At 39.8% G+C, this 57,671-nt stretch carries 57 protein-coding genes and 2 tRNA genes (1 of these 59 running past the window's edge); 35 read left to right on the forward strand and 24 right to left on the reverse strand.

What is annotated here, in order from left to right:
• Window positions 1–208: 208 nt before the first annotated feature.
• Together ACQ4LT_RS05695 and ACQ4LT_RS05700 are read left to right on the forward strand one after the other, a co-directional pair.
• Complete coding sequence (locus ACQ4LT_RS05695) at window positions 209–400, forward strand: hypothetical protein (RefSeq protein ID WP_445665066.1); 192 nt, start codon at window positions 209–211, stop codon at window positions 398–400.
• A 172-nt stretch (window positions 401–572) separates the two neighbouring features.
• Window positions 573–3,809, forward strand: coding sequence for a CHAT domain-containing protein (locus ACQ4LT_RS05700; protein WP_445665067.1), 3,237 nt, complete (start codon window positions 573–575; stop codon window positions 3,807–3,809).
• A 107-nt stretch (window positions 3,810–3,916) separates the two neighbouring features.
• Here ACQ4LT_RS05700 and ACQ4LT_RS05705 read toward each other — a convergent pair whose 3' ends face one another.
• Window positions 3,917–4,648 carry a tetratricopeptide repeat protein gene (locus ACQ4LT_RS05705; protein WP_445665068.1) on the reverse strand — a complete coding sequence of 244 codons (732 nt, stop codon included), beginning with the start codon at window positions 4,646–4,648 and terminating at the stop codon, window positions 3,917–3,919.
• A gap of 365 nt (window positions 4,649–5,013) precedes the next feature.
• Here ACQ4LT_RS05705 and ACQ4LT_RS05710 point away from each other — a divergent pair, with 365 nt between their 5' ends.
• On the forward strand, window positions 5,014–6,135 hold the full coding sequence (locus ACQ4LT_RS05710; RefSeq protein WP_445665069.1) for a glycoside hydrolase family 3 protein: 1,122 nt from the start codon (window positions 5,014–5,016) through the stop codon (window positions 6,133–6,135).
• 10 nt (window positions 6,136–6,145) lie between these two features.
• On the opposite strand, the gene ACQ4LT_RS05715 is transcribed toward ACQ4LT_RS05710, so the two are convergent.
• Window positions 6,146–7,039 (reverse strand): YihY/virulence factor BrkB family protein, encoded by an 894-nt coding sequence (locus ACQ4LT_RS05715; protein ID WP_445665070.1) that lies wholly within the window; start codon window positions 7,037–7,039, stop codon window positions 6,146–6,148.
• 94 nt (window positions 7,040–7,133) lie between these two features.
• Between ACQ4LT_RS05715 and ACQ4LT_RS05720 the strand changes: the two genes are divergently transcribed.
• Window positions 7,134–7,709 carry a DinB family protein gene (locus ACQ4LT_RS05720; protein WP_445665071.1) on the forward strand — a complete coding sequence of 192 codons (576 nt, stop codon included), beginning with the start codon at window positions 7,134–7,136 and terminating at the stop codon, window positions 7,707–7,709.
• Window positions 7,710–7,713: 4 nt separating this feature from the next.
• Here ACQ4LT_RS05720 and ACQ4LT_RS05725 read toward each other — a convergent pair whose 3' ends face one another.
• Window positions 7,714–8,160, reverse strand: coding sequence for a sterol desaturase family protein (locus ACQ4LT_RS05725; protein ID WP_445665072.1), 447 nt, complete (start codon window positions 8,158–8,160; stop codon window positions 7,714–7,716).
• A 109-nt stretch (window positions 8,161–8,269) separates the two neighbouring features.
• On the opposite strand from ACQ4LT_RS05725, the gene ACQ4LT_RS05730 reads away from it, so the two are divergent.
• The 3 genes from ACQ4LT_RS05730 to ACQ4LT_RS05740 are packed head-to-tail and all read left to right on the forward strand — an operon-like array spanning window position 8,270 to window position 10,737.
• Window positions 8,270–8,707, forward strand: a complete 438-nt coding sequence (locus tag ACQ4LT_RS05730) for a LexA family protein (protein WP_445665073.1) — start codon at window positions 8,270–8,272, stop codon at window positions 8,705–8,707.
• Window positions 8,708–8,709: 2 nt separating this feature from the next.
• Window positions 8,710–9,408 carry a hypothetical protein gene (locus ACQ4LT_RS05735; protein WP_445665074.1) on the forward strand — a complete coding sequence of 233 codons (699 nt, stop codon included), beginning with the start codon at window positions 8,710–8,712 and terminating at the stop codon, window positions 9,406–9,408.
• 3 nt (window positions 9,409–9,411) lie between these two features.
• Window positions 9,412–10,737, forward strand: coding sequence for an ABC1 kinase family protein (locus ACQ4LT_RS05740; RefSeq protein WP_445665075.1), 1,326 nt, complete (start codon window positions 9,412–9,414; stop codon window positions 10,735–10,737).
• An 81-nt stretch (window positions 10,738–10,818) separates the two neighbouring features.
• Here the strand turns inward: ACQ4LT_RS05740 and hflC are convergent, their stop codons facing one another.
• From hflC to ACQ4LT_RS05765, 5 genes are all read right to left on the reverse strand, one after another.
• Window positions 10,819–11,763 (reverse strand): protease modulator HflC, encoded by a 945-nt coding sequence (gene hflC, locus ACQ4LT_RS05745; protein WP_445665076.1) that lies wholly within the window; start codon window positions 11,761–11,763, stop codon window positions 10,819–10,821.
• Between the two features lie 3 nt (window positions 11,764–11,766).
• Window positions 11,767–12,786: an FtsH protease activity modulator HflK gene (gene hflK / locus ACQ4LT_RS05750; RefSeq protein WP_445665077.1), complete on the reverse strand. Its 1,020-nt coding sequence runs from the start codon at window positions 12,784–12,786 to the stop codon at window positions 11,767–11,769.
• Window positions 12,787–12,838: 52 nt separating this feature from the next.
• Complete coding sequence (locus ACQ4LT_RS05755; RefSeq protein WP_445665078.1) at window positions 12,839–15,373, reverse strand: PP2C family protein-serine/threonine phosphatase; 2,535 nt, start codon at window positions 15,371–15,373, stop codon at window positions 12,839–12,841.
• 244 nt (window positions 15,374–15,617) lie between these two features.
• Entirely contained in the window at window positions 15,618–16,079 is a 462-nt protein-coding gene (locus ACQ4LT_RS05760) for a BrxA/BrxB family bacilliredoxin (RefSeq protein WP_445665079.1), read from the reverse strand.
• A gap of 125 nt (window positions 16,080–16,204) precedes the next feature.
• Entirely contained in the window at window positions 16,205–16,813 is a 609-nt protein-coding gene (locus ACQ4LT_RS05765; RefSeq protein WP_445665080.1) for a superoxide dismutase, read from the reverse strand.
• A 238-nt stretch (window positions 16,814–17,051) separates the two neighbouring features.
• Here ACQ4LT_RS05765 and sthA point away from each other — a divergent pair, with 238 nt between their 5' ends.
• Window positions 17,052–18,512 (forward strand): Si-specific NAD(P)(+) transhydrogenase, encoded by a 1,461-nt coding sequence (gene sthA / locus ACQ4LT_RS05770; RefSeq protein WP_445665081.1) that lies wholly within the window; start codon window positions 17,052–17,054, stop codon window positions 18,510–18,512.
• A 33-nt stretch (window positions 18,513–18,545) separates the two neighbouring features.
• On the opposite strand, the gene ACQ4LT_RS05775 is transcribed toward sthA, so the two are convergent.
• Together ACQ4LT_RS05775 and aspS are read right to left on the reverse strand one after the other, a co-directional pair.
• Complete coding sequence (locus ACQ4LT_RS05775; RefSeq protein ID WP_445665082.1) at window positions 18,546–19,256, reverse strand: DUF429 domain-containing protein; 711 nt, start codon at window positions 19,254–19,256, stop codon at window positions 18,546–18,548.
• A 15-nt stretch (window positions 19,257–19,271) separates the two neighbouring features.
• Entirely contained in the window at window positions 19,272–21,074 is a 1,803-nt protein-coding gene (gene aspS / locus ACQ4LT_RS05780; RefSeq protein ID WP_445665083.1) for an aspartate--tRNA ligase, read from the reverse strand.
• 200 nt (window positions 21,075–21,274) lie between these two features.
• Between aspS and ACQ4LT_RS05785 the strand changes: the two genes are divergently transcribed.
• The 4 genes from ACQ4LT_RS05785 to ACQ4LT_RS05800 all read left to right on the forward strand — a co-directional run bounded on the left by ACQ4LT_RS05785 (window position 21,275) and on the right by ACQ4LT_RS05800 (window position 23,029).
• The gene (locus ACQ4LT_RS05785; protein WP_445665084.1) at window positions 21,275–21,928 is read left to right on the forward strand and encodes a response regulator; all 654 of its coding nucleotides are present in this window, start codon (window positions 21,275–21,277) and stop codon (window positions 21,926–21,928) included.
• 268 nt (window positions 21,929–22,196) lie between these two features.
• Window positions 22,197–22,379, forward strand: coding sequence for a hypothetical protein (locus tag ACQ4LT_RS05790; protein WP_445665085.1), 183 nt, complete (start codon window positions 22,197–22,199; stop codon window positions 22,377–22,379).
• Between the two features lie 22 nt (window positions 22,380–22,401).
• Complete coding sequence (locus ACQ4LT_RS05795; protein WP_445665086.1) at window positions 22,402–22,629, forward strand: hypothetical protein; 228 nt, start codon at window positions 22,402–22,404, stop codon at window positions 22,627–22,629.
• 277 nt (window positions 22,630–22,906) lie between these two features.
• Window positions 22,907–23,029 carry a hypothetical protein gene (locus ACQ4LT_RS05800; RefSeq protein WP_445665087.1) on the forward strand — a complete coding sequence of 41 codons (123 nt, stop codon included), beginning with the start codon at window positions 22,907–22,909 and terminating at the stop codon, window positions 23,027–23,029.
• Between the two features lie 7 nt (window positions 23,030–23,036).
• Here the strand turns inward: ACQ4LT_RS05800 and ACQ4LT_RS05805 are convergent, their stop codons facing one another.
• On the reverse strand, window positions 23,037–24,200 hold the full coding sequence (locus ACQ4LT_RS05805; protein WP_445665088.1) for an AlbA family DNA-binding domain-containing protein: 1,164 nt from the start codon (window positions 24,198–24,200) through the stop codon (window positions 23,037–23,039).
• 182 nt (window positions 24,201–24,382) lie between these two features.
• Between ACQ4LT_RS05805 and ACQ4LT_RS05810 the strand changes: the two genes are divergently transcribed.
• Window positions 24,383–25,624 (forward strand): hypothetical protein, encoded by a 1,242-nt coding sequence (locus tag ACQ4LT_RS05810; protein ID WP_445665089.1) that lies wholly within the window; start codon window positions 24,383–24,385, stop codon window positions 25,622–25,624.
• A 1-nt stretch (window position 25,625) separates the two neighbouring features.
• Entirely contained in the window at window positions 25,626–26,678 is a 1,053-nt protein-coding gene (locus ACQ4LT_RS05815; RefSeq protein WP_445665090.1) for a hypothetical protein, read from the forward strand.
• 96 nt (window positions 26,679–26,774) lie between these two features.
• Here ACQ4LT_RS05815 and ACQ4LT_RS05820 read toward each other — a convergent pair.
• Window positions 26,775–26,848: transfer RNA gene (locus ACQ4LT_RS05820), tRNA-Met, on the reverse strand.
• A 185-nt stretch (window positions 26,849–27,033) separates the two neighbouring features.
• On the opposite strand from ACQ4LT_RS05820, the gene proS reads away from it, so the two are divergent.
• The 5 genes from proS to ACQ4LT_RS05845 all read left to right on the forward strand — a co-directional run bounded on the left by proS (window position 27,034) and on the right by ACQ4LT_RS05845 (window position 31,927).
• A complete protein-coding gene (gene proS, locus ACQ4LT_RS05825; protein WP_445665091.1) occupies window positions 27,034–28,500 on the forward strand; it encodes a proline--tRNA ligase in 1,467 nt (488 codons plus the stop codon).
• A 9-nt stretch (window positions 28,501–28,509) separates the two neighbouring features.
• Entirely contained in the window at window positions 28,510–29,187 is a 678-nt protein-coding gene (locus ACQ4LT_RS05830) for a hypothetical protein (protein WP_445665092.1), read from the forward strand.
• A complete protein-coding gene (locus tag ACQ4LT_RS05835) occupies window positions 29,181–30,698 on the forward strand; it encodes an NAD(P)H-hydrate dehydratase (RefSeq protein ID WP_445665093.1) in 1,518 nt (505 codons plus the stop codon). Before ACQ4LT_RS05830 ends, ACQ4LT_RS05835 begins: the two co-directional genes overlap by 7 nt.
• Window positions 30,695–31,099 carry a VanZ family protein gene (locus ACQ4LT_RS05840; RefSeq protein WP_445665094.1) on the forward strand — a complete coding sequence of 135 codons (405 nt, stop codon included), beginning with the start codon at window positions 30,695–30,697 and terminating at the stop codon, window positions 31,097–31,099. Before ACQ4LT_RS05835 ends, ACQ4LT_RS05840 begins: the two co-directional genes overlap by 4 nt.
• 174 nt (window positions 31,100–31,273) lie before the next feature.
• Window positions 31,274–31,927, forward strand: coding sequence for an energy transducer TonB (locus ACQ4LT_RS05845; RefSeq protein ID WP_445665095.1), 654 nt, complete (start codon window positions 31,274–31,276; stop codon window positions 31,925–31,927).
• A gap of 102 nt (window positions 31,928–32,029) precedes the next feature.
• On the opposite strand, the gene ACQ4LT_RS05850 is transcribed toward ACQ4LT_RS05845, so the two are convergent.
• Together ACQ4LT_RS05850 and ACQ4LT_RS05855 are read right to left on the reverse strand one after the other, a co-directional pair.
• Window positions 32,030–32,476: an NUDIX hydrolase gene (locus ACQ4LT_RS05850; RefSeq protein WP_445665096.1), complete on the reverse strand. Its 447-nt coding sequence runs from the start codon at window positions 32,474–32,476 to the stop codon at window positions 32,030–32,032.
• Window positions 32,476–32,799 (reverse strand): DUF1844 domain-containing protein, encoded by a 324-nt coding sequence (locus tag ACQ4LT_RS05855; protein ID WP_445665097.1) that lies wholly within the window; start codon window positions 32,797–32,799, stop codon window positions 32,476–32,478. The genes ACQ4LT_RS05850 and ACQ4LT_RS05855 overlap by 1 nt, the downstream gene beginning before the upstream one ends.
• Before the next feature lie 166 nt (window positions 32,800–32,965).
• Here ACQ4LT_RS05855 and ACQ4LT_RS05860 point away from each other — a divergent pair, with 166 nt between their 5' ends.
• Complete coding sequence (locus ACQ4LT_RS05860; RefSeq protein WP_445665098.1) at window positions 32,966–34,174, forward strand: DUF1015 domain-containing protein; 1,209 nt, start codon at window positions 32,966–32,968, stop codon at window positions 34,172–34,174.
• 25 nt (window positions 34,175–34,199) lie between these two features.
• Window positions 34,200–35,279, forward strand: coding sequence for a 3-phosphoserine/phosphohydroxythreonine transaminase (gene serC, locus ACQ4LT_RS05865; RefSeq protein ID WP_445665099.1), 1,080 nt, complete (start codon window positions 34,200–34,202; stop codon window positions 35,277–35,279).
• Between the two features lie 15 nt (window positions 35,280–35,294).
• On the opposite strand, the gene ACQ4LT_RS05870 is transcribed toward serC, so the two are convergent.
• Window positions 35,295–35,912 (reverse strand): rhomboid family intramembrane serine protease, encoded by a 618-nt coding sequence (locus ACQ4LT_RS05870; RefSeq protein ID WP_445665100.1) that lies wholly within the window; start codon window positions 35,910–35,912, stop codon window positions 35,295–35,297.
• 116 nt (window positions 35,913–36,028) lie between these two features.
• Here ACQ4LT_RS05870 and ACQ4LT_RS05875 point away from each other — a divergent pair.
• From ACQ4LT_RS05875 to ACQ4LT_RS05885, 3 genes are all read left to right on the forward strand, one after another.
• Window positions 36,029–36,100 (forward strand) — tRNA-Thr (locus ACQ4LT_RS05875).
• Between the two features lie 219 nt (window positions 36,101–36,319).
• Entirely contained in the window at window positions 36,320–36,982 is a 663-nt protein-coding gene (locus tag ACQ4LT_RS05880) for a septal ring lytic transglycosylase RlpA family protein (protein ID WP_445665101.1), read from the forward strand.
• A gap of 84 nt (window positions 36,983–37,066) precedes the next feature.
• On the forward strand, window positions 37,067–38,548 hold the full coding sequence (locus ACQ4LT_RS05885) for a phytoene desaturase (protein WP_445665102.1): 1,482 nt from the start codon (window positions 37,067–37,069) through the stop codon (window positions 38,546–38,548).
• Between the two features lie 85 nt (window positions 38,549–38,633).
• Here ACQ4LT_RS05885 and ACQ4LT_RS05890 read toward each other — a convergent pair whose 3' ends face one another.
• The gene (locus tag ACQ4LT_RS05890; protein ID WP_445665103.1) at window positions 38,634–40,184 is read right to left on the reverse strand and encodes an acyl-CoA carboxylase subunit beta; all 1,551 of its coding nucleotides are present in this window, start codon (window positions 40,182–40,184) and stop codon (window positions 38,634–38,636) included.
• On the reverse strand, window positions 40,185–41,753 hold the full coding sequence (locus ACQ4LT_RS05895) for a hypothetical protein (RefSeq protein ID WP_445665104.1): 1,569 nt from the start codon (window positions 41,751–41,753) through the stop codon (window positions 40,185–40,187).
• 175 nt (window positions 41,754–41,928) lie between these two features.
• Between ACQ4LT_RS05895 and ACQ4LT_RS05900 the strand changes: the two genes are divergently transcribed.
• Window positions 41,929–42,558 carry an ABC transporter ATP-binding protein gene (locus ACQ4LT_RS05900; protein ID WP_445665105.1) on the forward strand — a complete coding sequence of 210 codons (630 nt, stop codon included), beginning with the start codon at window positions 41,929–41,931 and terminating at the stop codon, window positions 42,556–42,558.
• Window positions 42,559–42,860: 302 nt separating this feature from the next.
• On the opposite strand, the gene ACQ4LT_RS05905 is transcribed toward ACQ4LT_RS05900, so the two are convergent.
• From ACQ4LT_RS05905 to ACQ4LT_RS05915, 3 genes are all read right to left on the reverse strand, one after another.
• Window positions 42,861–43,031 (reverse strand): hypothetical protein, encoded by a 171-nt coding sequence (locus tag ACQ4LT_RS05905; RefSeq protein ID WP_445665106.1) that lies wholly within the window; start codon window positions 43,029–43,031, stop codon window positions 42,861–42,863.
• An 8-nt stretch (window positions 43,032–43,039) separates the two neighbouring features.
• Window positions 43,040–43,936, reverse strand: a complete 897-nt coding sequence (locus tag ACQ4LT_RS05910) for an MBL fold metallo-hydrolase (RefSeq protein ID WP_445665107.1) — start codon at window positions 43,934–43,936, stop codon at window positions 43,040–43,042.
• Window positions 43,937–44,051: 115 nt separating this feature from the next.
• Entirely contained in the window at window positions 44,052–44,423 is a 372-nt protein-coding gene (locus tag ACQ4LT_RS05915; RefSeq protein WP_445665108.1) for a co-chaperone GroES, read from the reverse strand.
• 102 nt (window positions 44,424–44,525) lie between these two features.
• Here ACQ4LT_RS05915 and ACQ4LT_RS05920 point away from each other — a divergent pair, with 102 nt between their 5' ends.
• Complete coding sequence (locus ACQ4LT_RS05920) at window positions 44,526–45,377, forward strand: SDR family oxidoreductase (RefSeq protein WP_445665109.1); 852 nt, start codon at window positions 44,526–44,528, stop codon at window positions 45,375–45,377.
• Here the strand turns inward: ACQ4LT_RS05920 and ACQ4LT_RS05925 are convergent.
• Complete coding sequence (locus ACQ4LT_RS05925) at window positions 45,369–45,875, reverse strand: hypothetical protein (protein ID WP_445665110.1); 507 nt, start codon at window positions 45,873–45,875, stop codon at window positions 45,369–45,371. The genes ACQ4LT_RS05920 and ACQ4LT_RS05925 overlap by 9 nt on opposite strands.
• Before the next feature lie 114 nt (window positions 45,876–45,989).
• Window positions 45,990–46,154 (reverse strand): DUF1328 domain-containing protein, encoded by a 165-nt coding sequence (locus ACQ4LT_RS05930; protein WP_445665111.1) that lies wholly within the window; start codon window positions 46,152–46,154, stop codon window positions 45,990–45,992.
• A gap of 298 nt (window positions 46,155–46,452) precedes the next feature.
• On the opposite strand from ACQ4LT_RS05930, the gene ACQ4LT_RS05935 reads away from it, so the two are divergent.
• Entirely contained in the window at window positions 46,453–47,190 is a 738-nt protein-coding gene (locus ACQ4LT_RS05935) for a tetratricopeptide repeat protein (protein WP_445665112.1), read from the forward strand.
• Here the strand turns inward: ACQ4LT_RS05935 and ACQ4LT_RS05940 are convergent.
• On the reverse strand, window positions 47,187–47,534 hold the full coding sequence (locus ACQ4LT_RS05940; RefSeq protein ID WP_445665113.1) for a hypothetical protein: 348 nt from the start codon (window positions 47,532–47,534) through the stop codon (window positions 47,187–47,189). The two genes, ACQ4LT_RS05935 and ACQ4LT_RS05940, sit on opposite strands and share 4 nt — an antisense overlap.
• Before the next feature lie 69 nt (window positions 47,535–47,603).
• Between ACQ4LT_RS05940 and ACQ4LT_RS05945 the strand changes: the two genes are divergently transcribed.
• Both ACQ4LT_RS05945 and ACQ4LT_RS05950 read left to right on the forward strand, forming a co-directional pair.
• Entirely contained in the window at window positions 47,604–47,762 is a 159-nt protein-coding gene (locus tag ACQ4LT_RS05945; RefSeq protein ID WP_445665114.1) for a zinc ribbon domain-containing protein, read from the forward strand.
• Between the two features lie 367 nt (window positions 47,763–48,129).
• The gene (locus ACQ4LT_RS05950; RefSeq protein WP_445665115.1) at window positions 48,130–49,881 is read left to right on the forward strand and encodes a PAS domain-containing sensor histidine kinase; all 1,752 of its coding nucleotides are present in this window, start codon (window positions 48,130–48,132) and stop codon (window positions 49,879–49,881) included.
• Window positions 49,882–50,274: 393 nt separating this feature from the next.
• On the opposite strand, the gene ACQ4LT_RS05955 is transcribed toward ACQ4LT_RS05950, so the two are convergent.
• Complete coding sequence (locus ACQ4LT_RS05955; RefSeq protein ID WP_445665116.1) at window positions 50,275–50,451, reverse strand: hypothetical protein; 177 nt, start codon at window positions 50,449–50,451, stop codon at window positions 50,275–50,277.
• Between the two features lie 320 nt (window positions 50,452–50,771).
• On the opposite strand from ACQ4LT_RS05955, the gene ACQ4LT_RS05960 reads away from it, so the two are divergent.
• From ACQ4LT_RS05960 to ACQ4LT_RS05985, 6 genes are all read left to right on the forward strand, one after another.
• Entirely contained in the window at window positions 50,772–51,731 is a 960-nt protein-coding gene (locus ACQ4LT_RS05960) for a tetratricopeptide repeat protein (protein ID WP_445665117.1), read from the forward strand.
• 144 nt (window positions 51,732–51,875) lie between these two features.
• Window positions 51,876–52,637 carry a hypothetical protein gene (locus tag ACQ4LT_RS05965; protein WP_445665118.1) on the forward strand — a complete coding sequence of 254 codons (762 nt, stop codon included), beginning with the start codon at window positions 51,876–51,878 and terminating at the stop codon, window positions 52,635–52,637.
• Window positions 52,638–53,079: 442 nt separating this feature from the next.
• Window positions 53,080–54,534, forward strand: coding sequence for a DNA phosphorothioation system sulfurtransferase DndC (dndC, locus tag ACQ4LT_RS05970; RefSeq protein ID WP_445665119.1), 1,455 nt, complete (start codon window positions 53,080–53,082; stop codon window positions 54,532–54,534).
• Window positions 54,534–56,576, forward strand: a complete 2,043-nt coding sequence (gene dndD / locus ACQ4LT_RS05975) for a DNA sulfur modification protein DndD (RefSeq protein ID WP_445665120.1) — start codon at window positions 54,534–54,536, stop codon at window positions 56,574–56,576. Before dndC ends, dndD begins: the two co-directional genes overlap by 1 nt.
• Window positions 56,573–56,932 carry a DNA sulfur modification protein DndE gene (dndE, locus tag ACQ4LT_RS05980; RefSeq protein WP_445665121.1) on the forward strand — a complete coding sequence of 120 codons (360 nt, stop codon included), beginning with the start codon at window positions 56,573–56,575 and terminating at the stop codon, window positions 56,930–56,932. The genes dndD and dndE overlap by 4 nt, the downstream gene beginning before the upstream one ends.
• A 9-nt stretch (window positions 56,933–56,941) precedes the next feature.
• On the forward strand, window positions 56,942–57,671 hold the 5' portion of the coding sequence (locus ACQ4LT_RS05985) for a cysteine desulfurase family protein (RefSeq protein WP_445665122.1). 431 nt of this gene lie beyond the right edge of the window; 730 of the gene's 1,161 nt are visible here — the first part of the coding sequence; it begins with the start codon at window positions 56,942–56,944; its stop codon lies off the right edge, out of view.

Below are 57,671 nucleotides of genomic sequence, written 5' to 3' on the forward strand. Positions count from 1 at the left end.
AGCATTGCACTGTTCACCGGCTGCGCCTCCGTTACCGACCCCGGCCTTGACAACCAAGAGCAAGCCGACATCGAGCAGCCCACGCAAGTTGACACCCCTGACTTTGGCACCGAAGCAGGCATGGATCCCATCGTCGATAAACCAGAATTGTAATTCCCAGCATAACTATTAATCACTTTATCTCTATAACTCTAAAAAGCTCTCTGTTATGAAATCTATCACACACAAACTTCTCGCTATTATTTTTAGCATTGCACTGTTCACCGGCTGCGCCTCCGTTACCGACCCCGGCCTTGACAACCAAGAGCAAGCCGACATCGAGCAACCCACGCAAGTTGACACCCCTGACTTTGGCACCGAAGCAGGCATGGATCCCATCGTCGATAAACCTGAATTATAATTTTATTTTAATCAGAGACTAAAAACCAAATTGCTAACAAACGTATATAATTTATGCAAGTACAGATAATGTGAGTTCCATTTTGCTTTAAAGTAAAGGAGCCCATAGATTGTTTAATCCTTATAAAAAATTTGCTTTACAGTTTTCCTAAGGCAATAATTTTTATCACTCTATGTTGCTTACGATTATTATATGCTTTTTACAATTGGTATCCGTTGCAGATAGGGATAGTATCCCCAATGGGAATAGTTTTTATAACCACTCCAAATCGCAAGCCAAGTATTACATTTCACAGGTTAAGGCGGATACCAATATTGAGGAAAACCTGTGGGCTCTTACCCTTTTGGGAAGTGAAAACAGAGAAATCAAATCGTTTATTGAAGAAAAAGCACAAGAAACTGAAGAACTTAATATTTTCGCCAATTTTGAAAACACTTTCCAAAGTCAACTAAAAAAAGTAGTATTTCAAACGGGCTCCCCTAATCTTTTAATCGCTCTATTGCTGAATACTGATAATACCGCAGATAGAAAAAAAATATCCCGTGAATATATTACTAAATACGATCTGCCGGCTAATAGTGAAATAAACTTTAGTAAACTCACTGAAGCTATTATAAATAAAGATAAAATTAGCACTGAAATTCTCCCCAGTCACAAATTTTTATTACCACACTTCTTCCTTCTATGGGATAGTAATTACTCCACCCTCTTTACCAATACTTATTACAATAACATTAAAAAAAGTTGGACCAAAAATTATTCCTCTCCCCAGAATATTCACAATACACTTGCTGAGGTAAGCTATTTTCGCATTTTATATCTTACAAATAATTATTCCGAGTCTGCCTCTCTATATAATTCTCTTAGTAACAATAAACTCCTGCCCAATTCAACGCTCAAGCTAAAAACCTACCAATTTTTAGATTATACAATGTATAGACTTGGATATTATGACCGAAGCCTTAAAATTGTACGTCAACAAACTTTGCCTTTAGCAACCTATCTCGGTGAGGAGAAGGAACGAATCAGTATTAAACAATTGCAGGGAGTTTATCTCTATAGCATTGGAAAAATTAAAGCAGCTGAACAAATATATAGTGAGATATTACATGAGATAGATGAAACCAATCTAAATATATCTCGCTCCTCTCTATATAATAATATAGCTCTTGCTTACCACAAACTGGGCAAGTATAACGATTATTTAAAATTTCAATTTAAAGCTCTTTCTATTGCTGAGGATAAAGAAAATTACGATCACCAACTTAATATTTTAAAAAATCTATTTGTTTACTATAGAGAATCAAATAATCCAGAAGAAGCTATTAATTATTTGAACAAGGCGGAAAGATTAGCTGTAAAAAAGAATAAAAGTAATGACTTAGGAACTATATATACTCTTTATGGATCTTTTTACAGGAAATTTAAAACCAATTTCCAAAAAGCGCACTCCTTCTACTCAAAAGCCGCTTCTGTATTAAATTCTGAAAACAATACACGTCAATATATAAAACTACTAAACGAAATAGCTTTAACTTTCGAAGAACAAAAGAAATATGATCAATCGATAGAAAAACATAATGAGATAATTTCATTATCAGGTGAGGAGAGGGGAATAAGTTATATTGATGCACTTGTAAACAAAGCTCAAATTTATTTAAAAAGAGAAAACATAGATCAAGCCAAAACCCTAATTGAGAAATTTAAATCTTTTGATCTCAACCAACTCGATTTTAATCAAATTGTTAAAGCAAAAAAGGTTGAGGCTGAATATCTCTCTAAGACTGAAAATAAAGATGAAGCACTTGATATTCTTGAACCCACATTAAAACAAATTGTTGTAAGAGCCCAGAGTAGTACCGATCTCAAATCCGGGTTTTGGCATGTTGAAGATGAGTACCTCGATGCCTTTGAGCTGGCGGCCTCTATTTATATGGATACAGGACAACCCGGTAAAGCTGTTGAAAAACTTGATCAGCTGAAAACCATTAATGATGCCTCGCTTTATCAAAACCCGCTGGTTAAGTCAAGCTTGCTGAACGAATCGGAATTAACGGAATACAAAAAAATAACCAATCAGCTTGATGTCGTCCGCAAAAAACTTCTGACTGCACCCGAAGACGAGCAATTTAAAATTCGACAGCAGATCAATCAGTTAAATACCAAAAAACGAAAGTACGATCGCCGGCTAAGTAAAAATATTGATCAGAACCCTACCTCTATTCGTCAAATTCAGAATAAGCTGTCAGCCCGGGAGCTCTTGCTGCATATAACGGAACTCAAAGACCAATACTATATCGCAAAAATATCGCGCACTGATATAGACCTGAAAACAATTGATCTGGATGATAAGCGAAGGCAACTGTTTAGTAATACTGCTCAACAAATTGCTACTCATGAGACAAACCTTGACTCTCTTTATAAGATTTCCCAACTCCTGGAGTTAAAAGAGATTCCCGATTATGTCGATAAAATTACGCTTATTCCCGACAGCTACTTCTATCAGCTTCCATTGGATATCCTCCCCCTGGAAAAGCCCTCTAAAAGCTATAGCTACGGAGAAGCAACGTATGCCATTGAAAAGTTTAAGACACAATATTTGACCACGCTGGAGGATTTCAAAACACCAAACCGTTCTTCATCCGCCTCTAAAACGCAAATGAATTATGTGGGATACGGAGTATCAAACTTTGACAATTATACCAACCAATCATTAGTACCACTGCCTTACGCTCAATCCGAGGTTATTCAGATTGCAGAAAGTCTCACTAACCTCTCTCAAGTAGAAACCTATATCAATGAGCAATCAACCAAATCCACTTTTAAGCAAACAGCTCCGCACTCTCAAGTCCTCCATTTAGCAACACACAGCGAAGTATCGGAACGCGACCCGATGTTTTCTACTGTCTATTTTAACAAATCTACGGCCGGCACCGACAGCACTTTTGACGATCGGTTTTTTGCCTATGAGTTATTTGAGCTGGACCTCAGCAATGAAATGGTAATGCTCAACTCCTGCGAATCTGGGTCCGGATCATATATACAGGGTACCGGGGTAATGGGTATCAGCAGAGCGTTGCGATATGCCGGTGCCGAATCACTGATACTCAATTTATGGTCGGTGAATGATATGCTTGCCTCAGAATTTGCTGTTCAATTCTACTCGAACTTAAATGAGGGGCAATCAAAAGCTGAAGCGCTAAGAGCTGCGAAACAATACTTCTTAAACAGCAAAAATGCTGATCCTCACTTCTGGGGGCCCTACATGTTAATCGGAAATACCGATCCGATTGTTGAACCCCAACAGGATAAAAATATGGCCATGGCAGGAGCGTTTATCTTCTACTTTCTGCTCATGGCCGGGCTGTCTTACCTTGCTCAGCAAGGAATTATCTTCTCAAAACAGTGATGGGTAACAGTAAGGAGATCTAACGAAACGCCCTCTCTCAGAAAGTAAACAATGATGAATAGCTCTACTCTATTCGTTATTAATTATCAAGCAGCGAAGGTTTCAAATCAATCGGACAACGCATTCAGATAACTTTTAGCGACCCGGCGATACGCTCCGTTCAACTCATACGCTTTCTCAATATTCATTTCTGCATCAACAAGCTGATCTAAATGGAAATAAGCGTTGCCGATATACCAGTATGCTTTCTCTAACATAAGCACATCAACACTATTTTTATGCGTTACCACCCTTTCGTAATACTCGATAGCTTTATTGTAATTGCCATTATTATAGTGCAGAGAACCTAAATTAAGACTTAGCTCAGCAATCCATCCAGGCTCTGTAGCATTCTCAAGCTCAGACTGCAATAAGGATATCGCCTCATTTTCATGTCCCGTATTAGCAAGCTTGATCGCATTCCGTATTACCTCTTTATCAGAAGTAGAAGAAACTGCCCCATCACCAGAACGATAATAATCAAGCTCTATGCTTGATACGGGTTCTACCGAAGATTGCTGCTGGGTAGAAATATTCATCACACCAACTACTGCAATAAGCAAAGCAATTACTGCAGCTGCTGCATAATACCAATATTGCTTTTTATTTGTACTCTTTTGCTCTTCTCTTTTCCGCTCAATCACGGCTTTGAGATTCGCTACACTTTTGAGATAATCCAAGTGATAACCATCCTGAATTAGCTCAGCCCATAATTCATCGACTTCCTGAGCGGAAAGTTGACCATTTACATACTGGTCAATTTTCTCTTCCAGCTCTTTTTTATTAAAACTCTCAATCATGACTTTTTTCCTAAAAATTAACACGCAAACTCAAGGCAATTGCGTGTATAATAATATTAAAAAACCTTCTTTAATTTCATTCACTTTACAAGAGTATACTGTTACCCATTTGTTACAAAATTTCTACCCTAATTTTTCTATCCAACATGATTATTTACTATAAATAGCTTTAAACTTAATTATAGTGTTCTCGCGCTGCAAAAATTAAGAAAAACTAATAACTGAAGTCACTATATTCATCCAAAATTACAACACCTTTAACCACAACTGTTTTCAATTTATTCATTCAAAGAAATAAGATACTATTAACATTTTATCTTATTATCTCTCACATTAAGCCGCTGCTTTTAGATAAAATCACCGATATGTTTCGCTTATTCCTAACTATTCTTCTTCCCCTGCTAACCATAAATCCTTCTTTCAGTCAATCTTCATTTTCCGAAGAAAAGGTATCTCTCGATGAAAAAATTGGACAGATGCTTTTGACAGGATTCCGGGGAACGGCGCTCACTGATACCAATCATGTTGTGCGTGATATAAAAAAATATCATTTGGGTGGTGTTATCCTTTTTGACTACGACGTCCCTTCAAAATCTTCGAAACGAAATATAGAATCTCCAGAACAATTAAAGACACTTATCAACGACCTTAAAAATTTATCTGATATTCCACTTATTGTTTCTATTGATCAAGAAGGAGGACAAGTAGCCCGACTGAAACCATCAATGGGATTTCCAGAGATAAAATCTGCAGAATATCTCGGAAAGTTAGATAACACTGACAGCACCAGGTTCTACGCTCAAAAAATGGGGCAAACATTAAGAGATATCGGACTCAACATGAATTTTGCACCGGTTGTTGATCTCAATACCAATCCCGACAATCCCGTTATTGGTGGATTGGAGCGCAGCTTTTCTAAAGATCCCCAGACGGTAGTAAAGCATGCTTCTATCTATATTAAAACGTTACACAAATACGGCGTATGGTCGGTGCTTAAGCATTTTCCGGGGCACGGAAGCTCAAAAAATGATTCTCACTTAGGCGTAGTTGATGTTACTGATACATGGTCTAATAAAGAGTTAATTCCCTACCGTAAGCTTATTAATAAGGGGTTGGGAGATGCCATTATGACTGCACATATTTTTAACCGCAATATTGATCCCCATTATCCAGCGACTCTTTCCAAGCCTACCATTACCGGGTTACTGCGAAACAAGTTGAACTACGACGGTGTGGTTATCTCTGATGATCTCATGATGGGGGCCATCCGTCACGAATACGGACTTAAAACTACCATCAACAAAGCCATCAATGCCGGCGTTGATATTCTGGTTTTTGCAAATAACTCAGTTTATGATCCTGATATTATTCCCAAAGCACACAAGGCCATCAAAAAACTTATCGAGGAAGATAAAATTAGTCGTAAACAGATTGAACGATCCTACAATCGAATTATGGAATTAAAAGGCAGCAGCACCAAACAGTAGCAACAATTTTCTATATCCACAAATCTTCATCAAGTTTCGCTTCCCAATAGGGTTTCACCTTTCCACCGTATCGACTGGTATACACCCGGGTAAAAACAGCACCAATAAGAACCACCTGCACATTGTAATAAATCCATATAAGAAATATTACAAATGAGCCAGCTGCCTTATACATGGGTTGCAGGGCGGCCGCACTCAAATACCAATCCACAAGTGATTTTCCTGCCATTACTAAAATCATTGTTACTATTGCTCCAACAGCTACATCTCTCCATCGGGCATCAAGATCTGGCAAAATTCTAAACATTGCTGCAAAAAATGTAATGGCAAGTACAATATTCGTCAGTGATGTCCCCATCTGAATCAGATATATATTTGTATTACCCAAAATGGGAATAAGTAAATCACCCAGCCCATAAATAATACTTTCAGAAACCAATCCAACCAAGAAGAGCAGGCTTAGCGCTCCTATAAAAAGTAATCCCGTTAACCGACCCCATAAAAATTGCCAGACAGAATTCAGTTTTGGGTTTTTGACTCCCCAAATCATATTTAATGTTTGTTTAATCTGTGAAAGCAAGGTGGTTGCTCCAAAAAGCAAGGTAATAACTGCAATTACCGAAGACCACAAACCGGATGTTCCCTTGCTGGCTGATGCTACAATCTGTTCTATAGTATGGGTTAACTCAGCCCCAACTACCGATTCGATCGTTTGCTTAACCTCTACCGCTCCCAATTGACTCCCAAGCACCATATTTAAAATCCATAAAGTAATAATAACTAACGGGGCCGTCGAAAATATGGCATAAAAAGCAATTGCGGCACCATGTAGTCCTATATTTATTTGCCCTATTTGATCATAGGTCTCCTTTACCAGGTCCCAAATATTCCTAAATAACTTCACAAATATTTTTTGGATGAAAATTTCATTTATTCCATAATTTTGCCAATCGTATAAACAACGGATTCCAATAATACCAAAAACAGAGTCTTCTATAATGCAAAAATACACCTATAACTGGTTTATCCAACAATTTGAACATACAAAGATTACCGCTGAAGAATTCATTTTATCTGTTGATGAAAACTTATTTCTAAAAGCCCCTGCAGAAGATCGGTGGAGCATAGCAGAATGTTATAGTCACCTCATCAATTACGGGGATCTTTATTTTGATAATATTACTTCAGCTATATCAGAAAATGCCGGTACTGCTGACTCAGTAAACCAACCGTTTCCGCCCCGATGGCTTCCCCAAAAAATCATTTCGATCTTTGAACCGCCGTACAAAATGAAGTTGAAAACCATCAAAGCAATGAAACCTGTTGACACGTCAGAATATAATCGAATGGAATTGCTTGATGAGTATTTAAATTTACAGGATCGTCTGATTGCGCAACTTGAATATGCTCATCAAAAAAACGTTCACCTTGGCCAATCAAAAGTTACCCATCCTATTTTTTCTATAATCAAAATGACGCTGGCAGAGTGTTTTCTTCTGCTTGAAGCACATCAGCGTCGTCATCAATGGCAAGCCGAACAAACATTGCAAGTGCTACAAAATCACGCCACATAGCACTTTATTTTTTGTATTTGTCATACGGAAATAAAAACAACCCATAAGGCTCTTGGCCTTCTTTGTCTATTGATTGATGGTGCCGCTGATGCGCATATCTAATCAGCCGCATCACCTTGCTATCACTTTTAAAAGGCATAAAACGCTTGTGGGCAAACAGATCGTGAATAATAAAATATAGGATTCCGTACACAGCTATTCCTGTACCTATTGCAAAACTCACTGATTCAATTGGAGCTGCACTTCCGCGATACATTAAATACACCGACACACCCGCAAAAAAAAGCGAAAACAGATCATTGAGTTCAAATGATCCATGCGTTGGCTCGTGATGCGATCGATGAACTTCCCATAATAAGCCATGAAAAATAAACCGATGAACCAAATAAGAGATTATTTCCATTCCGGCAAATCCTAACAGCAGCCAACCAATAAATGCTAAAATATACATGACAATATGTGTTCAGTCTTCGGCCCTAACTTTCGATATAAATATCAAAATCGGGACTTAATCCCAAGCAGTCTTTGTTAATAGATAAAAGAAGTTATGCAGGTATAATATGGAGGATTTTCGTATTACCGATATTTATTCGGGAAATATAGACCGCGAACCCAAACAAGATCCCAACCGGTTTCGTAAAGAGACGGGATTTCCATCACCGGCACGCGATCATTTTGAAAAACCGCTTTCGCTCGATGACTATATCATAAAACGGCCGGCCGCTACGTTTTTTATGCGTGTGAAAGGTGACGGACTCAATAATATTGGAATTTTTTCGGATGATATTCTCGTTATAGACCGGTCAATAACACCAGCAGAAAATCATATTATTGTTGCAATACTCGAAGGCAAAATGACTGTTCGCAAACTAATTAAAAAAGGAAACACTGCCTATATAATGAAGAGTGATAACTCAGCTGATAAACAGAAAATTACAAACGAAACTGATTTTGAAATCTGGGGCGTAGTGACACATGCCATCCACAAATATATTTAATCATGGATACCTTTAATCCCGAAACATTTGAGATAAAATTTGCTATAGCAGATATCGCTACTGATCTATATATACAAGGTGATGGGCAGTTTTATATCAAGGATATAGCCAAAGAAATTGATATTACCCCGGCGGAGGTCTTTAACTACTTTCCCAATAAAAAGTCTATTCTCGAATTTTATTACGCTTCGTTGGTCATTCGCTATGAGATGATGATTGACGAGATCGATGATTTTGAATCATACACCCTCAGCGAAAAACTCTCAAACTTTGCGTTTACCAATTTTGATATGCTTCGAGAAAAAGAAGCTTTTGTAGAGGCAACGCTCTCTGAATATATCCTCAACAGTTTCACCAAAACAGATTTTGAAAAAGAGCTGGAACGACTTATCAAGCAGTTTCTCGAAAATGATGAGCATATTTCTGTCTCCTCTACTTTAGTCTTAAACTCCTATTCGTACACATTTCTGCGGAGGCAGTATCTTGAGCTGCTCCGATTCTGGATAAATGATACCAGCGAGGACAAGGAGCTTAGTATGGAGCTCACTGATAAAGCTACGGCCGTACTTCAAGAACTCATGTATAACCCTGTACTCGATAAAAGCTTTGATCTGCTCAAATTTATGAATACCAATAAAAAAGCTTTTATCAACAATATCCCCATTGTAAAACAACTCTGTTCTAAAATTGAAATACGATAATTTATGAGTAATGATTTTCCATCCTCCAAACTTGAGCGCGGTAAAATATTTGCAAAAACCGGTATCAAAGTTGGGACAAATTATGCCAAGCGATACCTCAAAAAATCAGTCGGTAAAAAGGAATCCGAAGAAGAAGGCAAGCAGTTCCACACCCAGAATGCCCGGCAAGTATTTAATGAATTTACCAAACTCCGCGGTACGGCCCTGAAAATTGCCCAATCCCTCAGTATGGACGAAGGAATGCTGCCCGAAGAATTTGCCGAAGTGATGAGCGAATCACAATACAGCGTTCCTCCCATCAACAAAGCACTGGCGCGATCAATCATCAAAAAGGAGCTTGGGGACTATCCTGAAAACCTTTTTGCTAAATTTGATACTGAAGCTATTGCCGCTGCATCTATTGGACAAGTACACGAAGCGCGGCTTAAAAACGGGCAGAAAGTAGCCGTCAAGATTCAGTATCCCAATGTAAAAAATACGATCCACTCGGATATGTCGATGGCAAAAACGCTGATGAAAAGAATCGTCAGCGGTAACGGTAATTTTGACGAGTATTTTGAGGAAATTGAAGAAACACTGATGGAGGAGACAGATTACCATCAGGAGGCGGAATATCTCAAATATTTCAATAAGCGCTTTTCCGAAGGAGAAGTTATTACTCCTAAATATATTGAGGAGCTATCGACCGACAAGGTGCTTACCATGACTTTTATTGAGGGTCAACACCTTAAGGAGTTTTTAGCTACAAATCCAAGTCAGGAAGAACGAAATCACTTTGGACAACTGCTATGGGATTTCTTTCATGACCAAGTTGAACAACGTGATTTTATCCATGCCGATACTCATCCGGGCAACTTTTTCTTTCGGGATGACGGAAAGTTGGGCGTAATTGATTTTGGCTGTGTGAAAAAATTCTCTGAGGAATTCACCCATAACTACATGCAGCTGTTGCCCAAACATTTAAAGCAAAACGAGGAGGAAATTCGGGATCTCTATTTAAAGCTGGATATCATCAAGGAAAATCCCAAGAATCCGGAAACAGAAGAAGAGTTCTTTCAATTTTGCAAGGCCTATGGGGATACTTTTGCGAAGCCTTATATGGGCGATGAGTTTGATTTCGGTGATCCCGACTTTAAGAAAAAAATCACCCGCTTTGCCCGGGAGCTCCCTATCAAAAATGAACCACGGGGCGATAAGAACTTTATTTACAGTACCAAGGTTCACATGGGACTCTATAATATGCTGATGAAGCTAAAAGCCCAAATTGATACCGAACGCAGCAAAGAGCTTACCCACAATATGATCGACACGATGGCCCAAGAAAAGTGACTTAAATTACTTTTATGAAAATAAAAAAGCCTGCGGATTTTAAACCGCAGGCTAATTATTTCTCAGATATATTTTCGCTTTTTACTCTTGAATATCATTCAAGAACCTAAAGAAGTCGCTATTCGTTGAAAGAATAAGAGACGTTTGATCATCCAAAGCTCTATCGTACGACTCCATTGTCCGGGTAAAGTTATAAAGCTCCCGCGCCGCATTTGTTTGATTATATGCATCTGCATAAATTGCCGTTGCACGAGCATCCGCTTTTCCACGGATCTCTTCTGCCTCCCGAAATGCCTCTGATTCTATCCTGTTCAATTCACGTTGTTTTTCACCGTTAATACGAGCGGCTTCTCCCTCACCTTCGGATCGGAATTTATCGGCAATACGATTACGTTCACTAATCATACGATCGTAAACCGTTTTCCGCACATCTTCTACATAGTTGATACGTTTAAACCGGAAGTCAAGAATCTTAAGCCCTAAATCTTCAGCCCGCTGGTTGCCAAGCTCTTGAATCTCTTCCTGTATAGAACCCCGGCCAACGGCTATTTCTTCGAGTGAATCTTCGACAACATCGGTTATTGTCGCATCCGATTCAGGATCCCGATTCGTTAATCGCACCACTTCTACCAAATCATGAGAAGCAACGGCATTCCGGGTTTCACCGTCCAAAATATCATCTAAGCGTGATTGTGCTCCGCGTTCGTCACGCAGTCGCTTAAAAAATTGAAGTGGATCAGTTATTTGCCAGCGCGCATAGGTATCTACAAAAATAAACTTCTTATCTTTGGTTGGAACCTGATTACGGTCACCATCCCATTCCAGATAACGCTCATCAAAATAATGAGTTCGCTGTATTAGCGGGATTTTAAAATGCATTCCAGGATCTGCAACCGCCTCACCTACAGGATCTCCAAACTGGGTAATAATAACCTGTTCTGTTTCATCAACAATATAAAATCCGTCATAGGCAATGAGAAAAAGAACACCTAAAACTACAAAAAGTACTATTTTAAAATTCTTCATTCCTTAATTACCCTGTGTATTTGAATTAGCATTTACGTTGTTGCTTTTGACCCCTTCCATTTGCATCTGCAAAAGCGGTAGCACACTATTTCCATTTTGGTCGGTAATAATTTTATTCCCCATCTTAGGCAAAATATTTTCGAGTGTCTCAAGGTAAATCCGTTGCTTAGTAACTTCCGGAGCCTTTACGTACTCGCGGTAGAGCTGATTAAAACGAGAGGCTTCTCCTTCAGCCCTGTTAATACGATTTACGGCATAACCCTCAGCTTTTTGAATTGTTTCCTGTGCCTCTCCCTTGGCACGCGGTACTACTTTATTGTATTCAGATTTTGCCTGGTTAATTAAGGTCTCTTTCTGTTGCTGTGCTTCATTTACAGCATTAAAAGAAGCCTTCACGGGATCGGGGGGATTAATATCCTGCAGTACAACCTGCTCTATACGAATTCCTGATTCATATTCATCAGCCAGTTCTTGGATAAGCTCCTGTGCTTTCATGGCAACTTCTGCACGACCAACGGTCAATACTTCATTTACCGTTCTGTCACCCACAACTTGACGCATAGCTGATTCAGACATATCCCGCAAAGTCTCTTCCGGATTACGAATTTTAAAAAGAAAATCATAAGGATCTGAAACACGATACTGTACAACCCATTCTACATCCGCAAGATTGAGGTCTCCCGTAAGCATAAGGGATTCATCTCCATACCCTTGTTTCTGATAATTCGATCGCACTCCGGCACTCGTTGTTCGATAACCGAATTCATGTTTTAACTGTCGCTGGATGGGTACATAACGCACTTCTTCTATAAAAGGAGCTTTAAAATTTAATCCGGGCTGCGCTGTTCTGGTGAATTCCCCAAAACGCATAACCATTCCTACTTCTTCGGGATTAACGGTAAAAAAAGAGGAAAAGGCCACCACCACAATTAACGCTCCCAAAATGATGTATCGGATATTACTGCCTAACTTCTTGAGTTGCGGCGGTATATCCATGCCAGAAAAGTTATTGTCTTGTGCCATATAAAATTGATTTTCTTGTTAGAAAAGATTCAAATTTTTAATTCTCACGTCCTTATATCTTGAGGCATATGATAGTGGTATCATCAGCCAATTGATAGTCGCTAAATTTCTGAACTTTCCGTTTGATCTCCATCGAAACCTCGTTGCTGGGAAGATTGTCAGTGTCCAGTGATTCAACAAGTGATATCAAGCTATCAAAGCCGAAACGTTCACCCTGTGGATTTACGGCCTCCGGCAATCCATCAGAATAAAGCAGGAGAAAATCTCCCTGCTGCAACTGTACCTCATACGCCTGATAATCGACGGTTTGTTGTAACCCCAATGGAAATCTGGGTGCCGGAGTGCTTATAAATTCGCCTTTCCCATCCCGTTTCAAAATAGGCAGGCAATGTCCTGCATTAGCTATTTTTAGTATTCTGCTTTCAAGATGATATTGTGCGATAATACAAGTAATAAATGTCTGGCGATCGGTGCGGGCATGCAATGTAGGAGCTATTTCTCGCAAAATAGAATCCGGGGCATCTTTATGCAGACGTGAAAGCAATAACCCACTGGTAAAAACGGCATGCATAGCAGCCTTCATCGCTTTTCCGGAAACATCCGCAATGGTCATATTTAGGACCTGACTGTCTGCCGTACCATTACTACTGACGATATAGTCGAAGTAATCTCCACCTACTTCAAATGATGGCATAAAAAATCCATACACATCAATTCCATCTGCTGAAGGCGGACGAAGTGGCATTAATTTAAACTGACTTTCGCGAGCAATCTCAATCTCTTTTTCAACACGCAGGTGATTAGCCATCCGCTCCTGGTATTCGGGGATATAACCTCCCATCTCAGAAACAGAATTGCCATACTTATATGCTATTAACCCATAAACCAGCGGCAGACCAAGAATAAAGAATTGTGTCCACGCAATATACGCGACATTCATACTTGCTGATCCCCAATATGGCATCACCAGCAATACCGACATAAACACCCACCATCCTGTCACAAAAGACAGTAATCCAGACCATTGCATGGCATAAATGGCAACACCTCCTATAATTGTAAAAACAATCAGATCGTACCATTTGGGACCAAGTATTTCAAATAATATCCCTGATCCCGAAAAGAGAATTCCAAGAAGCAGCATTCCGGCGCCATAATACAGCCAGCGATTTTTAATTTTCGACTGCAAAAATCCCGTTGTAACTCCCACATGTCCCAAAGAAATTAGCCAGGCATTGATCCATATCGCCATATTGATGGTCAACAATTTGGGCTGCATACTTGCCTCAGTAAAACCATTCGAGCTGTCGGCCTGATAATACTGAGTACCCAACAGGTATAGCGTAACTCCCAGGATACCTAACAAGACTCCGCCCAAGGCATAACCCCGAAGAAGTCCTTCACCGGTTTCTCGGAAGAAAAATCGTTTTCGCCAAAATGCATCCAACAGGTGCAGCTGCTCCTCATCCTTAGAACGTGCCATAGCCTCCCATCCGATATAAGCCAAGGCTGCATATAAACCTAAAATGGAAGCAAATATTAGGTTGTTAAGTATAAAAAGGGCCTCACTTGTTTGATTCCAAAACCCATTCATGGTATTTGTGAGGTACAATACACGCCAGCCCAGCACGCCCAATGTAACGCTGATCAACATGAATAACGCGCGCCGCCATTCTACCTGTCCCTTGTTTATATACTTTATCCCCAAAAAAACAATGAGGATAGCCAGAATTGCCAGCGAGCCAAACCGGGTTGCAAGATCTGTATTACTAATGCTTTGAGGAGGATCAATTTGTTTGGGCTCAAATTCTTCCAAGGCCTTAAAACTTTCAATGGAAACTCCATACTGAACACTTGCCATAGTGGGAGTATTATTTTCCCGAATAATGGGTCGAACCTCAAGGGATAGTTTTTGGGGACCCGAAATATTACTACCCTTTTTATTCCATTGGAAAGCCATATTATTTCCAACACGAGAATCGGATAATTCCATTGGATGCTGCCCAAATCCAGGTTCTGTTGTTAACAGCGTATCCCTTATATCTATATAATCAAGCTGATAATTCTGAAGGTTATATCCCAAAATATCCTGTACAATCCGGTTGGCTATTGAGAACAAAGAATCGCCGGGAACAAATGTTGGGTTGGGATTATCAGCATATTTCGAAAGCCGGCGCACGTTTCCCTCTTGATCGTAACGGATATCAAGACGTCCCAACGCACTCATAAAATCACTTGCTTCGTGCGAAAAACCGTCATCCTCATCTTGAGCCGTTCCGATACTTACCTTCCAGCCTGTAAGATATACACCATTCTTATTGAGTACTGCCGGAGCTGGAAGATCTTCCCGGGCAGAGTCCTTCAACGTTTTATAATAATTCAAGTGTTGAGTCCGCTTAGTCATAATTTGCAAACTATCTAACGAAAAGCCGAGTCGCTGAGCAAGCTCAGCGGTTCTATGCTCAATCGTAGATTTGCTCTGCTCTATAGGTGCTCCGGCGTTAAAGGCAATAAAAGAGTGAAGTACAAAAAATACTGCAAATCCAATAACACCCAGGAATATCCAATATGTTAACCGTTGCCCCATATAATCGTGACTTCTTTTTCTTACAATCCCTCTGATCCTGTTATTTCAATATCCACACATATGGATACCAAAGCAGATCCCAATATACAATCATCAACAAAAATACCCTACGAAAATCCTATCCTATTGTTTCCCTTTTTTATCTAACACTCCTTTAAAAGTGCTAATGATACATTTTTCGAAAATAAAAAAAGCCGGTGGAAACGAATCCACCGGCTTTAAAACTGTAAAATAACTTACAGCCTTAGTTTTCTGCTTCTTCGGTTTCCTCTTCACCGTTAAAAGCTTTGAATACCATCTTCAAGTCATCGGCAATTTCTACTTTGGTGCGCCCTTCAATACGATGACGCGGAATCATTGCCTTAATTTCGCCATCTTTAAAATAGGCAAAAGCTGGTGAAGATGGCGGATACTCACTAAAATACTCTCGAGCCCGTTCTGTGGCCTCTTTATCCTGTCCGGCAAAAACCGTCACCATATGATCGGGTTGAACATCTGATTCGTCGAGGGCGATTTTTACACCGGGACGTGCATTACCTGCAGCACATCCGCAAACGGAATTAATAACCATCAGCATCGTGCCATCATCATATTCATCCATTGCACGATCCACATCGTCAACGGTTTTCAACTCCTCAATACCCAAATCGGTTAATTCTTCGCGCATCCATGAAACGTCGGGGCCTGCTCCAAGTCCAAATTGCATAACTAAATTTATTTATTCGGCTTTATGTTAAACGTCAAATATAAGGCTCAAATATGAAGTATGTAAGAAGAAAAGCACTCCGCTTTAAAACGGAGTGCTTCAATCTCTTATCAACGTTAGGATCGTTATTGAGCGTCGTTGTAGTATTCATTCACTTGATCCCAGTTGACCAAGTTCCAGAAATTGCTAACATACTTACCACGCTCGTTCTGATAATGCAGATAGTATGCATGTTCCCAAACATCAACACCCAAAATTGGAGTTAAACCATTCATATACGGGCTGTTTTGATTGGCCGTTGAAAGCACTTCGAGACTGCCATCTTTGTTGACGCACAGCCATCCCCAGCCAGAACCAAATTGACCGGTTGCTGCATTATTAAATTCTTCTTTGAAATCGCTGAAACTGCCAAACTCTTCATTAATAGCAGCCCCAATATCACCGGTTGGTTCTCCTCCGCCATTGGGAGAAAGGATAGTCCAGAACAATTTGTGGTTTGCATATCCACCACCATTGTTAATCACGGCTTGTCGAATATCTTCAGGTACTTCTGTAATACGCTGCAGAACTTCCTCAATGGGCAGGTTGGCAAATTCAGAACCTTCCAAGGCAGCGTTTACCTTATCGGTATATCCCTGGTGATGTTTGCCGTGATGAATTTTCATTGTGCGCTCATCAATATGTGGTTCTAACGCATCGTAATCATAAGGTAGATCAGGTAGTTCGTAAGCCATAATAATAGGTTTTTGGTTTTAAATAGTTGTTAATAATATAAATTGAAATAATGTTATCTCGTTACGGTGCAATACCTTAAATTTAGCACCTTTGATGCATAGTACCAATCATAAATAGATTGCAAATCGTTCCATTGCATATTATTTAGTCAAAAATAAAAAATGGAGATTTGCTCATCATTTTATTCTATTTTTTGAGATACAAATTCAATTTCACTTTTAGCTTTCAGATCGCATTATGAGTCGAGATTACGATATTATCATTATTGGATCAGGCCCCGCAGGATTCTCTTGTGCCATGCAAAGTTCCAAATTTGACAAAGATGTTTTAGTTGTTGAATCCCATAAAAAATACTTGGGCGGAACATGGATCAATACGGGAACCGTACCCAGCAAGGCCCTTCGCGAAGCAGCCAAAAACATCCTCGACTTTAATGAACAATTTGGCGATCACGAACATAAAAAGCCCTACGAACGCTTCCAGATGGGCGACCTGCTGCAATACAAGCAGGAGATTCTGGAGAAAGAAAACCAGAAAGTTAAAAATGACCTCATCAAAAACAAGGTGGATGTAGCTCGTGGATTCGGTCGCCTAAAAGATAATCATACGGTAGAAGTAGAAACACATATTGGATCTACAGAAACCTATACTGCAGATTATATTTTAGTGAGCACGGGAAGCAGCCCCGTTGCACCCCAAAATTTTGAAGTGGATAATGACAAAGTGCTGGACTATAAATCCATTCTGGAAATTACCCATATTCCCCGCCGGCTGGTCATTATTGGATCTGGCGTAAATGCTATTGAATATGCCACTATTTTTGCCGCTCTTGGAACACGCGTCACACTGTTAAATAGCCAAAAAGACTATCTCACCTTTTTAGATTATGAAATTAAAGAGCATCTGCAGGATTCTCTACGTAAGAAAGGAATTACCATAAAGAATCATGTGAATGTTAAAGACGTATCCTTTAGCGCCCTGCGAAATTTTACCGAGGTCAAATTCAGATCCAAATCCAGAGATAAACGCCTGCAAGTTATCGAAACAGAACACGTACTCTTTTTGGGAGGACGCAAGCCAAATATCGATGGGCTCAATCTGGATGCCATTGACGTTGAAACCGACGACAGGAATTTTATTGTCACTGATGACTCTTTTAAAACAAATGTTGACAATATTTATGCCGCCGGCGATGTAATCGGATTTCCGCACCTGGCTTCGGCCTCCTTCTCGCAGGGTAGATTGGCTGCTTGCAATATGTTTGGCATTCCGACCCTCGAAGTGCCCGATCAAATCCCATACGGTATTTATGGTATTCCGGAGATTTCAAATATCGGTATTACAGAACGCGATGCTGAAGAGATGGGCCTGGATATTGCCGTCGGACGAGCCTACTTCAAAAATATTGCCAAAGGGAATATGAGTAATAATTCCGAAGGTATGCTTAAACTAGTTTTTAGTACTGATTCCCTAAAACTATTGGGAGTACATATTATAGGAGCAGATGCTGCCAACCTCATCCACCTGGGGCAATCGGTAATGTCGTATGACGGCGATATCCGATACTTCATCAATCACGTGATGAATTATCCCACACTAAGCGAAGCCTATCGTATTGCCGCCTTTAACGGGGTAAACCGCGTGTATAAAGCGGGCGTTAAGTACAGGAGTATTCTCGAGGAGAAGAACGAGAAGTAGTTTTCTCGTCCTCCTCTTTTAGATCCCAAAATGCTATACGTAGTGAATAGCCATAGGTAATCCGGTAGAATCGATGGGCGGATCTTCAGGCAATGTTTTCATCTCCTTCTCGGTTGACTGGAGAGCAAACCAAGCCAAAGCCATTGCATCCACGATATCATCTTCATCCACCTGGTTGCGCCGATATTCTTCTTTGATATCCCGGAAAAAATCATCGGCATATTCGCTGCGGTCTTTTAGTAACTTTAACCGGTGGCGCAATCCTTTTTTAGTAGCCTTCTTTTGCAGGATAGAGTTATTGCCATTCAAGATTCGGAACAGCAGCTCGGGATGGCTCTCGAAAACTTTATCTCGCAGTTCTTCATTATTTTGTAAAAACTCATCTACCGTTTTGATATTGGGTGTGATATTCCAAGCCTGGGTAGAAATCTTTTTCCCCGTAATTTCGTAACTCGTCATCGATGCCTCGGCATAGGTCGGGGAATACAGCGCCGGCCGCATGGGCGGATTAAACACGCTGGCCTGATAATCAGGTCCCAAAACATCACGAAGCTCTTCGTCACATTCCCTGACATATTTTTCTTCCGTTAACCCAATCGGCACATCTATAAAGATGCGATCATACTCCTCAAAATATTCCTTTAACTCTTCATCTGATTCCAACAGCCAGTAACCGGCTCCTTCATCGTCTAAACTAATAGCAATCCATCCTGCCCTGCAGCCGTCAACTCCTAATGTCTTCAATGTCGCCTATTTTTTTTATTCAGATTCCTGTTCCTGCTGATCTTTCTGAGCATATTCCTTTAGCTCAATGTGCAGATCATCCAGTTGCTCCTCGTCCACAAAATCGGGACTGTTATCCATCAGGCTCTGCGCCTTCTGGTTTTTGGGGAACGCAATTACATCACGCAAACTGGTTCCACCGGTCAAGATCATTACAATACGATCCACCCCAAGAGCTATACCCCCGTGAGGCGGTGCCCCATATTTAAACGCATCCAATAAAAACCCAAAACGCTTCTGGGCTTCGTCCTCATCAATCCCCAACAATTCAAACATGCGGGTTTGCAGTTCCCGGTCGTGAATACGAATAGAACCACCACCAATCTCGTAACCGTTGAGTACCAAGTCGTATGCCCGCGAACGAACCTCTTCAGGGTTCTCATCGAGCTTGTCCAAATCCTCGGGCTTTGGTGCCGTAAAGGGATGGTGCAAGGAATGGTACCGGTGATCCTCTTTACTGTACTCTACCAGCGGAAAATCGGTAACCCATAAAAATTTGTAAGCATCCTCATCAATAAGGTTATGCTCTTTACCCATCATCAGGCGTAGCTTACCCATCTGGGTATACACTTCGGTCGATGGGCCGGCAAGAATAAGTACCAGGTCCCCCATATCAGCATCGGCCCTGTTAACCATCGCATCAACCGTTTCATCCTTCAGAAACTTACCTACACTGCACTTCACACCATCATCGTCATTCAACTTGATATAGATCAATCCCGCAGCACCAGTTTCTTGTTTTACACGCTCAGTTAGCCGGTCAATGGCACCGCGCCCCATATCTCCCTGGTCGGGGACGGTAATACCCAGCACCGCGCCTCCTTTGTCAACAGTATTGGAAAAGATCTTAAATTCAGAATTGGCAACAAGATCAGAAAAGTCGGCAAACTCAAGACCAAAACGTGTATCCGGCTTGTCAGTACCGTAGGTTTTAATAGCATGGTCATAAGTCATTCTTTCGAACGAAGTATCGATCTCTTCCCCAACCGTATCACTCATTATTGTTTTCATGAGTCCTTCGGTTGTTTCCATCACATCTTCCTCATCCACAAAAGACATTTCCACATCTATCTGGGTAAACTCCGGCTGGCGATCAGCACGCAGGTCTTCATCCCTGAAACACTTTACAATTTGGAAATAGCGATCAAAACCGGAAACCATCAGCAGCTGTTTGTAAGTCTGCGGACTTTGGGGAAGCGCAAAAAATCGACCCGGATTTACACGGCTGGGCACCAGGTAATCCCGCGCCCCTTCGGGCGTGCTTTTCATCAGCACAGGAGTTTCGATTTCCAAAAAGTCATTGTCATAAAAGAACGAACGCGTTGACTGATAGAAATCGGACCGCATCATCATATTCTCCTGAATCTCAGGCCGACGAAGGTCAAGATAACGGTGCTTAAGACGAAGTTCCTCACTGGTTTTTATACCGTCTTTAATTTCGAAGGGCGTCGTTTCGGCCTCAGAATAAATCTCAAGATCAGTAACACGAATTTCAATTCCACCGGTCGTCAACTCCGGATTAATATTTTCTTCCCCTCGCTTATCAACAACGCCTTTAATTCCGATCACGTACTCCGTTCGAAGCTCTTCGGCTTTTTCATGAAGCTCATTATCGGTTTCATAAAACACAATCTGCGTTATTCCGTGGCGGTCGCGCAGGTCAATAAATATCACACCGCCCAAATCACGTCGTGTTGCCACCCAGCCGTTAAGCACAACTTCTTCGCCGGTATTTTCTAACGTCAGTTCAGAACAGTGATGCGTTCGTTTCCAGACCATAAATATTACTACTTTCTAAGAATTTAAAATCGTTTTTCAGAAGCTTTGAAAATAAGTAATATGATAACCAATCGCTTATTCTTATTTCCCTTTCACCCAACGTTTCTGAATTTCAACTGCTTTGATTACTTTACATTAATAAATAGATCTACCGAATAAAGAATATCGTTTACTGAGATCGTTATAACCGAGGCTTACCCATGGCTAAAATCTCTGTTCTTATAGCAGATGATCACGAGATCTTACGATTTGGGATCAGTACGTATTTGTCCTCATCAAAGGATATCGAAATTGTAGGCGAAGCCTCAACGGGAGAAGAATGCATCAAATTATTCCGGGAAACCCACCCCGATATCTGTATCCTCGATATTGACATGCCCGGCAAAAATGGAATTGAAACGGCGAAAGAGATCCGGACATTTAAGCAAGAGACAAAAATTCTGATCCTCTCTATGCACATCAATAAAAACATGTTACGTGATGCCCTCGAGGCCAACGTTAATGGATACCTTTTAAAAAATACCGAAAAAGCTGATTTGCTGCATGGCATCCGCGCTATCCTAAAGGGACAACAGGTTTTCAGCGACCCGATCTCTGATTTAATGAAGGAGTCATTTCTAAATAAAAGCAACCACCCCGGCAGCTACGACCACCATAATATAACCGGCCGTGAACAAGAAATTTTACAACTTATTGTGGATGGCCTAACCAGCAAACAGATTGCCGAAAAACTGTATATCAGTCCCCGTACCGTTGATACTCACCGGGCCAACCTGATGGAAAAACTTGAGGTCAATAATATTGCGGACTTAGTACGATATGCTATCCAGAATAACCTGGTTTCCGTTGATTGATTTTTCTGTATACGTACTTTTACGTAGACAAAATACCAACTTATAGCTATTGATGCTATAGCCCCCATCAATTACATTATAAGTGCAAATGGGGTAATAGCCGTCTGTAGATGATATTTAGCAGTTATCTGTGACAGGATAACTGCTAATTTTTTTTTGTGCCATTCTATAATCCAATCCCTCCCAGATATAATATCGAACCCTTCGTATTCTATTTGATATACCAACCAGGTATATGAGCTTATCTCAAGAATACTAAAAAATTCACTTGCACGGCCTGTTACGTTTCCGTCTTACGGAACGACCTACAGCTAAAACTATTTGGCAACGATGGTTTAACAAATATGGACGTGCCAAGGTGGAAGTTATTGAATCCAGAGAAGCTGTATCAAACTACTGCTGTAAGTACGTAACTAAACAGATGAAGGATGAAACCTTCATCGTGATATGATTACGGAAAAAAGCGTTTAGCAATGGATTATCGTGATGCCGGATTATGGAAAAGTGATTATCCGACATCTTACGGTAATGTTGATAATGAAAAGTGTTCAAAATGCGGAGAAAGCGTTAAAAATGTGCTAACTGTTGATGTTGATATACCTGGTGCTCATGGTATCGAGCACTACGAATATCATAAACAATGCGTAAATAACGCATCAATAGAATTCAATAAAATGAAACCCGTAAATAAACCCTTTTAAAGGAAATTGAGCGTAAAATTACGCTTTCTGAGAATCCATTTTTGAGCGTTTTAACGCTTCAATGCTTTTACGCTTGAAATGGGTTCTTAGCCTTTTAAAAGCGTAAAATTAAACAAATCCAAAAATTATGTTTTTAGATCCAGATCAAAGCAAGCAAGAAGAACGAGAAAATAACTAAATTGAAGAAACTGAGTGTAAAAAATTAGCGTGTCCGGTATGTAATGAGGAATTTCAGGATATGAGAGGATTAACTTCTCATGCCAGGAATATTCACAACATGGAAAAGGATAAATTAGAATTGGAAATAGAAAATGAGAACTATAAAGGAAATAAACTATGGAAAATTATTGGTGGTACGGGAGCTTTAGTATTAACGATTTTAACATTGGGTGGAAATTAAATGCTCACTAATCAGTCCTTATTAAATGTTGTTTCTTAGGATATTTTCCAAAAGCATTAAAAAATTCTGTAATCCATTCATCATGAGCAAGAGTTAGTAATGAAGCTCCATAATTACTTTTAAAATTTGAAAACTCCATTGTTTGATAATCATAAGTAGATTTTTGTTTAAGATCGTTCACATGAACTAAATTATTAGCATTAAAAAATTTACAATTAACCAAATATGGATAATCAAAACCAAGTTTGTCAGTAAGTCTATCAGTTAAAGTTAGTACTGACCTGAAGTAATGAATAAGCGGTGAATTGGCCTGTAAATAAGATCCCAATTCATCGTCTTCATAAACTGGAAACATTTCTAAACTTGACTGCATATACCCATCATGATTTATCTTGAATACATGATTAAAATGTTGTGGCCAATTATAATGCGCTTTAAATCCATGCATTATTGGAGAGAATCTGTGTCCCTGAACTAAATCATAATGTGGCGGATTTGCTTCTTGAATATGATAAGCATCCCTTACCTCATCAGGGTTCAATCTATCATCTATAGAATGTTTGATTAATGGTATAGCTTGGAAAAAGAAAGTTGGTTGATCTGACAAATCGTAATCTTTAAATGTACTTTCCTTTTTCTCGAGTTTATCCAATATCTCAGTTTCAACATTGAAACTTGTTATTACTGAATTTTTAATCTGCTCTGTATTCATTTTTTGGTTTGATTCTATGCCCCTTTTGTAGAAAGATCCTTTTTTATCGCCTTTAATTATCATGTGTGGTTTAGTTATGCTAGGAGGAATATGAGCCAACATTATTGGATTATTATCCTCAATTGTAATAAGCTTCATTTTAAAACCTGGTATTCTGGGATCTAAACCTACTTGAGCTAACTTTTCAAATTTACTCAAAACTGCTTCTGCATCTTCAATACCAACTATCTGGTCGTCAACAGATTGGCCTTCTTGTGGTTCTTTTATTCCAAATAAAAGATTACCTCCATACCCATTAGCAAAGGCTGAAATGTCTTTTAAAAATTCAGATTTAAAATGAGAATTATATTTTAAAGTCTGCTTGTAATCCAGATAGTAAAACTCACTTATTCCAAGGTTCAAAAAATCTCTTATTTCTTTTTCTCCTAATGAGTCAAATTCCGAAGTAGTAAAATACATTTTCTCAATTATGATTGAGGGTTTTAAATCTGAGAATGTCGTATAGTTTCATCAGTAATAATTTTCGGAAAAATTTTTTAGTTTATAAAAAATATTATTTGGTACTGAGTTCTTTAACGAATATTGCGATAAAATTCTATTATCAAGTTATTTAATATTGACTAATCATCTAGGATATCTCGATGGATAAAAAATCAGTAGGTTCTTGGGTTGTTCACCATTCTAATAAATTAGATGGATACGTCCATAGTCCAGAATTTAAAAATCTTCAGGTTGCAGGGAAATGTGGGACATTATTATCAGCGCTAACTGAAGATGAAGATTCTTCAATACCAAATAAAAAGTTAGAAGCATTAGCAGCTACATCAAATATAAATACGACTTTTGAATTACCTCAGTTGCTAGATGTTTTGGATTCTAATCACCTAATTGAAAAACATGATAAAGGTATAGAAGTACTAGGTCTAACAAATAGTGCGGTACTATCCCAAACTTCCGATATTTATGAAGGGTTGAACCCTTCGGATTTAGAAAACGCGACTATACAACTGGCAGAAAAATGTTCTAATAGACCTCAATTAGAAAGTCATGTTAAAGAATATGTTTCAGACACATTCAAATTAGGTGCAGATGAAACAAAAAATTTATTAAGTAATTCAGAAGAAATCGGCTTCACGGATTACGAGAAGCTCTCAAATAAAAATAAAATTTACTTCAACGGTTACTTATTTAAACATAATTCTATTGAAAAAATAAATGCAGTTTTAGCATCATTAAGTGATAGTGATAATCAAAAAGTAATCGAAGCAAACAATTATTTGGAGCAATTTGGTTGTGTAGAAGCGCAAGAATTGCAGAAAATTCTCGGTGAAAGTTTATTTAAAAAACTTTTGTCCATAGGTATGTACGAATTAAATGAAGTGAGTAATAAGAAAGAAGATGTTGTCTATGTGACCAGACCCCAAGCCTTTGTTAAATACCAAGACCCTAGTAATACTGATACGTTTGATTTAGCTAAAAGCTTGGTAGCATCAATTACGTATGGGATCAATAGAAGACGCTCTAAGGAAGGTAGAATAAGAATGGTAGAATTATTAATGAAAAACTTAATTGCCGGTCAATGGGTTGGCCCTGCAAAAGCAATTGGAGAAGACTATAAAATTTTGGAAGGCAAGAAAGTTGTTGAAGTCAAAAGAGATGGTTATGGTTTTTCTATGAAACTTCTAAAAAAAGAAATAGGCGAGATTGCCTTAAATGTGATACAAGAAGGCGATGCAAGTGATAAGTCATTGGATAATTTTCCTGGTTCACCAGTCACTCAGTATAATCCACCTGAGTATAAAAGAACGATATTGAGGAAAAATACTAAAACCAAAAATGTAGATTTGCGGGATATCTTAAATTCAATAAGAACTGAAAATTAATATGTCCAAAAAGATCGAAAACCTATCTAAAGGAGACAAGGCTGAAGAAATACTTAGATATTATTTCCGAGGTCTAGGTTTCTATGTTGTAAGAGGAGTTAAGGTTAATCATAAGAATGTAGATATCACCGATATTGATTTACTACTGTATAACAAAAATTCCAGTTTTAGTAGAGAATGGATCAATGTAGATATCAAAGATAAAAAAAGTCCTCATGCAGTTGAACGCATCTTCTGGACTAAAGGAATACAAAATAACCTAGGTCTTGATAAATGCATTGTAGCAACAAGTGATAGTAGACCTGAAGTAACTGAGTATGGCAAGAAACAAGATGTTGTTGTACTTGATGGGAATTTTCTATCTGAACTAAAGGAAAAAGATTTTAAAATAAAGAGAGTTAGTGAAGAATTTCTAAAAGAGCAATTAGATAATGAGGATCTAAAAAAGTTTTTGGGTGATTGGTGGAGAAGATATGAAAGATCAAAATCTAGACTAATTTTTGATTTGAACTTCACAGGATTTAACCAATGTCTAGAAGATATAAACGAATTATTTCAAGAAGTCATAGCTCGTCCAAATAAATCAGGCTACTATCTTAGATTTTTATATTTAATTGTTTCCCATTCATTAGTAATTATTGATTATCTGATAGGATCAGTCCCTTTTATGAATCAAGATGAGAAACAAGAAATGTTGGATGAGGGATTTAAACATGGATCCCACGGAAAAGCTAAAACTGATCATATCATGACTATAGTTAGTAAATTAGTATCAGGATATGTTAAGGATGGTGAGAAAATAACGAAGCAAATAAGACAAGATCTGAACTCTACTTCTGATGATATCCCAACAGAAATTCTTTCTGAATTCTTTTCCAATACTTCAAATACTAATTACTTATTTGAGCATGCAAAAAAGTTTGAGCTTCTTGGTTTCCAAAAAGAAGTAGCTCATCCTAATAGTTTGGATAATGGTCTCAAAAGCTTATTGGGTCTTTATTTAGACTTTTGTCAAATATCCAGAAAAGATTTCTTTGAAATTGACCCTAATTAGGCCCAAAGAGTTATAAAAGTTGTACCAATGTTGTACCAACTCTAAATAAAAAATCCCTAAGTAGCTGTTTATTAACCACTTAGGGATATTATAGAGTACCGTGGGGCGGAATCGAACCGCCGACCTCCGGGTTATGAATCCGACGCTCTCACCAACTGAGCTACCACGGTATGCTGATTAAATCAAGAGTTGCCAAATATAAAGCAATTCTGGTAAAATATTAAGTCCTTTCTGTAACTTTTTGATACCTATCCAATGGAAAAACGACATCTTTTTTTGAGGCTCATCGAAATCGCCTTATTTTCCAGCTTATAAATTCAAAATACATTTTAAGCACTGAATTCCATTACTTCTCATGGCAAAGAAAATCACTGAACGAAACGAAGATTTTTCACAATGGTATCAAGATGTAATTCGTGAAGGCAAGCTGGCCGACCACTCTCCTGTGCGCGGCTGCATGGTCATTCGTCCCAACGGCTACGCCCTCTGGGAAAACATGCAGGATACGCTGGATCAGATGTTTAAAGATACCGGTCATGAGAATGCATACTTTCCGCTGTTTATTCCAAAATCATTTTTATCCAAAGAAGCCCAGCACGTCGAGGGTTTTGCCAAAGAGTGCGCGGTGGTTACCCACAGTCGCCTGCAGAGCACCGATGATGGCGTAGAGGTAGATCCGGATTCTAAACTTGGAGAAGAATTGATTGTTCGGCCTACTTCTGAAACGATCATCTGGGATTCTTATCGCGATTGGATTCAATCGTACCGCGACCTGCCCATCCTGATTAACCAATGGGCCAATGTTGTTCGTTGGGAGATGCGCACGCGCCTGTTCCTCCGCACCATGGAGTTCTTGTGGCAAGAGGGGCATACCGCGCACGCTACCAAAGAAGAAGCCGTTGAAGAGACCCGGCAAATGCTGGAAGTCTATCGCACTTTTGCCGAAGAGTATATGGCCATGCCGGTAAAAACGGGCGTAAAAACGGAATCCGAGCGATTTGCCGGAGCGGTTGACACCTATTGTATCGAAACATTGCTGCAGGATAACAAAGCGCTACAGGCCGGCACCTCTCACTTTCTGGGGCAAAATTTTGCCAAGGCATTCGATGTAAAATTCCAAAGCTCTGAAGGGGAGCACGAGTATGTATGGGCCACCAGCTGGGGCGTCTCTACGCGATTAATCGGCGGTTTGATTATGACCCACTCCGATGACCAGGGACTTGTACTGCCTCCAAAGCTGGCGCCAAACCAGGTGGTAATTGTTCCTATCTGGAAAAGCGATGAGCAAAAAGAGCAGGTGCTCGATTACTGCCAGGAAATTATTGCTGAGCTTGACGCCCTGAACATCCGTATAAAACTGGACGACCGTGAAAATATGAGTCCGGGCTGGAAATTTAATGAACACGAAGCAGCTGGCGTTCCCTTGCGTTTAACTATTGGTCCGCGCGATCTGGAAAATAACAATGTGGAACTGGCTCGACGCGATACGCTGGACAAAAACATCGTCAGTCGGGACGGCATTGCCCAAAAAGTTGACGACCTGCTGGATATCATCCAGGATGATCTCTATGAGTCGGCACAAAACCGCATCCGGGAAAACACCCACACCGTAGACTCTTACGATGAGTTCAAGGAGGTCATCGAAAATGAAGGCGGCTTTGTCTATGCTCACTGGGATGGAACGGCCGAAACCGAAGAAAAGATCAAAGACGAAACAAAGGCTACCATCCGCTGTATCCCGCTCGAAGATGGCGAAGAGGGGGAATGCATGGTCACGGGGAAACCTTCGAAACAGAAAGTTCTCTTTGCTCGTGCCTACTAAACAGTACCTATGGAGCCATCGCCCGTAGACAGTACGCTCAATATTTTTGACCGATTTGCCGAGGAAGGTTCAGCACGCCTGATTTCTGACCTCGGCAATCCTTTACTGATGCCACCCGCCGTACTCTTGGGCGCCTGTCTTCTTTTAGGTCAATCACCGATTTCAACATTGCAAGTTATTGGCATCGCTGTACTTTGTTACAGCGTTTTACCATTTCTGCTTACCCTTTTCTTGTATAGACGTGGAATCATCCATTCCCTGGATCTGCCACTACGAAAAACGCGTACCGTCCTGTATGCCTTTTCGATTATCAGCGCAACCATCGCTTCCCTGATCATTTACCAGCTTACCCCCACCCTTCACTTTTTTATTTTTATACTTTCGCTGGTTTTTCTGGCCAACTTAACTATCTCCTTTCTTCTAAACCTGCGATGGAAAGTAAGTGTGCATTCGGCATCCGTTGCTGTAGCGGGGACTGTTTACTATCTTATGTTTCTTTGGGGAATAACAGAATATCATCTCATCACATTAATTTTATCCTTAATCCACCTTTTACTACTTTTACCTCTAATGATGTGGGCACGGTATCATCTCAGTGTTCACTCGCTAACAGAATTATCTGGCGGAACTACTGCCGGCATTCTGCTCACAATTATTGAGCTAATCATATTTACAAATTTATGGTAAAAGAGACTCTTGACGCGCCCTATTCTCATTATCTGTTTGATGCTGAACTGAGCCAAACAATTGACCGGCGCACCATCGAAGAGATGGAAATCGACGGTTTTACCCTGATGGAAATTGCCGGATCGTCAGCCGCCAATATGCTCCTTGAGGATAAGCAGTTGTCGCACGGCGTTTATTTATGCGGCAAAGGGAATAACGCCGGTGATGCCCTTGTGGTAGCACGGTACCTGCTTCAGCACAATATAGATGCAACCATCGTTTTTTTAAGCGGATCGGATGATCTTTCTCCCGATACCCAAAAAAACCTTGAGCTTCTCAGAAAATTCAACCCCGATAATGGGTCAACATTTTTTGAAGATTGGGAGCAGTTCAATCCCCCTAAAGATTTTGATTTTATTATTGACGGCATGCTCGGCACCGGACTGACCAGTGATGTACGGGGCGATTATACCCAGGCCGTGGAATGGGCAAACCGACAATCACAGCCCGTTTTTTCGATGGATATCCCGACCGGCCTGCATGCAGATTCGGGCAAAATTATGGGATGTGTAATTGAAGCCAATGTCACCTTTACCTTTGGCGGGCGAAAATTGGGTCTTTACCTCAAGGATGGTCCCGAAAAAGCGGGTACAATTCACTACTGTGAACTTTCTTTCCCCAACCATTTTAAAGAAGATTGTAATACTTACTTGCTTGATGAAAGCTGGATTAAGATGGAATCCCCAACTCCCGGCCAGCACAAATACAATTCAGGCGTACTTTATATCATAGCCGGATCAGAGGGATTGACGGGTGCCGCTATAATGGCGGCCAAAAGCGCCTGGGCAGAAGGATTGGGAGCCGTGATTCTAATTTGCCCAAGAGGCGTACTTTCTATTTATGAACAAACACTGCCATCGATTATAAAGAAACCCGTAGGTAATCGCGATGACCTCCATTTCAAGGATGAACATTCAAGCAGAGTTTTAGATATACTATCCGAAAAAGAGGGCGCCCTGCTACTTGGTCCGGGGTTGGGACGAGAACAATCAACCGTTCACTTTGTTGAGGATATCTTATCACAAAATAACAAGCCTACGGTTATTGATGCTGACGGATTATGGTGTCTGGCACAACTCGATGACTTGCCCAAAGCTGATCAATCAGAATGGATTTTAACTCCACATCCCGGAGAGTTGAATCGCCTGATACAAAATAGCGAGCTACAAAAAGCATCCCGGTTACAAACTGTTCGCAAATATGCCCAAACGCTTGGTGTTACTGTACTTGCAAAGGGAATGCCCGGAATTATCGGAACACCAGCGGGTAAATGCTATCTAACAAACTACAATACCAACTACTTTTCCAGAGCTGGCAGCGGTGATGTGTTAGCCGGTAAGGTTAGCGCACATTTAGCTTTCGGCCGACCGCCCGCTACAAGTAGTGCCCACGGACTACTGAAAGGCAAACAGAAACTCGAACATTATTTAAAGCAACATCAGGATTTACCTGAGCCAAGCGATTTTATATGAATATATCTTCCTCTATTTATTCTTTTTTATCGGATCACAGCTATTTATTACCCACTGGTGTAATCGCTTTAACACTGGGAATGCTGTTACTAACCTTGTTACCTGCTGACGTTATGGGTGAAAATCAGCTTTGGAGCTATGACAAATTGGGCCATGTCGTGCTTTTTGGAAGCTGGTCGCTATCAGTAGGACTATACTACCATATACATAAGTCCAAAGCAGTAAAACTCTGGATCATATTTGCCAGCGGTACCGCCTTTGGATTGCTAATCGAGGTCTTGCAATATATACTCCCCGTAAATCGGCAAGGCGATCCTGTTGACTTTTTATTTGATGTGCTGGGCTGTCTCTTAGCCATTTGGCTTTTAAAAATAATATTGCCCAAAAAAACAGAAACATAGCACCCCGCCAAAAGCAGCTAAAGGGGGGTTTTTTGTCCAAATTTACAATTTGAAAAAAATAATGGAATAATTTACCCTCTTTTACTGTTATTTAGGTGGAGATTAAGTAGAATAATTTGTTTACTTACAATTCCTAATAAATATATTTCAAATTAACGCGGAGATTATAGCATTATGGGTTCTGAAAGAAAAAAGCCACAGGCTGATCTTAGAAATTACTACACTATCTTTTTACAGCTGGGTATGGTTGTCGTGCTGCTCATTTTCATTACCGCAATGAAAGTGCAGATTGTATCCGAAAAACCGGATGCAGATCTTACCCAGGAGCAGGAAGTCGTTGAAATGGAGGAAGTAACGCAAACGAAACAAGAAGAGAAACCACCACCCCCTCCACGTCCACAGGTACCTGTTGAAGTACCAAATGATGAAATTATAGAGGATCAGGATATTAATATCGATGCCGATATTAATATGGATGAGCCGCTTCCCGAGCCGGAAGAACCTCAACAGGAAGAAGAGGAAGAAGACTTCTTTGTTGCTGTAGAAAACATGCCTAAACTAAAAGGCGGATTAGGGAAACTGCAGCAAAAGATTAATTATCCTGATATGGCTCGAAAAGCGGGTATTGAAGGACGAGTTATTATTCAGTTCATTGTGAATGAAAAGGGACAAGTTGAAGATCCCAGAGTAATTCGAGGTATTGGCGGTGGCTGTGATAAAGAAGCATTGCGCGTTGTAAAACAGGCTGAATTTGAACCGGGTCAACAACGTGGAAACCCCGTTCGGGTACAGTACAGCTTGCCTATTACCTTCAAGCTACAAAATTAAGAACTTCTCTTAATATCAAATTAGTACAAAAGGCCTGCTTCTCAGCAGGCCTTTTTTGTTAGATGACTAATTTTATTTTACTAACGGTAATTGATTTATCCGCTAAGAAATATACTGCTGGTATTTTTGCTCAAATGCTTTTAGCACTTTAGACAAGTTTTCATATCCCACCAGCGTTTGTGCTTTCTTCAGAGATATCCAATTCACCTTTTCTATATCTTCTTCGGTTTGCGGACTAAAGGTAAGTTCCGCCTCATCAGGAAATCGCATCCCAAACCAATGCGTTATTTTTCCATAATGTGTTCCGCCCTGTTCATATTCGTGATAGGTTTCCGGGAGTTCAAAAACAATTTTAGGCAAAACTGAGACTCCAACTTCTTCGGCCACTTCACGAACCGCGCATTCCTCAATAGTCTCCCCTTCTTCTAATTTCCCTTTGGGAAGATCCCATACCCCACGGCGGAATATCGATAGCACAGATAGATCTTCGTTGTCTTTACGTTTAAAAACAACGCCTCCTGCCGCTGTAACAGGTTCTATAATAGCCATTACTCCTCTTGGTCACCTGATTCTTCACTATCTTTTTCTTTCTCATCAGCGTAATTCATACGCAGGTTATTCAACGTTTCTGTCAAATAGTTATTTAACTGATCAGGAAGGTTACCTTCTGTAAATTCTTCGAGCATAAGCAAGGTATCAATGGCAAATTTAGCTGATTTCAAATCCCTTTCCGTGCTTCCCGTTTGAGGGTTTTCTAATTTCCCCATTCCCATCATGGCAATCTGCTGATGCTGTTGCACCAGCATCATAAAAAGTAATTGCTGCTGTTCGTCTTCAGATAAATTATCTCCGTTGTAATTTGTCTTGTCCATATCTAATAATTTTTGTTCGAAATTGATCTTAAAATAAGCTCTTTAGCGTAAAGAATTAATTTTTGCGTTAAATCTATTTTGTTAAAAAAGCTCTTTAAATATTGTCAACAACCAAGTACTTTAGAGAGCTCTAACCCATAATAATCAATGAATAAAGATCCGTTGCATGGCTATTCTGAAACCATTTAAAGCTTGGCATCCTGCCCCAAAAAACGTAGAACAAATCGCTTGTGTTCCCTATGATGTTGTAAGTGTCAAAGAAGCGCGTGAACTTGCCCGGGGTAATCCCAAAAGTTTCCTCCATGTTGTTCGACCAGAAATTGATTTGCCCGAGGGAACCGATCCGCATAATGATGAAGTATATGACAAGGGAGCTGAAAACCTGAATACCTTCTTAGAAAACGGAACTCTCCAACAAGAAAATGAGCCACAGATTTATGTGTATCAATTAATAAGAAACGGGCGTCCTCAAACCGGAATTTTTGCTTGCGTATCGGTAGAAGACTATGACAATGAAGTAATATTAAAGCACGAACTCACGCGACCGGCTAAAGAGGATGACCGTACGCGACACATCCTTACCCAACAGGCTCACGCTGAGCCGGTGATGATGACGTATAAAGATGATGAAGAAACGGAAAACCTCATCCAGGAAACTACAGGGGGAGAACCTCTTTTTGAATTCGAAGCTTCTGACGGGGTTACTCATAAATTGTGGAGGGCGGAAAAGACCGAAGCATTTGTCCGGGCATTCAAATCGATATCTCATCTGTATATAGCTGATGGTCATCATCGTTGTAAAAGTGCGTCTCGGGCAGCCGAAAAAAAACGAAAGAACAATCCTGAACATACCGGCAATGAAGAATATAACTTTTTCCCGGCCGTGATCTTTCCCATGTCTAACATGAATATTCTGCCTTACAACCGGGTCGTGCATACAATCCCCGATAATTTTTTAAACACACTGAAGGATGAGTTTTCACTCACGCCTGATGCTGATCCCCAACCATCCGAAAAAGGGACTATCAGCATCTATATTGATGGAAGCTGGTACGGCATGGAACTGCCGTTGGATGAAGACCCCAACAGCGTTCAAAAACTTGATGTACATCGACTCCAAGAGTTTGTACTTTCTCCTCTACTGGATATTTCTGATCCCCGGCGTGATGAAAATATTTCGTTTGTCGGAGGAATACGGGGGACAGAAGAATTAGAAAAACTTGTGGATAACGGAACGGCCGAACTTGCGATCAGCATGTATGCCACAAGCATTGAAGAACTGGTAGAAGTATCTGATGAAGGTCGGCTGATGCCACCAAAATCAACATGGTTTGAACCCAAATTACGATCCGGACTACTTGTTCACACTTTTTAATTGCTAATATTTTATCTATCTGCTTATGAAACGCGTTCACAATTTTAGTGCAGGACCTGCGACACTTCCACTCGAAGTTCTTGAGAAAGCGCAGTCAGAACTTACTGATTTTCAAAATATGGGCCGATCGGTGATGGAGATCAGCCACCGTAGTGCCCAATACACCGAAATTGACCGTCAGGCAAAAGCTCGTCTTCGTGACCTGCTTAATCTTGGCGAAGATTTTGAAATTATGTTTCTCCAGGGTGGTGCCAGCTCACAGTTTATGATGGTCCCCTTCAACTTTTTAGATGAAAACGAAACGGCCGACTACATTGACACAGGGCGTTGGTCTAACAAGGCTATTAGGGAAGCCAAAACTTTCGGAAATGTTCATCGTCCTTACAGCAGTAGTGAAACAGATTATGATCGCGTGCCAACCGACGGCGAGCTGAACTTTAGCGATAATCCTGCCTATGTCCATTTCACTTCGAACAACACTGTCGCGGGCACCCAATTTCCGGAAGAACCTGAAACCAATGGGATACCACTGGTTTGTGATGCTTCATCAGACTTTCTATCCAAACCCATAGATGTATCTCGTTACGGTATCATTTATGCAGGTGCCCAAAAAAATATTGGACCTGCCGGAGTAACGGTTGTTATTATCCGCAAAGACTTTTTGAAGCAAGCAAATACCGACGGTGTACCAACCATTTTGCAATATCAGACACATGCGGAAAAAATCTTTAACACCCCTCCTACTTTTAATGTATATATGGTAAACCTGGTACTGGAGTGGATACAGGACAAGGGCGGCCTGAAATACTTCAAATCCTTTAATGAAAAGAAAGCCGCACTGCTCTACGACGAGATTGATCGGGATGACTTTTATCGTGGCGCCGTAGAAAAAGATTCTCGTTCACTGATGAACGCAACCTTTCGACTACCATCCGAAGAGCTCGAAGCCAAGTTCTTATCGGAAGCAGAAGAGCACGACCTGTATACCTTAAAAGGACATCGCAGTGTGGGTGGAATCCGTGCCAGCATGTATAATGCGTGCCCGATGGAAAGCGTGGAAGCACTGGTCGACTTTATGAAAACGTTTAGAAAAGAGAACGGTTAAAATAATTCCTGAATATTACACCAGCCCAAATACGGTCAGAAAGTGATCAATCGTATTGGGCACAAAAATCACTAAATAAAAAATGCCCCACAGGGCCCCTGCGAGATGGGCTTCGTGATTTATTTTCCCTCGCTCCTGTTTACTGGCGTACATGCTGTATATTAAATAAAGGATAGCAAAAACAAATGCCGGGATGGGAATGGGTATCAGCATCAAGTAAATTTTTTCCATTGGGAAGAGAAAAATAAAAGCGAAGAGAACCGATCCCACGGCACCCGACGCTCCCAACGTAGCATAGTTAGGGTCATCTTTAAATTTTATTACTGACGGAATTCCGGCCACAACAAGTCCGGTTAGATATAATCCCAAAAAGTAGGCCCCGCCCAACACCCGTTCCATCACGGGTCCAAAGAAATACAGTGTGAACATATTCACAAAAAGGTGACCCAGATTAGCGTGCAAAAATCCCGATGTAAGAAGCTCGTACCACGTGTTTTTTCTAACAGTACGATAAGGCTTCAAATATCCTGTCTCAATAAGTTTCGGATATAGGTACAGGGCACCCAGCGATACAATCACGTTGGCAACTACTATATAAAATGTCACCGGATAATTTGCTATATAATTTTCCATATACTCTTATTTTTTGATCATCGAAGATAGACAAGAGTCCATTCGATCTCCAATTTTATTTTTACATCGGTTTGCTATCAAAGTAGCAGAGTAGTTATATTTGACCACTTCTTAAAGCCGATGTAGCTCAGGGGTAGAGCGATTCTCTCGTAAAGAATAGGTCGCTGGTTCGAATCCAGTCATCGGCTCTTTTTTTATCGGGATAAGATAGGTCGTCCTGAAGTATCAAGACCATCGGCTCAATAACTTCCCTTCTTTTAATAGGTATATTTTTAGACAACTGTACGAAACAAAATTAACTGCATTTAGTTGCAAAAGCTTGATTTGGTTTTTACCATAAATACTGTGGATTTTTATATCCTGTAAAAATATATTACTACATCTTTTAAACTTCAGGCGTAATTACCTTGCGATCTCTTCCCATATTTATCTTAGCAATCAGTTTATTTATTAGTTCTTGCGGTACCACTTCACGCTTTGGAAAAACGGATGATGCCCCCAAATATCAAAAGACCGGAGAAAAAATTGAGGACGGGAGAGCAAGCTGGTACGGGCCCAACTTTGATGGTAAATTAACAGCCAACGGCGAAACCTACGACATGTATGAGCTTACGGCTGCCCACCGTACACTTCCCTTTAATACCGTTGTCAAAGTTAAAAATCTGGATAACGGGAAGTCCGTTACGGTTCGTATCAACGACCGTGGTCCCTACGCCAAAAACCGTATTATCGACCTGTCTAAAAAAGCCGCTGATGAAATAGACATGCTGGGATCAGGAACAGCACCGGTTGAGCTTATATTATTGGAAGGAGACTTAAAAAACTCGAGAGTAACCAACCTAAAAGTACCCACCTATACTGTACAACTCGCCTCATTCAACCATGAACATCAAGCCCAATCTCACGCCCAAAAAATACGGGGTGCCCGAGTTGAAAAGATAAACATGGGTAACAAGACAGTTTACCGCGTATATCACGGTGTTTATACGGATAAAAATAACGCCCGCAAAAAACAGCGTCAGCTTAAACGACAAGGTTTCAGTGGATACGTCAAGCAGATCGAAAATTAATTTTGAAATTTTTCTATCCGTTGGAATGTATTGACTTCGTTTTGTGGTTGTAGCACCAGCATTAATCTCATAGATCACATACAGATGAAGAAAAAAATTATTGTTATTGGCAGCGGCTTTGGCGGACTTGCAACAGCATCGCGACTTTTATCACAAGGGCATGACGTCGACGTTTTTGAAAAACGCGACAAACCCGGGGGGCGCGCATACGTCTATGAGATGGACGGCTTTAAATTTGACGGTGGACCAACAGTTATAACAGCTCCCTTTTTATTTGATGAAATTTTTGAGGCTGCCGGAAAGAGACGGGAGAACTATTTTGAACTCGTGCCATGCGATCCCTTTTACCGGATATTTAATTCCGAAGGCGAAAAGTTCGATTACAACGGCGATCACAATTTCGTCTTAAATGAAATTGAGCAATGGAATCCCGCTGACAAGGAAGGCTATACAAAGTTTCTTAAGACGACCAAAGCAATTTTCAACAAGGGTTTTATTGAGTTAGCCGACCAGCCGTTTTTAAGCCTGTGGGATATGATAAAAGTAGTGCCTGATCTCCTCCGACTGCAATCCCACAAAACAGTCTATAAATATATCGCACAATACATTGAAAATGATTTTTTGCGCAAGGTTTTCTCTTTCCATCCCCTGTTAGTGGGCGGCAATCCCTTTGATACAACCTCCATCTATGCAATGATACACTATCTGGAGCGCGAATGGGGCGTACATTATGCTATGGGTGGCACCGGCTCAATCGTAAATGCTTTAACTCAATTGATTGAAGAACAAGGTGGTACAATCCATTACAATGCTGAGGTAGATGAAATAACAATTACCAATGGCAAAGCAGATGGTATTCGACTAAATGACGGCAGCGAACATTCAGCAGATCAGGTAGTCTCAAATGCGGATGTGGCGTTTACCTATCGCAATATGATCCCCGAAAGTGAACGAACAACGTGGACAAATCGTAAAATTGAGCGGACTAAGTACAGCATGTCGCTTTTTGTCATCTACTTTGGAACCAAAAAGCGATACCTGGATTCCGACCTTGATCACCACAATATAATTTTGGGTGAGCGATACGAGGAGCTACTTTCTGATATATTCCATGATAAAAATCTGGCTGAGGATTTTTCTCTTTATCTGCATATGCCAACAAAGACCGACCCCTCTCTTGCACCCGAAGGCTGCGAAGGCTTTTATGTACTTTCCCCCGTCCCTCATTTAGACAGCGGCACCGATTGGAATGAAAAAGCCAAGCCGTACCGCGATGCCATTATTTCATTCCTCGAAGAAAACTACCTGGCCAACCTCGAAGAAAATATTGTTGTCGAACACCACATTGATCCCCTGCATTTCCAAAATACGCTTAATAGCTATAAGGGGTCGGCCTTTTCAGTAGAACCTATTCTCACGCAATCGGCATGGTTTCGTCCACATAATAAATCTGAAGATGTGGATGATCTGTTTTTTGTAGGAGCGGGCACGCATCCCGGAGCGGGACTACCGGGCGTACTTTCCTCAGCCAAGATAGCCGAAGACCTTATTTGTAAGCAAGATTAGTAAGAATACAAATGCCCGGCATTTAGAATTTCACAAAGCAGAAGTTAATCAGGAGTCAAAGTTCTGATTAACTTGAATTTTATATCTACAGAGGCAGATTATCGTGCTTTTTCTGCGGCACTTGGTCTACCTTATTTTCAGAAACCTCCAGAGCACGAATTAACTTTTCGCGTGTTTCACTTGGTAGAATTACGTTATCAATAAATCCTCGTTCGGCAGCCTTGTATGGGTGCGCAAACTCCTCTTTATAATAATCAATCAACTCCTGCTCTTTAGCTTCAGGATCGTCGGCAGCCTCAATCTCTTTTCGGAAGATAATCTCAACTGCTCCCTTTGGCCCCATAACTGCAATCTCGGCTGTTGGCCACGCTACGTTATAATCCGCGCGGATATGCTTGGAGTTCATCACGTCGTACGCGCCGCCATACGCCTTACGGGTAATTACCGTCATCTTAGGTACCGTCGCCTCGCAAAATGCATACAGCAGCTTAGCACCGTGTTTAATGATTCCACCCCACTCCTGATCAGTGCCGGGTAAAAACCCGGGGACATCTTCAAATGTTATCAATGGAATATTAAATGCATCACAAAATCGAACAAAGCGAGCACCTTTGAGCGACGCATCAATATCGAGCACCCCGGCAAGAGACAAGGGTTGATTAGCAACAAGGCCTACACTGCGTCCGTCGATTCGGGCAAAACCCACTACAATATTGGTAGCATAGTGCTCATGGACTTCCATGAACGAGTCCTTATCCACAATACCCTCAATAACTTCTTTTATATCATAAGGCTTGTTGGGATTATCGGGGACAATGTCATCCAGCTTTTTGGCCTTGGCAGAGTCCGGTGCTTTTGATTCTTCTTGCGGAGGTTTCTCCTCACAATTCTGTGGCACATATGTTAACAGCTTACGAAGCTCCTGCAGGCAGATGGCATCATTTTCTTCCGTAAAATGTGCTACTCCCGACTTTGATCCATGTGCACTGGCACCACCCAATTCTTCAGATGTCACCTCTTCGTGCGTTACGGTCTTGACTACGTTCGGTCCGGTGACAAACATGTAGCTGGTATTTTTGACCATAAATACAAAATCGGTCAGAGCCGGACTGTACACCGCTCCACCGGCGCAAGGACCCATCACCGCCGAAAATTGGGGTATCACGCCCGACGCCATACTATTGCGCCAAAAGACCTCGGCATAACCGCCCAGCGAAGATACGCCTTCCTGAATCCGCGCACCGCCCGAATCATTTAGCCCAATGATGGGAACGCCATTTTTCATGGCTAGATCCATAACTTTACAGATCTTTTCGGCGTGCGTCTCTGACAATGACCCTCCAAAAACGGTAAAATCCTGACTAAATACGTAGATCGGTCGCCCATGAACTTTGCCAAATCCCGTAACCACTCCATCGCCGTCAATTCTTTTATCTTCCAACCCAAATTTGTGACTGCGGTGTTTTACATAGGGATCAATTTCCTCAAACGATCCCTTATCTAATAAAATATCAATGCGTTCGCGCGCCGTCAGCTTTCCCTTGTCATGTTGCTTTTGAATTCGTTCTTCGCCTCCGCCCTTTCGCGCATCTTTACGTTTTTGTTTTAGTCGCTCTACTTTTTTATCCGAAGCCATCTAATTTTCTTGTTTATTGCGATTTTGTTTCTCCAAAAAATAACTCTGCAGCCGATCGGTAAAATCCACCGCTGCCTCAGAGTACATATCAACTAAGTTGCGTTTAAAAATATCCTTCTCAATATACTTGCTAACATCCTGCCAGCTATCATAGGCAGCAATATCCTCAATTGCCTGATCAAAAGCACGATCAGAACCACGGAAAATCTCCTCCACAAACAGCTCCTCGTCGTCCGATAGCATGTTACGGAGATTATTGACCTCCTCATCCGTAGCATTTTCCTTTGTCAGATCAATAATAGGTTCATCAATAAATCCATCCTCATCAACTTCTTCATCTTCCTCAGCTCCAAGCTCTTCTTTATACTCCTCGATCTCTTCATTGCTCATGTAACGCATCCACATGGGGGTATCTTCTTCAGGTCCGGATGTTATCTCTGTATCTGTTTTCGATTCTTCCTGTTCTTTGGAAGACACAGTACTTTTTTCTGATGAAGAATCCTTCCCTCGTTCCTCTTCCTCTATCTCCTCTGCAACATCTTGATCCTCATCCCCCCCATCATTTTCCTCACTTTCTGATGTTACTTCCTTATTCTCTTCTTCCTCATATTCCTCCTTGAAGACACCATTTAACGAATCGTCCTCTTCATCCTCTGTTTCCTCTGTGTCAGCAGATTTCAACTGCTGATCTTCGGTTTCCAATTCTTGGGATTCGTCATCTTCGCTTTGCTGTATTGACTCATCCTTCTCTTTCGATACTACAGTTGAGGAATCGCTATCATCTTCTTCCTCGGAAGGCAGTTGATCCTCAAAAAGCGAGGACTGATCATCTTCATACCCATCAAAATCGAGCAATTCCGGTGATGAAAGTACTTCGATAAACTCAGCTCGACTAAGAGCTGTATTCATCAGGTCAAATTTTCGGGCAATCCGAGGCATCTTTTTATCCTCAAAAAACAGTCGAAGCAAATTAGTGTCGACACCATCCTTCTGCAACTGAAAAAGAGGCTCCAACATTTGTGCCCAATTTAAAGGAGAATATCCCGAAGTCAACTTTTCATCCGCCTGAACAATAATAGTTGAACAGCGTTCTTTACTCAGTGTTTCCAGATCCTTCTTCTGCAGATATCGGGAAAGCACAACAGCAAAATGCCTATATATGACAACCGCCTCCAATCGCTGATGCAATTGCTCTGCCGAAAGCTCATCCTTGGCTCCAAAAATAACTTCCGGCACATTTTTTCGCGGCTGCACCAGCATCTCTATAACATCCGAAACCGCAGTTTCAATAACTGCTTGCGCATAACTGGCCGGCAGACGGGCTTCCTCTTCAATAGCATCAATAAATTGTTGCCAGGCATCGAGCACAGTATCAGCACTGGTGTTTGCCCAATCCGTCTTGGGGATAATCATCGAATCAGAAAGATTACGCTTTAGCTCCACACTAATACGGCGAACAATAAAAGACGGGAACTCCCATGATCGAAGTTCTTCAACCGTATAATACTGATCGTTTTCGGGTAAACGATCGATTAATTTTTGCGTTATTTGCTGAATGGTTTGTCTCATAATTTATGGGAAATATATTGTCTAACGAAAGGCAATACAACCTAAGAACGGCTCAATATGTTAAATCCTGAGAATCTTTTGAAATATCCTTTCTATTAATAGGTAACAAATTTAAATACGCTGCACTACCAAAGTTTTCATTTAGGATTTGATGATCCCTTATTACCTTTGGCCTATGATTACGCTATCTGTGAAACAGCTAAAAAAGTCTTTTGGTCCGAATATTATTTTTTCGGATGTCTCCTTTGATCATCAGGCCAGTGCCCTTGGCATTGCCGGGTCTAACGGCTCAGGAAAATCAACGTTCCTTAAATGTCTCGGTGGACTTTTGCCCCCAAGTTCAGGAGATGTCGCTTGGAAAGATAACGGAACTACGCTCAATAAAACAGCTTTTAAACAAAAGTTGGGATATGCGGCTCCGTACATTAATCTCTATAATGAGCTGAGCTGTCGGGAGAACCTGGAATTCATTTCAAAGATGCGGCACCAGTCGGATTCTGTTAAAACCATCGACTTATGGATATCCAGGGTGGGACTTAGACATGCTATCAATCAACCGTTTGGGAAGCTATCAACAGGACAGCAGCAGCGACTGAGGCTGGCTTCGGCCCTATTTTACGATCCAGATATTCTGCTTTTGGATGAGCCGGGATCCAACCTGGATAAAGAGGGACGAGACCTGATCACAGAAATCGTTACAGCCTTTGACGCACCTGAAAAGCTGATCATTATTGCATCTAATAATCCCAATGAGCTCGATCTTTGCGAGCGTATCTTTTCTATTGAAGAGGAAGAGTTTGTTTAAGGAAGGTAATTTAATCAGAAGCTAATATCTCCTTACCAGAAAAGTAAGAATAGAAAAGATTCCTCGACTACGCTCTGAATAACCAGTTACCTATTGAACTGATTGTCATTTCGACCAAATCCGAATATTCGGGACACGTGGAGGAATCTATTGCGCCCCACCCAACAAAGAAAATTTTTGCCATTATGTAGCATAACAGATGTCTTGATTGCGCTTCGCTCCACCCAACATGTCAAAGTTATTGCCTCTTTTATGGAGTTATTTCTACCGCTCGGGAGGAAAAAATCTCTAAAACTTTTTAGTTAATCCACCTGACAAGTTTCTCCCTGACAACACTCCTGCACGTTAATCCCACAATTAGCACATTGCCCGTGTCCGTGCACCCAAACAAGCGGAGCTTTAGCCCCACAATAGGTGCACCGACGTATCTCTTCTGAACTTTCTTCTGCAGTTGAGATCATTTGATCACTCATAATAACAGTTACGATTGTGTTAATTCCTCGTATGCTACGCCAAGATTATCCGAAAGGGTCCAAAAGTCAGCATACAGAAAATGCTTAAAATCTTCGAGTGATTTTATATCGGTAATCTCGTCTCTACTTAATCCCTGCTCAATACCCTTCTGCACATAATCCAATATGGCAGACAGATAATCTTTCATCACCATCAGATCTTCTTTCTCACCGGTAACTCCGTATTCAGGTTTGGCATGACCAAAAATATAAATGGCATCTGCAGGATACTCCTCTGCAACTGTTGATAAAATTTTAGTCCAATTTTGCATGGATGCTCCCGAAGGACGATCGGTATACGGATTCATCCGATTGAACACTAAGTCTCCCATATGGACCACATTGGCCTTCTCAAAATAAACCACCGAATCGCCGCCCGTATGTCCGGGCCCATAGTATTTGGCATGGATGATTTCATCTCCCAAATCCATTTTCCAACTCTCGGAATAAGTAGTCTCGGGAAAAGCAGTATTTCCTTCACCCTCACTTTCTTCGTTCGCTTTCTTCATCAGCTTTGGCACATTTTCATGCGCCACCATCTTTTCGGCTACTCCTTTGAAGGCCGGATTCCCGCCGGTATGATCGCCGTGATGATGCGTATTAATGAGCAGGTTTAATGGCTGATCCGTTTTGTCCCGCAGCCCGTTCAGGCAATTTTTAGCCGTCTCGGGATATTGGGAGTCAACAACCGCCATCGCATTCGGTGACGCCAGCCAACCGATCGTGCCACCCCGCTCAGTAAAATAGCCCACATTGCGGCGAAGGGCAGTAAAGTTGCCTTGGGCATTGGCAAACAAAGATTTAAATGGAAGCGCTGCACCCGCTGCCAGTAGCGATGAACGCAATAGAAATTGACGTCGATCCATAGGAGCAAAATTTAGTTACTGTTGTTTTTCAAAGTTCATATTAGATTAACGAACCATAATCAGTAGTTCAACTCCTTTGTAACAACTCCCATTCCCCGGGCAATAATAACAATTTCTACAGTGCCAAATCTTCGCGTATCAGTAACAAAACAGCAGCATGTGGACAAATAAGATATTTCTCATTTTCGAACTCAATTTCGTGGGCTTTATCTTTTAAAAAGATAGCTAAATCCCCTTCTTCGGCCTGCATACCAATATATTGCGTCTGACTTGTTTCTTTCCAGGCTTCATCTACCTCGTTGGAAGGGATGGGATAACCGGGTCCCGTCTTAACCACATAGCCACTATGGATATCTGCCTTTTCCTTGACTGTTGCCGGCAGCACGAGTCCATTTTTCGTTGTTGTTTCCATATCCCGCGGTTTAATAAGTACGCGATCTCCGACAACAATAAAATTTTCTACTGAATTTAGATATTCTTGAATCATCACAATGATTTACATTAAAAAATCTATGATTGAATAAACGCCCAAAGTTAACGTGTTTGTATAACAATCTGAACTAAAGATTCCCTCCATAACCCTAAAATTATGGATTTAGCTAATAAGCTATGTATTGTAACTGGTGCTAATTCTGGTATCGGTAAAGCAACCGCCCGTAGTTTTGCTGCCGATGGTGCCTACGTGATTATGATTTGCAGAAATGAAGACCGTGCCAAAGCTGCTCGTCAGGATATTATTGAAGATACAGGCAATACCGGTATCAAAATCATTCTTGCTGACCTCGCCGTACAGCATGATGTGCGATCTGCAGCCGATCAGATAAACCAAGAGTTTGATCAAATTGATGTGCTCGTTAATAATGCCGGACTTATTGCTAATGAGCGCAAAGAAACCATAGACGGCATCGAAAAAACACTCGCCATAAATCACCTGGCCCCTTTTCTACTCACGAATTTACTTTGGGATAGTCTGCAGCAATCAAAAGACGCTCGAATTATCAATGTTTCATCAGAAGTTCACAAAGTGGGTGCTAAGGTATTTGATATCGAGAACCTTCAGCTCACTGAAAATTATTCTGCTATAAACGCTTACGGCGTTTCTAAGCTCTGTAATATTATGTTTACTCACGAGCTGGCTAAGCGCACAGAAAATAGCACTATTACTGCTTATAGCCTACATCCCGGAGTAGTACGAACACAATTAGCTGAAGAAGCGGGTTGGGCAATGAAGTTTTTTTATTGGATTGGAAAACCATTTATGAGATCGCCAAAGTCGGGAGCTGCAACAACTATTTACCTGACAACCTCCGATGAGGTGACTTCCATGAGCGGCCAATACTTTAAGGACAAAAACGTAGCCGAACCAGCCGACATCGCTTACAATGATGATCTTACCTCCAAACTATGGACAAGAAGTGAAGAATTAACGGGACTATCCTAATACAAAAAATCGTTTCACGCGAATTTTCCGGGATCGCCAAATTAAATTGCCGACTTTATCTTCGGTAATTTCATTTTCTTGCGTATCGTCTTCTGAAATCTCAGCAGGCATTTCTTCTTTGGCTTCATCCAAGTGAAGATTATCCAGAAAAAGTTTCAGCTGCTTCCGATCGAAATGCGAATAGCGATTTTCCAACGCCTGAATAACATCCGCCCAAATTTCGGGCCGTGCCGACCACTCAATACCTAATCCAATAGCATTTTCGGGTGCGTCTTCTCCTAAACAGATATTCAACCGCTCATTGATATCGGTAGGTACAGGCTCGTGGCGTAATAGCTTTGGCCCCAGCTCATCCCCGTTAGCACGCGGGAAAAAACTTTTCCACATCTGGTTTGTATAAGGATGATGGTAATAAACCTCATACCTTTTACGGTCCTTACGTAATTGTTTCATCTCATTTATAAGGGCAACTTGTTTATCGTGATCAATGATATACATAATAACTTCTTTTTAAATTAGGGTTTTATCCCCATGCCGAACGCAAATACTCTTTTGAGAATAGGTTCAAATTATACATACAGCTTTCCTGTGTATTTGTTCCAATCGGCAATATTATCCTTTAGATTGGCGGCCAAATATTAGTGATACAACAAATAAAACGATAAAAATATAAAATAGAATTTCAGCAATACCTGCGGCCGTTCCGGCAATACCCCCAAATCCTAAAACCGCTGCAATAATAGCAATAACTAAAAATGCAATACTCCACCGTAACATAATTCCCTCCCTAATGCTGTTATACTTAATCGACTCTCTAAAATCATCCTATAAAAAAGGATTTAAATACTTATATCTTTTTAGCACTAAATAAGATCTTTTGTTCCTTACAATAACTTTTAACACTGTAATTGTATTTTACTGATTGCTATCAATTCAAAAATATCTCATAATACATCTTGCCATTTAGTCTAATCACATTATTAGAGCACTATTTATGAGAATATTCTATTACTCACATTCATCTTTTAGGCAGATTACTCTTCACCTACTTCTTGGGGTTTTACCTTTATTAATTTTGGCATCTACAATACAAGGCCAAGATCTTTTTGACCGTGGCAAAAAGTTTTACCATCAGCGAGATGCTAATGCTGATTCCTTCAGAGCAGATCCTACCAATATTAACAGGGCCATTGATCTGTTCGAAGCTGCTTTAGATCAGGATATCAATCCCAAAGAATCAGCTGCTTTTCTCCTGCGCTCTTACTATTTTAAGGCAATGTTTACCGGGCTTAGCGAAGATCAGCAAAAGGATGTTTATGACAAGGGACGCAATTTGGGTGAGAGAATGATTGACCGCTACCCCGATTCAGTTCCAATTAAATTCTGGTATGCTGCCAATATCGGACGCTGGGCAGATGTACACGGCTTCCTAAAAGCCGCAACCGACGGGATCTCCAAAAAACTGAGACGAGTTTGCGAAGACATCATTGAAAAAGACCCCAAATACCAAGATGGCGGCGGATATCGCATTTTAGCTCAAGTACACTTTTATTCCCCCAATATTCCCATTGTGATGGGTTGGCCGTCAAAAGACAAGGCATTTAAACTTGTTCAAAAGGCTTTGAAGATAGCTCCGGGAAACCCCACAAACAAAATGCTGTACGCTAACATATTACTCGAATTTGATCGTAATGAGGAAGCAAAAGAACAGCTCCAAGAAATTATACGCATAACACCCCGTGCCTCTCACACAGTTGAAGATCGCTATGTTCAATATCGCAGCCAGAAGCTACTCGAAGAGCATTTCAATTAACGTAATAGGTTTAAGACAAATCCAATGATTTCTCTGGTAAGCTGATCTTCTTTAATCCGTCCATTAATCTGTTGATTAGAAACAGTTACTTCTCCATTAAATGAGAAACTAACTTTTTTATTTTCATTGTTCGGATCGACCAGTGTTAGGCTAAGATTGGGTTGACTCTCACTCCATTCAATTGATTTTCTTAACGGAATCGAAAAATCGAGCATAGGATCTTTAAATCCACCGCCGGTATCAATCGCCGAAAACTCCAGGTCAACGCTATGATGTTCATTGACGTCAATAACTTTCTCATCCCATTTTAATGATGTTACTTCGGCAGAAGTCTGAATTTTCATTTTGGTACTGTCTTGTATTACTTAATTTCAGTCCAATAATAGGCAAGCTGATGATTTTTTAGAAATTCTATGGATAAAAAAGAATGTCCCGGTTGCGCAGTAGAAATAGATGCCGATACGGAAGTCTGCCCCATTTGCGGATATGAATTTCCGAGCCAACCGCTAAGTATTCAAATCGCCGCTTGGATCATGATACTTTTACTACTGCTGTATTGGGTGGTGTTTTAGGAATCATGAATAGATCTTGACGTTCATAATAGTTAATGCTTTGTCGAAAATCCTGAACAACCTTTCCATTGGGGCCCTCATCATATAGAAAAGGGTAAATCAAATTATAGGCTTACATATAATACAGCTCCATACCGATCATAATATTCGCTCATCTAATGAAAGGCACTACCTTTACGCTTCCATTTTCATAAAAAAGAAAAAATAATTGCATTACTCCTCATTGAGGATTAATACTCTACTATAACTTCCCTTACGCGTAAAAAGATGAATATTTATAGTTTTATATATAAGCATTATCTTTTATTAATTATCTGATAGAGGCATCTCTATATTGATGTCTTTTGCTTTATAAAAAGAGGGCTTTATGGACAAAGAACATAAAGAGCAAGCCTACCAGTTGGCTAATATTGGACATTGGGAAATTGACGTACCGGGCAAACAGCTCTACTGGTCCGATCAGGTCAAGCGTCTCCACGAAGTCTCCTTTGATTACCAGCCGGATTTGGAGTCAGCTCTCGCCTTTTACGAAGAAGGCAATCACAGAAAAAAGGTGCAAAAAGCAGTCAAAAAGGCTATCGAAGAGGGCCAATCGTTTTCCTTCGAATCCAAAATCATTACGGCCAAGGGGAACCCCCGTTGGGTTAATGCCGTCGGCGAACCCGTGATGGAAGGCGGCCGGTGCGCAAGCATATATGGCAGCACGCAAGATATCACGGATCGAAAGACCATGGAGCAGCAATTACAGCAAGAACATAATCAGTTAAATGAAGCCGAACAAGAGAAAACCCGTATCCTTGAACGCATCGATGACGGGTTTTTTGCCGTAGACAAGGATTGGACTGTCAGGTACTGGAATAAGCAAGCAGAGCAGATAATAGGGGTTCCCCAAGACGATATCATTGGTAACAATCTTTGGGAGGTATTCGAAAAGGCCGCCGACCTTGATTTTTACGATCAGTACCACAAAGCCCTCAACCAGCAAGTGACGGTTCAGTTTGAAGAATTTTATCAACCGCTGGATATGTGGATAGAGGTCACTGCCTACCCCTGTGAAATCGGTCTGTCGGTGTACTTCAGGGACATCACTGATCGTAAGCAAAATGAACAACGCTTACAGCAAAATATGGAGTTGCTTACTCAGCTCTTTGAAAACGCACCGGTGGGACTGGTATTGTTAGATGAAGATCATACGATTACAAGGATAAATGCCAGCTTCAAGGAGATGTTCGGATATCAGCTCTCGGAACTACAAGGCAAGGAGATTGATTCTTTTTTAACCCCTCCGGAATTAGTACAAGAAGCAAGGGATATCACCGATCGCACATTACAGGGAGAATCCTTTCAGGTAGAAACGGTCCGCCAACGAAAGGATGGAACGGAGGTTCCGGTCCTCATTGCCACAGTTCCGGTAGAAATAGACGGAGACATCATAGCTATTTTCGGCATTTATGTGGATATATCCCAGCGAACCGAAGCCGAGCAACAACTCGAGGAGCAGTTGTCAGAGAAGCAAGTGCTCCTTGCCGAAATTCATCACCGAGTAAAAAATAACATGGCCGTCGTCTCCGGGCTCCTTGAGCTCCAGAAAGAAAACACAGAAAACGAGGAAGCCTATCAAAAGATGCAGGATAGCCAAGCCCGTATCCAAACCATGTCGCTGGTCCACGAGCAACTTTACCAAATGGGGACATTTTCTTCTCTCCAATTTGATGAATACGTCAAAAATCTGGGAGAAACCATTGCGACAACGTATGGAGACAAAGCGCAGGATATAACCCTTTCGTATGATACGGAGCCTGTAAGACTTGACATGGATCAGGCGATTCCCTGTGGCCTACTGTTAAATGAACTGTTGACCAATGCTTACAAGCATGCATTCCCCAATCGGGCCGAGGGACACATTACCATTTCTTTGCATGAAAAAGACGGCCAGGCTGTAACCCTGGAGGTTAAGGATAACGGAATAGGAATGGCGGAAGAGATACCAGAAAGGGCCAATGATTCCTTGGGGTTATCGCTGGTCTACACGCTTGCCCAACAACTCGAGGGAGAACTTCAGATCACAACCGATAACGGGTCGTGCTTTACAGTAGTTTTTGATAAAAAAGATGATTAATCCTCGATAATCAAGTTGCCATAGCAATGTCCCATATTTTTTAAATGGAGCATTTTGTATAACAGTTATGTAACAGTGACTGCGTAAAACCAAGAAAGGCTAAAACCAAAAAAGCCTCCTAACAGCTCTTAAAAGCTATCAGAAGGCTTGAAAAGTCGGGACGACTGGATTTGAACCAGCGACCCCACGACCCCCAGTTATGGGATCTGTCTTCTAATTTCTGTCTTAGAATACGTTAAAGCCTTCTTTCTGCCTGTCTGCCCTATTTTGTATAACAATAGTATAACAAAATGCGCAGTTGACCTCTGCTTATCTGTTCCTCAAAGTTTATGTTTATTGATTAGAATCAATCTAAAATTTGTTGTCACTTTCTGCAAGCTTACGTTAACAACTTTATTCAAGGAAACCCATTAACACAAATACAACAATCAAAGCTATAGCCAACCATTTCAGTATATTTGCAAGCTCTGTATCTCCCTTATGCTCCTTTACTTCAACTTGGGAAATGAAGAGAAGAACTAATGCAATCAAACCTACTATACCAGCTAAAATACCAATTGACAGCTCCATAAGTTATTTTTCTTCAGGGGCAAATTTATAAAGGTACTTGCCCGTTTGAACTATAATTTTCGGCTTAAATCCAGCACTATCTTCTCTGTAATCTGGATGCAAAGTGATCATTTTTATATAATAATTTAATCTCTAATAGTAAGACCATTTTTAAGTCAAATACTTACAAGGGAATATTACATTACAGCATTATTTTAATTACTGTTAATAAAAGTCTAAAAATACAATATTTGTTTGTCCGTGATTTATTTATCAAACTTGAAAAACGAGATTGATAAAATGTGATATTTAAAATTAATACTGGTTTTTATACTTAATATATGGCAGAAGACAGATCAAGTTTAAAGCGAAAAGTTTTTAACCAAGCCATAGAATTATTAAATAGCCGTAATTCTACAGAGTTGAAACATGATTATTTAGCTACTATTCATCACGACAAATATAATTACGTTACAGAACTAAGTCACAGAGCTTCTTCAGATGATGATTATAAAAGAGCGATAGATTTATTTGACACAATTCTGGAAGATGAGCCCACATCAATGATTAGTATTCATTTAAGAGGGATAGCAAAATTTAGACTTGAAAAATTTGAACCTGCTCTTAAAGACCTTAAAAAGGGAACAGACCTAGATGATAAGTTCTTCGGAAATTATTATTACTGTGGCAAAATTTATTTTAAAATGGAGCTTTATAAAAAGGCTCTTAACTACTTTAACCAAGCGCTTGAATTAGATTACAATCACGATATTTATAATTATCGTGGACTTACAAAAAAATATTTAAATACCTATGACTCTGGGTTAAATGATTTTAAAGAAGCAATAAAAATAAACCCCTTCGATCCTACATTATATTACAATCGTGCATTGGTTCATTTTGAAGCTAACAACTTTAAAATGGCTTTAATAGATTTTGATAATGTGTTGAGATTAGATCAAAATTATAAAAAAATTTATCTCAAAAGAGGTATCGCTCTTGGCAAACTTGGCAAGCATCATAAAGCAGTTACTAATTTTGATAAAGAGATTTCATTTAATCCCAGCAGTTTGTTGGCTTACTACTATAGAGGAAAGGCGTACTGTCAACTGGGCGAGTTTAAGAAAGCTCTTAATGACCTAAACAACGCTATTAAAAACAAGGAGAATATGACACAGCACTATTTATCTCTAGCCTACAAATTTCGAGCCCACACTTTAGAAGGGTTAGATATGCAGGGCAAGGCAAATGAGGATTGGGAAAAAGCAGATGAAATTTTACAGGAATTGAAAACTAAGTAATACTAGGATACCCCCTTTAAAAAGAAAATATCAGGCAAATAGAACTCGCTCGTTGTCTACTTCCTATTTATTAGTTAACCTTTTAATTTCAGCACGTTGGCTCCTCCAGCTTATGCACTAAGCCGTTATATAGCCAAATAGACCATGAAAATAATAAGAGATAAAAAAACAATCCGAGGGAATAAGAAATTAATCCGATACCTAGATTTTGAGAAGTTTCTTGATCTTATAACCAAAAATAGAATGTTCTTAACAAGAGCTGACTTCTTAACCGATAAATATGAGGTTAATTTACCTATATCCAATTCATCGGAGATTAAAGATTATTTATCTAATCGAATAAATGATTCAAGGATTGTTAAAAAGAAACTTCAGTCAATAAACTCTACAATAGAAAAAACTAAGCTAAGCTCTTATTTATCGAGTTGGTCTTTGGATACTGAAGAATCTTATGCTTTATGGAAAATCTATTTAGACAATTCAAAACTCGGCGTAGCTATTTCTACAACAGCAACTAAATTGGAAAATAGTATCATTTCAACTAATTATAATTTTGTAGATAAATTATTTCTTAAAAAGGTAGAGTATACGAATCATATTAAATATGAGCAGCTTTTAGATAATGAATTTAACATTAAAGACATTGACCAGATAATCTGTAGCAAATCTACATTTTATCGGTATGAAAATGAAGCAAGGCTTTATACCCGAATAGATAACAAAACCAACAACTCTAAAGTTAAGAAAGGGATATATTTAAAAATTAAACCCAATATATTAATAGATGAAATAATACTTTCTCCTTTTATAAGAGAATGGGCTTTAGATTCTTTTGGGGAGCTCGTCAAGAAATTACTACCAGATAAAAATCTAGAAATATCTAAATCTGATATTTTAGAGAAATAACTGGCTATATGACCCGTACATTAAGTAGCACACACTTTACCTTTTGTTAAGAATCCTCCATGAACCTTTCCCATTTTAGCCTGATAGTGAAATAGCAAAAATCAGGTGACACATTGGTGTCAGTATAGTTTATTTTATTATTCCCATAAATAAATTATTAGCTACACAAACCAAATTGTCATATTAGGTTAAAAATCATTTGTAGCTAAGTATAGACTTGATAATTCGTAATGAACCAAAAAGAAAATTTAAATGTAAGCGATTGCGTTATTTTTAGATTTAAAATTGTCTCATTTTAAAGCATTTTAGTTAGTAGTTATAACCCAGAAGGCCTGTTTACAGACAGTTAAAGCCATTGTGTTATAACAAGAAATAAGGCATATTTAATTGTAATATTAGACGGATTAATAACACCTCTCTCAAAAAGAAAAAAGGCATTATAGTGGAATCAATATTTGATGAGTATACGCTAGAAGATATCCATTCAGAAATACAAGATGTCTACAAAAATTACTCCTATCCATGGGTTATCGGATATAGTGGCGGTAAGGATTCTACTGCAACACTTCAGCTAATATGGTATGCGATATCTGAACTTCCTGAAGAAGAAAGGGACAAACCAATTTATGTGATTTCAACTGATACATTAGTTGAAACACCTGTAATTGTAGATCACGTAAACACCAATCTTAGATTAATAAATCAGGAAGCACAAAAGCAGAATCTACCCTTCGAAGCTCATAAGCTTGAGCCAAATCTTGAAGATTCTTTTTGGGTCAATTTAATTGGTAGAGGTTACCCTGCCCCTAATAATATGTTTAGATGGTGTACAGATAGATTAAAAATTAAACCCTCGAACCAGTTTATTTTGGATAAAGCTGATGAACACGGTGAGGTTATACTTGCTCTTGGTACACGTAGGGGTGAAAGTGCTACACGTGACCAGATTATGAATAAATACATCAACCGTGGTCATAAACTTTCTTCACATGGTCAACTACCAGGAGCATGGGTTTATCCACCCATTGAATACTTTACTGTCGATGATGTTTGGCAATACCTTATGCAAGTTGAGTCACCATGGGGAGCCGAAAATAGAGATCTCTCCTCCATGTATAGATCAGCAAGTGCTGATGAATGCCCCCTAGTCATTGATGACTCCACCCCATCCTGTGGTAATAGTCGATTTGGATGTTGGGTTTGTACAGTAGTATCACGTGATAAATCCATGGAATCTATGATTGATTCTGACTCTGAAGAACACGGTTGGATGACACCATTATTAAACTTTAGAGATTGGCTAGCTGAAACTCAAAATCCAGAAAATAAATCAGAGCAAAGAGAATTTCGTGGACGTGATGGCAGAATAAAAATTTCAGAGAATGGTAGATTAAGATATCGAACTTATACCCTAGAATTTTCCAAAAAGATACTCCAAAAACTTCTTAATACTCAAAAGAAGATTTGGAATGATCTTCCTGAGGACAGAGAAAAGTCAGAACTTGAAATTATAAAAATAGCCGAACTTAAAGAGATAAGGAGACTTTGGATTACTGAACGCCAAGATTGGCAAGATTCTGTACCAGAAATCTATGAAGAAACTATGGGAGAAGTCGGTGCTGACATTAACTGGGGCAAAAATGATGTAATAACACCTGGTGCTAGTGAAGTATCTTTATTAAAAGAATTAGCTAAAGAGAAAGATTTGCCTCTCGATCTAATTCAAAAATTATTTGATGCCGAATTAGTACACAAGGGTATGAAAAGACGGCATAATATTCATAAAAAAATAGCTGAGGTTTTTCGAGAGGATTGGAGATCTTTTGATGAGGTTAAAGAAGAAATGAAGAGAAGACAAAACAAATCTGAAGAAGAAAGTTTAAAAGAAGCTAGTTAATGCTCATTCGTGACCTAACAATCAACAATTTTGGGATTTACGGCGGTACCCACACCTTTCGATTAAACCCTAATTCTGGAGAAGATGAAAAATCTCTTGTCCTATTTATAGGAAAAAATGGTGTAGGTAAAACTACTTTAGTTGAAACCCTGAAATTAGTCTTATGGGGTTCGATATCTGTGCGTGATAAACTTTCTCAAAAAAAATATGAAGAATATTTAGCAAGCAAACTTCATCAACCTAAGGGGACATCCAAATCAGCAGAAGAAGCTTCTATATCTATAATTTTTGACTATGTGCGATTAGGAGAAAAAAACCAATATGTAGTAAAAAGATCTTGGAAAAAAACCTCCTCTGGTGTTAATGAGTCAATTCTTATCATCGAGAATGAACAAGAACTTGATCAGCTAGATTATAAAGAAAAGGAATTATTTTTAAGAGATTTATTCCCCCCTGGTTATAAAGATCTATTCTTCTTCGATGGTGAAAAACTAAATATGTTTGATAGAGATGACTCAACATCAATATTGTCAGGCACTATTCGTTCATTACTAGGCTTGGAAACAGTAGATCAACTCCAAGAAGATATTAGCTATTATCTGAAGGAAGAGTCTAAGAATCAAAATTTTGGGGAGATTACCACTCAACTAGAAAATGTTGAAGACAGAATTAAAGAATTGCTGGATAAACAACTCGAAGTTAAAACCAAAATCAGAGAACTTAACGAAGAAAAAAAAGAGATAAATCAAGAGTTAATTCCTGAAAAGGAATCGCAAATATCCAAACATGGACGATGGGATCAATCGAAACTTGAGAAGATTAAGAAAAACAAAAATAAGCTCGAGGAAAAAATTGAAAACCTACAAAAACAATTAATTGAACAATGCAATGGGTTAATTCCTTTCGCAGTCACTCCTCGATACCTAGACAAATTAAAAGAACAGCTCAAACAAGAGAAGAATTACAAAACTTGGTCAATATCTGAGGATTTAATTAATAAACAAGTTGATCTTTTTGAAAGTAAGGAGACATTAATAAAACTTAAGGAAGAAACAGATACTTCATCTGAATCGGAACTACAGGATATCTTAAACATATTAAAACAAGACATCCTTAAAACATTACCAGAAAAACCATTAGAAGAGTCAGAACTTACACATCATTTATCGGATGAAGAACATGAAAAATTCATGTCCTGGATTAGAGCATCCAAATCAAAAATACCGTCAGAATTCAACAAAATTGCTCAGAAAGTTATCAAAACAAGAAGCAAATTATCTGATTTAGAAGAAGAACTTAGTTGGAGTGCTAATGAAGAGTTTTCACAACCATTATTTGAAGAGTTGGGTCAACTAAATCAACGACTTGGTAAAATAAATTCAAAAATTGAAGAATTCCGTAGCAAAGAAGAAGACATAGAAGGAAAAATAGATTATCACAAAAAAAGGCGGGACAACCTTGAAGAAAAACTAAAAGACAAAGGCAAACTATCCCAGAGTATTCAACTAGCTCATAAATCTAAGGAATTGTTAGAAGAATATGCCGAAGAGTTGAAGAATGAAAAATTGTCACAATTAGGAGACTTAATTGTAAACAAGTTTAATTTACTTTGCCGCAAAGAACTAATATTTGATTCAGTTAAAATTGATCCAAATGATTTTGCTATTACCCTCCTTAAAAATGAAACCAAATTTGATAAAAACAGCTTAAGTGCTGGAGAGAAACAAATTCTTTCACTTTCAATCCTATGGGCACTCTATGATATATCAAAACTGCCAGCACCAATAATTGTTGATACACCACTTAGTCGATTAGATACAGTACATAGAAAAAACCTGACAGAACACTTTTTCTCTAAAGCAACACATCAGATGCTTATTCTTGGTACAGATGAAGAAATAAATAAGATGGTTACTGATAAACTGACAAACTATATTTCTCACATGTATGACATGCAATTTAATCCATCTAAAGGATCTACAGAAAAAACTAAGATCAACGGACAAGAAATTGAAGAACATCTAATACCAGTAGAGGCATGATCAGTAGTATTCATTTCACAGAAGAAGCTTCTCAACAACTTGGGATGCTCAAAGGTAAAACTGGACTAACTCCTAATATATTAGCACGGATCGGTTTTTCTTTATCTTTAAATGATCCCTCCATACCAGATCCTGAAAATTTTCCACCTGACGGTGATCGAATCATAGAAAAACAAGTTTTATTTGGCGAATGGGAGGATCTAATACTTTCTCTTCTAAAAGAAAGATGTAAAGAGGATAGCATAAAAGAAGAAGAATGGTCAGAGTACCTAAAAGCTCATTTCAATAGAGGAGCTTTGCTACTTAACAAACGAGTTAAAAAAATCGAAGACATCGCTAGATTGCTACCTAATTAATTCTATACTATGAGCGATCGAATATACTTAGATCATAATGCTACAACACCTGTTGATGAAAGGGTATTAGAAAAAATATTGCCATACTTCACTGATATCTATGGCAATGCAGCAAGCAATGACCACGATTATGGATATGAAGCCAAAAAGGGAGTTGATAAGGCAAGAGAAAAAATAGCAAGAGTAATTGGAGCTAAGCCCGAAGAAATAATTTTTACCAGTGGGGCTACTGAGTCTGATAATATTGCTTTACGTGGAATAGCAGAAAAGTACGCTGATCAAGGAGATCATATCATAACTTGTAAAACAGAACATAAAGCTGTTTTGGATGTTTGCAAGAAGTTAGAAAAAATGGGTAAAAAGATAACCTATTTGCCTGTAGATCAGTATGGAATGGTCGACCCTAACGATGTTGAAGAAGCTATTACACCTGATACTATTCTTATATCCATAATGTTTGCAAACAATGAAATAGGGACAATCCATCCAATAAAAAAGATTGGCAAAATTGCTGAAGAAAATGAAGTCTTCTTTCACACTGATGCAGCCCAAGCAGTTGGACACTTACCAATTGATGTTGAGGAGATGAAAATAAATTTAATGTCCATGTCAGGCCATAAAATCTATGGGCCTAAAGGTATTGGAGCTTTATACCGTAAAAAGAGTAATCCTAGAGTTGAGATAGAGCCACTAATCTTTGGTGGAGGACATGAACGTGGTATAAGATCAGGAACTCTTA

The organism is Fodinibius sp. AD559, from assembly GCF_052712805.1.

Bases quoted from the DNA above. Each gene is read 5' to 3' on its own strand.
- ACQ4LT_RS05870 (WP_445665100.1), bottom strand. From the start codon at position 35,912: ATGGAAAATTATATAGCAAATTATCCGGTGACATTTTATATAGTAGTT.
- ACQ4LT_RS05730 (WP_445665073.1), top strand. From the start codon at position 8,270: ATGGAGGATTTTCGTATTACCGATATTTATTCGGGAAATATAGACCGC.
- ACQ4LT_RS05800 (WP_445665087.1), top strand. From the start codon at position 22,907: ATGGAAAAGGATAAATTAGAATTGGAAATAGAAAATGAGAACTATAAA.
- aspS (WP_445665083.1), bottom strand. From the start codon at position 21,074: ATGGTCTGGAAACGAACGCATCACTGTTCTGAACTGACGTTAGAAAAT.
- ACQ4LT_RS05720 (WP_445665071.1), top strand. From the start codon at position 7,134: ATGCAAAAATACACCTATAACTGGTTTATCCAACAATTTGAACATACA.
- ACQ4LT_RS05910 (WP_445665107.1), bottom strand. From the start codon at position 43,936: ATGGATCGACGTCAATTTCTATTGCGTTCATCGCTACTGGCAGCGGGT.
- ACQ4LT_RS05960 (WP_445665117.1), top strand. From the start codon at position 50,772: ATGGCAGAAGACAGATCAAGTTTAAAGCGAAAAGTTTTTAACCAAGCC.
- ACQ4LT_RS05840 (WP_445665094.1), top strand. From the start codon at position 30,695: ATGAATATATCTTCCTCTATTTATTCTTTTTTATCGGATCACAGCTAT.
- ACQ4LT_RS05785 (WP_445665084.1), top strand. From the start codon at position 21,275: ATGGCTAAAATCTCTGTTCTTATAGCAGATGATCACGAGATCTTACGA.
- ACQ4LT_RS05925 (WP_445665110.1), bottom strand. From the start codon at position 45,875: ATGTATATCATTGATCACGATAAACAAGTTGCCCTTATAAATGAGATG.
- hflK (WP_445665077.1), bottom strand. From the start codon at position 12,786: ATGGCACAAGACAATAACTTTTCTGGCATGGATATACCGCCGCAACTC.
- ACQ4LT_RS05915 (WP_445665108.1), bottom strand. From the start codon at position 44,423: ATGATTCAAGAATATCTAAATTCAGTAGAAAATTTTATTGTTGTCGGA.
- ACQ4LT_RS05830 (WP_445665092.1), top strand. From the start codon at position 28,510: ATGGAGCCATCGCCCGTAGACAGTACGCTCAATATTTTTGACCGATTT.
- ACQ4LT_RS05735 (WP_445665074.1), top strand. From the start codon at position 8,710: ATGGATACCTTTAATCCCGAAACATTTGAGATAAAATTTGCTATAGCA.
- ACQ4LT_RS05930 (WP_445665111.1), bottom strand. From the start codon at position 46,154: ATGTTACGGTGGAGTATTGCATTTTTAGTTATTGCTATTATTGCAGCG.
- sthA (WP_445665081.1), top strand. From the start codon at position 17,052: ATGAGTCGAGATTACGATATTATCATTATTGGATCAGGCCCCGCAGGA.
- ACQ4LT_RS05725 (WP_445665072.1), bottom strand. From the start codon at position 8,160: ATGTATATTTTAGCATTTATTGGTTGGCTGCTGTTAGGATTTGCCGGA.
- ACQ4LT_RS05900 (WP_445665105.1), top strand. From the start codon at position 41,929: ATGATTACGCTATCTGTGAAACAGCTAAAAAAGTCTTTTGGTCCGAAT.
- serC (WP_445665099.1), top strand. From the start codon at position 34,200: ATGAAACGCGTTCACAATTTTAGTGCAGGACCTGCGACACTTCCACTC.
- ACQ4LT_RS05850 (WP_445665096.1), bottom strand. From the start codon at position 32,476: ATGGCTATTATAGAACCTGTTACAGCGGCAGGAGGCGTTGTTTTTAAA.
- ACQ4LT_RS05700 (WP_445665067.1), top strand. From the start codon at position 573: ATGTTGCTTACGATTATTATATGCTTTTTACAATTGGTATCCGTTGCA.
- ACQ4LT_RS05885 (WP_445665102.1), top strand. From the start codon at position 37,067: ATGAAGAAAAAAATTATTGTTATTGGCAGCGGCTTTGGCGGACTTGCA.
- ACQ4LT_RS05835 (WP_445665093.1), top strand. From the start codon at position 29,181: ATGGTAAAAGAGACTCTTGACGCGCCCTATTCTCATTATCTGTTTGAT.
- ACQ4LT_RS05740 (WP_445665075.1), top strand. From the start codon at position 9,412: ATGAGTAATGATTTTCCATCCTCCAAACTTGAGCGCGGTAAAATATTT.
- ACQ4LT_RS05760 (WP_445665079.1), bottom strand. From the start codon at position 16,079: ATGCAATTTGGACTTGGAGCAGGCCCCGACGTTTCATGGATGCGCGAA.
- ACQ4LT_RS05950 (WP_445665115.1), top strand. From the start codon at position 48,130: ATGGACAAAGAACATAAAGAGCAAGCCTACCAGTTGGCTAATATTGGA.
- ACQ4LT_RS05755 (WP_445665078.1), bottom strand. From the start codon at position 15,373: ATGGGGCAACGGTTAACATATTGGATATTCCTGGGTGTTATTGGATTT.
- ACQ4LT_RS05705 (WP_445665068.1), bottom strand. From the start codon at position 4,648: ATGATTGAGAGTTTTAATAAAAAAGAGCTGGAAGAGAAAATTGACCAG.
- ACQ4LT_RS05890 (WP_445665103.1), bottom strand. From the start codon at position 40,184: ATGGCTTCGGATAAAAAAGTAGAGCGACTAAAACAAAAACGTAAAGAT.
- dndE (WP_445665121.1), top strand. From the start codon at position 56,573: ATGATCAGTAGTATTCATTTCACAGAAGAAGCTTCTCAACAACTTGGG.
- ACQ4LT_RS05845 (WP_445665095.1), top strand. From the start codon at position 31,274: ATGGGTTCTGAAAGAAAAAAGCCACAGGCTGATCTTAGAAATTACTAC.
- ACQ4LT_RS05920 (WP_445665109.1), top strand. From the start codon at position 44,526: ATGGATTTAGCTAATAAGCTATGTATTGTAACTGGTGCTAATTCTGGT.
- ACQ4LT_RS05905 (WP_445665106.1), bottom strand. From the start codon at position 43,031: ATGAGTGATCAAATGATCTCAACTGCAGAAGAAAGTTCAGAAGAGATA.
- ACQ4LT_RS05855 (WP_445665097.1), bottom strand. From the start codon at position 32,799: ATGGACAAGACAAATTACAACGGAGATAATTTATCTGAAGACGAACAG.
- ACQ4LT_RS05795 (WP_445665086.1), top strand. From the start codon at position 22,402: ATGGATTATCGTGATGCCGGATTATGGAAAAGTGATTATCCGACATCT.
- ACQ4LT_RS05945 (WP_445665114.1), top strand. From the start codon at position 47,604: ATGGATAAAAAAGAATGTCCCGGTTGCGCAGTAGAAATAGATGCCGAT.
- ACQ4LT_RS05955 (WP_445665116.1), bottom strand. From the start codon at position 50,451: ATGGAGCTGTCAATTGGTATTTTAGCTGGTATAGTAGGTTTGATTGCA.
- ACQ4LT_RS05710 (WP_445665069.1), top strand. From the start codon at position 5,014: ATGTTTCGCTTATTCCTAACTATTCTTCTTCCCCTGCTAACCATAAAT.
- ACQ4LT_RS05765 (WP_445665080.1), bottom strand. From the start codon at position 16,813: ATGGCTTACGAACTACCTGATCTACCTTATGATTACGATGCGTTAGAA.
- ACQ4LT_RS05860 (WP_445665098.1), top strand. From the start codon at position 32,966: ATGGCTATTCTGAAACCATTTAAAGCTTGGCATCCTGCCCCAAAAAAC.
- ACQ4LT_RS05895 (WP_445665104.1), bottom strand. From the start codon at position 41,753: ATGAGACAAACCATTCAGCAAATAACGCAAAAATTAATCGATCGTTTA.
- proS (WP_445665091.1), top strand. From the start codon at position 27,034: ATGGCAAAGAAAATCACTGAACGAAACGAAGATTTTTCACAATGGTAT.
- ACQ4LT_RS05695 (WP_445665066.1), top strand. From the start codon at position 209: ATGAAATCTATCACACACAAACTTCTCGCTATTATTTTTAGCATTGCA.
- ACQ4LT_RS05940 (WP_445665113.1), bottom strand. From the start codon at position 47,534: ATGAAAATTCAGACTTCTGCCGAAGTAACATCATTAAAATGGGATGAG.
- dndD (WP_445665120.1), top strand. From the start codon at position 54,534: ATGCTCATTCGTGACCTAACAATCAACAATTTTGGGATTTACGGCGGT.
- ACQ4LT_RS05815 (WP_445665090.1), top strand. From the start codon at position 25,626: ATGTCCAAAAAGATCGAAAACCTATCTAAAGGAGACAAGGCTGAAGAA.
- ACQ4LT_RS05805 (WP_445665088.1), bottom strand. From the start codon at position 24,200: ATGTATTTTACTACTTCGGAATTTGACTCATTAGGAGAAAAAGAAATA.
- ACQ4LT_RS05810 (WP_445665089.1), top strand. From the start codon at position 24,383: ATGGATAAAAAATCAGTAGGTTCTTGGGTTGTTCACCATTCTAATAAA.
- ACQ4LT_RS05965 (WP_445665118.1), top strand. From the start codon at position 51,876: ATGAAAATAATAAGAGATAAAAAAACAATCCGAGGGAATAAGAAATTA.
- hflC (WP_445665076.1), bottom strand. From the start codon at position 11,763: ATGAAGAATTTTAAAATAGTACTTTTTGTAGTTTTAGGTGTTCTTTTT.